At 34.9% G+C, this 57,671-nt stretch carries 48 protein-coding genes (1 of these 48 running past the window's edge); 24 read left to right on the top strand and 24 right to left on the bottom strand.

What is annotated here, in order from left to right:
• A protein-coding gene (locus FNW17_RS14310; RefSeq protein WP_126563163.1) for an RNA polymerase sigma factor crosses the window boundary here: on the top strand, window positions 1-69 show its 3' end. It extends 426 nt beyond the left edge of the window; only the last 69 of its 495 coding nucleotides appear in the window; its start codon lies off the left edge, out of view; its stop codon occupies window positions 67-69.
• Between the two features lie 95 nt (window positions 70-164).
• Complete coding sequence (locus FNW17_RS14305) at window positions 165-794, top strand: hypothetical protein (protein ID WP_144071996.1); 630 nt, start codon at window positions 165-167, stop codon at window positions 792-794.
• Between the two features lie 32 nt (window positions 795-826).
• On the opposite strand, the gene FNW17_RS14300 is transcribed toward FNW17_RS14305, so the two are convergent.
• Together FNW17_RS14300 and FNW17_RS14295 are read right to left on the bottom strand one after the other, a co-directional pair.
• The gene (locus FNW17_RS14300; RefSeq protein ID WP_144071995.1) at window positions 827-1,636 is read right to left on the bottom strand and encodes a lysophospholipid acyltransferase family protein; all 810 of its coding nucleotides are present in this window, start codon (window positions 1,634-1,636) and stop codon (window positions 827-829) included.
• 53 nt (window positions 1,637-1,689) lie between these two features.
• Window positions 1,690-2,328, bottom strand: coding sequence for an NUDIX hydrolase (locus FNW17_RS14295; protein ID WP_144071994.1), 639 nt, complete (start codon window positions 2,326-2,328; stop codon window positions 1,690-1,692).
• Window positions 2,329-2,484: 156 nt separating this feature from the next.
• Between FNW17_RS14295 and FNW17_RS14290 the strand changes: the two genes are divergently transcribed.
• Complete coding sequence (locus FNW17_RS14290; RefSeq protein ID WP_143390982.1) at window positions 2,485-2,928, top strand: DUF4268 domain-containing protein; 444 nt, start codon at window positions 2,485-2,487, stop codon at window positions 2,926-2,928.
• Window positions 2,929-2,938: 10 nt separating this feature from the next.
• Here the strand turns inward: FNW17_RS14290 and FNW17_RS14285 are convergent, their stop codons facing one another.
• Both FNW17_RS14285 and FNW17_RS14280 read right to left on the bottom strand, forming a co-directional pair.
• Complete coding sequence (locus FNW17_RS14285) at window positions 2,939-3,169, bottom strand: DUF3820 family protein (RefSeq protein WP_143390983.1); 231 nt, start codon at window positions 3,167-3,169, stop codon at window positions 2,939-2,941.
• A 100-nt stretch (window positions 3,170-3,269) separates the two neighbouring features.
• Window positions 3,270-7,517, bottom strand: a complete 4,248-nt coding sequence (locus tag FNW17_RS14280; RefSeq protein ID WP_144071993.1) for a T9SS type B sorting domain-containing protein — start codon at window positions 7,515-7,517, stop codon at window positions 3,270-3,272.
• A 237-nt stretch (window positions 7,518-7,754) separates the two neighbouring features.
• Between FNW17_RS14280 and argS the strand changes: the two genes are divergently transcribed.
• The 7 genes from argS (at window position 7,755) to FNW17_RS14245 (ending at window position 15,411) form a co-directional block, all read left to right on the top strand.
• Window positions 7,755-9,545: an arginine--tRNA ligase gene (gene argS / locus FNW17_RS14275; RefSeq protein WP_144071992.1), complete on the top strand. Its 1,791-nt coding sequence runs from the start codon at window positions 7,755-7,757 to the stop codon at window positions 9,543-9,545.
• A 53-nt stretch (window positions 9,546-9,598) separates the two neighbouring features.
• Window positions 9,599-10,315: a hypothetical protein gene (locus tag FNW17_RS14270; protein WP_144071991.1), complete on the top strand. Its 717-nt coding sequence runs from the start codon at window positions 9,599-9,601 to the stop codon at window positions 10,313-10,315.
• A 140-nt stretch (window positions 10,316-10,455) separates the two neighbouring features.
• Entirely contained in the window at window positions 10,456-11,814 is a 1,359-nt protein-coding gene (gene ffh, locus FNW17_RS14265) for a signal recognition particle protein (protein ID WP_143390986.1), read from the top strand.
• A 125-nt stretch (window positions 11,815-11,939) separates the two neighbouring features.
• Window positions 11,940-12,821: a bifunctional 5,10-methylenetetrahydrofolate dehydrogenase/5,10-methenyltetrahydrofolate cyclohydrolase gene (locus tag FNW17_RS14260; RefSeq protein WP_143390987.1), complete on the top strand. Its 882-nt coding sequence runs from the start codon at window positions 11,940-11,942 to the stop codon at window positions 12,819-12,821.
• 142 nt (window positions 12,822-12,963) lie between these two features.
• Window positions 12,964-13,578 carry a hypothetical protein gene (locus FNW17_RS14255; protein ID WP_144071990.1) on the top strand — a complete coding sequence of 205 codons (615 nt, stop codon included), beginning with the start codon at window positions 12,964-12,966 and terminating at the stop codon, window positions 13,576-13,578.
• A gap of 9 nt (window positions 13,579-13,587) precedes the next feature.
• Window positions 13,588-13,881, top strand: coding sequence for a winged helix-turn-helix domain-containing protein (locus FNW17_RS14250; protein WP_143390989.1), 294 nt, complete (start codon window positions 13,588-13,590; stop codon window positions 13,879-13,881).
• Between the two features lie 141 nt (window positions 13,882-14,022).
• Complete coding sequence (locus FNW17_RS14245; protein WP_143390990.1) at window positions 14,023-15,411, top strand: DUF4153 domain-containing protein; 1,389 nt, start codon at window positions 14,023-14,025, stop codon at window positions 15,409-15,411.
• Window positions 15,412-15,456: 45 nt separating this feature from the next.
• On the opposite strand, the gene rluF is transcribed toward FNW17_RS14245, so the two are convergent.
• From rluF to FNW17_RS14225, 4 genes are all read right to left on the bottom strand, one after another.
• Window positions 15,457-16,269 (bottom strand): 23S rRNA pseudouridine(2604) synthase RluF, encoded by an 813-nt coding sequence (gene rluF, locus FNW17_RS14240; protein WP_143390991.1) that lies wholly within the window; start codon window positions 16,267-16,269, stop codon window positions 15,457-15,459.
• Between the two features lie 223 nt (window positions 16,270-16,492).
• Window positions 16,493-17,341: an alpha/beta fold hydrolase gene (locus FNW17_RS14235; protein ID WP_143390992.1), complete on the bottom strand. Its 849-nt coding sequence runs from the start codon at window positions 17,339-17,341 to the stop codon at window positions 16,493-16,495.
• Window positions 17,342-17,444: 103 nt separating this feature from the next.
• Complete coding sequence (locus tag FNW17_RS14230) at window positions 17,445-18,224, bottom strand: zinc ribbon domain-containing protein (protein ID WP_143390993.1); 780 nt, start codon at window positions 18,222-18,224, stop codon at window positions 17,445-17,447.
• 10 nt (window positions 18,225-18,234) lie between these two features.
• Window positions 18,235-19,293, bottom strand: coding sequence for a Nif3-like dinuclear metal center hexameric protein (locus FNW17_RS14225; RefSeq protein ID WP_143391029.1), 1,059 nt, complete (start codon window positions 19,291-19,293; stop codon window positions 18,235-18,237).
• A 159-nt stretch (window positions 19,294-19,452) separates the two neighbouring features.
• Between FNW17_RS14225 and lpxK the strand changes: the two genes are divergently transcribed.
• The gene (gene lpxK / locus FNW17_RS14220) at window positions 19,453-20,514 is read left to right on the top strand and encodes a tetraacyldisaccharide 4'-kinase (protein WP_144071989.1); all 1,062 of its coding nucleotides are present in this window, start codon (window positions 19,453-19,455) and stop codon (window positions 20,512-20,514) included.
• On the opposite strand, the gene FNW17_RS14215 is transcribed toward lpxK, so the two are convergent.
• Entirely contained in the window at window positions 20,498-21,163 is a 666-nt protein-coding gene (locus FNW17_RS14215) for an NUDIX hydrolase (RefSeq protein WP_235892985.1), read from the bottom strand. The genes lpxK and FNW17_RS14215 overlap by 17 nt on opposite strands.
• 386 nt (window positions 21,164-21,549) lie before the next feature.
• On the opposite strand from FNW17_RS14215, the gene FNW17_RS14210 reads away from it, so the two are divergent.
• From FNW17_RS14210 to FNW17_RS14170, 9 genes are all read left to right on the top strand, one after another.
• Window positions 21,550-24,033 carry a glycoside hydrolase family 2 TIM barrel-domain containing protein gene (locus FNW17_RS14210; RefSeq protein ID WP_143390996.1) on the top strand — a complete coding sequence of 828 codons (2,484 nt, stop codon included), beginning with the start codon at window positions 21,550-21,552 and terminating at the stop codon, window positions 24,031-24,033.
• Window positions 24,034-24,060: 27 nt separating this feature from the next.
• Window positions 24,061-26,460: a glycoside hydrolase family 31 protein gene (locus FNW17_RS14205; protein ID WP_143390997.1), complete on the top strand. Its 2,400-nt coding sequence runs from the start codon at window positions 24,061-24,063 to the stop codon at window positions 26,458-26,460.
• Window positions 26,461-26,508: 48 nt separating this feature from the next.
• Entirely contained in the window at window positions 26,509-28,512 is a 2,004-nt protein-coding gene (locus FNW17_RS14200; protein WP_144071987.1) for a glycoside hydrolase family 97 protein, read from the top strand.
• Between the two features lie 64 nt (window positions 28,513-28,576).
• Window positions 28,577-30,742, top strand: a complete 2,166-nt coding sequence (locus tag FNW17_RS14195) for a glycoside hydrolase family 3 C-terminal domain-containing protein (protein WP_144071986.1) — start codon at window positions 28,577-28,579, stop codon at window positions 30,740-30,742.
• 7 nt (window positions 30,743-30,749) lie between these two features.
• Window positions 30,750-32,339 carry a GH39 family glycosyl hydrolase gene (locus FNW17_RS14190; RefSeq protein WP_143391000.1) on the top strand — a complete coding sequence of 530 codons (1,590 nt, stop codon included), beginning with the start codon at window positions 30,750-30,752 and terminating at the stop codon, window positions 32,337-32,339.
• A gap of 101 nt (window positions 32,340-32,440) precedes the next feature.
• The gene (locus FNW17_RS14185) at window positions 32,441-33,958 is read left to right on the top strand and encodes a glycoside hydrolase family 5 protein (RefSeq protein ID WP_143391001.1); all 1,518 of its coding nucleotides are present in this window, start codon (window positions 32,441-32,443) and stop codon (window positions 33,956-33,958) included.
• A gap of 17 nt (window positions 33,959-33,975) precedes the next feature.
• Entirely contained in the window at window positions 33,976-35,925 is a 1,950-nt protein-coding gene (locus FNW17_RS14180) for a sialate O-acetylesterase (RefSeq protein ID WP_144071985.1), read from the top strand.
• Between the two features lie 21 nt (window positions 35,926-35,946).
• Window positions 35,947-38,355, top strand: a complete 2,409-nt coding sequence (locus FNW17_RS14175) for a glycoside hydrolase family 95 protein (protein ID WP_144071984.1) — start codon at window positions 35,947-35,949, stop codon at window positions 38,353-38,355.
• 119 nt (window positions 38,356-38,474) lie between these two features.
• On the top strand, window positions 38,475-39,287 hold the full coding sequence (locus tag FNW17_RS14170) for a purine-nucleoside phosphorylase (RefSeq protein ID WP_143391004.1): 813 nt from the start codon (window positions 38,475-38,477) through the stop codon (window positions 39,285-39,287).
• Between the two features lie 6 nt (window positions 39,288-39,293).
• On the opposite strand, the gene FNW17_RS14165 is transcribed toward FNW17_RS14170, so the two are convergent.
• From FNW17_RS14165 to lipA, 3 genes are all read right to left on the bottom strand, one after another.
• A complete protein-coding gene (locus FNW17_RS14165) occupies window positions 39,294-41,468 on the bottom strand; it encodes a tetratricopeptide repeat-containing hybrid sensor histidine kinase/response regulator (RefSeq protein WP_143391005.1) in 2,175 nt (724 codons plus the stop codon).
• A 50-nt stretch (window positions 41,469-41,518) separates the two neighbouring features.
• Window positions 41,519-42,511, bottom strand: a complete 993-nt coding sequence (gene gap, locus FNW17_RS14160; RefSeq protein ID WP_143391006.1) for a type I glyceraldehyde-3-phosphate dehydrogenase — start codon at window positions 42,509-42,511, stop codon at window positions 41,519-41,521.
• Window positions 42,512-42,584: 73 nt separating this feature from the next.
• Window positions 42,585-43,454, bottom strand: a complete 870-nt coding sequence (lipA, locus tag FNW17_RS14155; RefSeq protein WP_143391007.1) for a lipoyl synthase — start codon at window positions 43,452-43,454, stop codon at window positions 42,585-42,587.
• A 357-nt stretch (window positions 43,455-43,811) separates the two neighbouring features.
• On the opposite strand from lipA, the gene FNW17_RS14150 reads away from it, so the two are divergent.
• The gene (locus FNW17_RS14150; RefSeq protein WP_143391008.1) at window positions 43,812-44,369 is read left to right on the top strand and encodes a DUF4494 domain-containing protein; all 558 of its coding nucleotides are present in this window, start codon (window positions 43,812-43,814) and stop codon (window positions 44,367-44,369) included.
• Window positions 44,370-44,590: 221 nt separating this feature from the next.
• Here the strand turns inward: FNW17_RS14150 and trpA are convergent, their stop codons facing one another.
• From trpA to FNW17_RS14090, 12 genes are all read right to left on the bottom strand, one after another.
• Entirely contained in the window at window positions 44,591-45,352 is a 762-nt protein-coding gene (trpA, locus tag FNW17_RS14145; RefSeq protein WP_144071983.1) for a tryptophan synthase subunit alpha, read from the bottom strand.
• Window positions 45,353-45,419: 67 nt separating this feature from the next.
• Entirely contained in the window at window positions 45,420-45,752 is a 333-nt protein-coding gene (locus FNW17_RS14140) for a gamma-glutamylcyclotransferase family protein (RefSeq protein WP_143391010.1), read from the bottom strand.
• A gap of 19 nt (window positions 45,753-45,771) precedes the next feature.
• Window positions 45,772-46,953, bottom strand: coding sequence for a tryptophan synthase subunit beta (gene trpB, locus FNW17_RS14135; RefSeq protein WP_144071982.1), 1,182 nt, complete (start codon window positions 46,951-46,953; stop codon window positions 45,772-45,774).
• 46 nt (window positions 46,954-46,999) lie between these two features.
• The gene (locus FNW17_RS14130; protein WP_449404058.1) at window positions 47,000-47,629 is read right to left on the bottom strand and encodes a phosphoribosylanthranilate isomerase; all 630 of its coding nucleotides are present in this window, start codon (window positions 47,627-47,629) and stop codon (window positions 47,000-47,002) included.
• Window positions 47,630-47,757: 128 nt separating this feature from the next.
• Window positions 47,758-48,540: an indole-3-glycerol phosphate synthase TrpC gene (gene trpC / locus FNW17_RS14125; RefSeq protein ID WP_143391012.1), complete on the bottom strand. Its 783-nt coding sequence runs from the start codon at window positions 48,538-48,540 to the stop codon at window positions 47,758-47,760.
• 85 nt (window positions 48,541-48,625) lie between these two features.
• Entirely contained in the window at window positions 48,626-49,618 is a 993-nt protein-coding gene (trpD, locus tag FNW17_RS14120; RefSeq protein ID WP_144071981.1) for an anthranilate phosphoribosyltransferase, read from the bottom strand.
• Window positions 49,619-50,455, bottom strand: coding sequence for a c-type cytochrome (locus FNW17_RS14115; protein WP_143391014.1), 837 nt, complete (start codon window positions 50,453-50,455; stop codon window positions 49,619-49,621). It lies immediately after the preceding gene.
• 44 nt (window positions 50,456-50,499) lie between these two features.
• Window positions 50,500-51,066 carry an anthranilate synthase component II gene (locus FNW17_RS14110; protein WP_143391015.1) on the bottom strand — a complete coding sequence of 189 codons (567 nt, stop codon included), beginning with the start codon at window positions 51,064-51,066 and terminating at the stop codon, window positions 50,500-50,502.
• 41 nt (window positions 51,067-51,107) lie between these two features.
• A complete protein-coding gene (locus FNW17_RS14105; RefSeq protein ID WP_143391016.1) occupies window positions 51,108-52,508 on the bottom strand; it encodes an anthranilate synthase component I family protein in 1,401 nt (466 codons plus the stop codon).
• A 383-nt stretch (window positions 52,509-52,891) separates the two neighbouring features.
• Window positions 52,892-53,458 (bottom strand): YceI family protein, encoded by a 567-nt coding sequence (locus FNW17_RS14100; RefSeq protein ID WP_144071980.1) that lies wholly within the window; start codon window positions 53,456-53,458, stop codon window positions 52,892-52,894.
• Between the two features lie 26 nt (window positions 53,459-53,484).
• Entirely contained in the window at window positions 53,485-54,117 is a 633-nt protein-coding gene (locus tag FNW17_RS14095) for an NAD(P)H-dependent oxidoreductase (RefSeq protein WP_143391018.1), read from the bottom strand.
• Window positions 54,118-54,136: 19 nt separating this feature from the next.
• A complete protein-coding gene (locus FNW17_RS14090) occupies window positions 54,137-54,592 on the bottom strand; it encodes a MarR family winged helix-turn-helix transcriptional regulator (RefSeq protein WP_143391019.1) in 456 nt (151 codons plus the stop codon).
• A gap of 372 nt (window positions 54,593-54,964) precedes the next feature.
• On the opposite strand from FNW17_RS14090, the gene FNW17_RS14085 reads away from it, so the two are divergent.
• The 3 genes from FNW17_RS14085 (at window position 54,965) to FNW17_RS14075 (ending at window position 57,593) form a co-directional block, all read left to right on the top strand.
• Window positions 54,965-55,270 (top strand): rhodanese-like domain-containing protein, encoded by a 306-nt coding sequence (locus FNW17_RS14085; protein ID WP_143391020.1) that lies wholly within the window; start codon window positions 54,965-54,967, stop codon window positions 55,268-55,270.
• Window positions 55,271-55,337: 67 nt separating this feature from the next.
• Window positions 55,338-56,918 (top strand): NADP-dependent glyceraldehyde-3-phosphate dehydrogenase, encoded by a 1,581-nt coding sequence (locus FNW17_RS14080; protein ID WP_144071979.1) that lies wholly within the window; start codon window positions 55,338-55,340, stop codon window positions 56,916-56,918.
• 270 nt (window positions 56,919-57,188) lie between these two features.
• Window positions 57,189-57,593 carry a c-type cytochrome gene (locus FNW17_RS14075; protein ID WP_143391022.1) on the top strand — a complete coding sequence of 135 codons (405 nt, stop codon included), beginning with the start codon at window positions 57,189-57,191 and terminating at the stop codon, window positions 57,591-57,593.
• The last annotated feature ends 78 nt before the right edge of the window (window positions 57,594-57,671 follow it).

Here is a 57,671-nt window from a genome sequence, read left to right as displayed (position 1 = left end):
AGCGAAGTAAATGCAAGGGTGAAAATGAATAGAATTAAAGGAAAATTAAAAAAAATACTAAATCCTTAACGATTATGAAATGGGCATAACTGAAAGTTGGTTACTAGAGCCGAATGAATTATGTGAATTACGTATGACCGATAAAAAAAGATAAAAATCTGCATATGAAAGAGCTGGATTTATTAAAAAAAGATTGGCAAAAAAACATTGCCTTTGAGCAGGTTTCCGAAGCGGAAATCTATAAAATGTTGCACCTAAAATCGTCTTCGATTGTGAAGTGGATTTTTATTATTAGCATTCTGGAGATTATATTATGGACGGTTATTAGCGTATTTTTTAACACGGACGATTATTTGAAAAACATCAAACACGAGGAACTAGACATTTATTTTGAGGCTTTGACTGTTTTTAATTATGCGGTGATTTTGGTTTTTATTTATTTATTTTATAAAAATTATATGGCTATTTCAACCACAGTTTCGATAAAACAATTGATGAGGGACATTTTGAAAACTCGTAAAACCGTGCAATGCTATGTTTGGTATAATTTGGGTATGGTGGCATTGAGTTTGCTCTTTGGCTTTTATATTGCTTTTGCATACAATCCTGACGTAGCCGTTTTGATGGATAAAATTGGCAATGATACCAAAGTAATGGTCATTACTATTGGTGTTTTTGTACTGATTATAGCTGCTTTTCTAGGGCTTTTTTGGTTGTTTTACAGACTATTATATGGAACCTTACTCCGCAGATTATTTGCCAATTACAAGGAGCTTAAAAAAATAGATTTATAAAAGAAGAGTTCGCCATGGCGAACTCTTTTTTGTTAATATTCCCATCGTCGCAATTTGTTTAGCTCTTCGGCGGCTTTAAGTTCTTCGGTAGGAATCACTTTCAAAAAGGAAGGATGTTGCTCAATGGCAAATTCAATTTTTTCGACAATTTGATCTATTGTATCGTTGTCATAATCTATTTCTAATGGTGGTTTGATGATAAAAGATTGAAGTATATCCTTCTTTTTCATTCGTAACCCTTTTTTGTCGAACGAACGACGGAATCCATCAATAACAATTGGAACCACAATAGGTCGGTGCTGTTTGATGATGTGTGCAGTACCTTTTCGAACGGGTTTGAATGATTTTGTCGTACCCTGCGGAAAAGTGATTACCCAACCATCACTCAATGCAATTTTAATATTTTCGGTGTCGTTTGGATTCACATCTCGTTTTTCGGTGACGTCTTTTCCACAAGAACGCCAAGTTCTTTCGACAGTTATCGCACCTACATAACACAAGATTCTAGGCAATAATCCAGCTTGCATGGTCTCTTTTGCAGCTACATAATAGATATTCAATTTGGGTTTCCAAATGTATCCAATGTTTTTTATAGTATCTTGACGGCCGCTCAAACTGGCATTAAAAACATGAAACATGGCTACCACATCAGCAAAATAAGTTTGATGATTGGATATGAAAAGTACGTTAGTATCAGGTAGTGTAGTTATTATTTCTGAACCTTCTATTTGTAAACTATTGAAACCTCTATACCGTCTATGGGTTAAAACTGCAAAAACTTGTATTAAAAATCGTTTAACAACTAGAATGTGTCCAAAAGGATTTCTCTTAAATAAAACCATAAATAATTGTGTAAAAAAAAATATTTGGACGGCAAACATACGAAATTATAAATTTATAGCACTTTTTTTAGGACTTCTTTCAATTCGTTTAACATCATTGCCGTAGCTCCCCAAACTATATATTCATTAATTTTGAAAGCTGGTATTTCAATGTTTTTCGCATAAGAAGTTGACATTGTAGTGGTTATAATTAAATCGTCATTCAAAAAATCATTCAAAGGCAATTCAATAATATTCACCACTTCATTTCTATCTGGAGTAAAAACAATTTCATCTTTGCAAATTCCTAAAAAAGGATATACCATAAAATTGCTAGGTTGGATGTATAAATTGGTAAAAGGCATAATAATTTCTATACTCTCAGGATGGATTCCGATTTCTTCGTGTGTTTCTCTCAAGGCTGTTTTCTCAAAAGTTACATCTAGGGTTTCGTATTTTCCTCCTGGAAATGCAATTTGGGCTGAATGGACACCTTCATAAGAATTTCGGACTATGAGAACCAAATGCGTTCTTCCTTTTTTAGGATAAAATAACATCATTACAGCAGCGTTTTTTGGATTTATGCTGTCAAAATTGAGATTTTTTAAGCTTTCTATTCTCTCTAAAGGAGCCATTTTAAAATGAGCTTCTTTAGCGGGCAGGGTAACTGCTACTAATTTTGGAACATATTCTAAAAAATCTTGAAAATCCATAATCAAAACCTATTTTTGTATATTGGAAACAGTTATAAATATAGTGTAAAAAAAATTAAGAACAAATAGCAATAACAATCACAATTTCAATGGCAATTTCAATGGCAATGGTAATGAAAATTTCAAAAACTATAAACTACAAACAACAAACCCAAAATGTATAGCAAAGAAGAAGTACAAAGATTGAAGCGGGAATTTTGGATTGATTTTGCCGAAAAATATCCGAGAAAATGGATTTTGTACGACACCAAAATCAAGGACTTTTCGTTTAAATTTTATGCCGACAACAAAAAAGCTCAAGTTTTAATTGATATTGAACATCGAAACGACGAAATACGAATAATCTATTTCGAAAAACTAGAATCCCTGAAAACCATTTTGGAAGATGATTTTGTCAAAGATTTGGTTTTTGAGAAAAACTTTACTCTTGAAAGCGGTAAAACTATCAGCAGAATTTGGGTCGAAAAAAACGGGTTAAGTATTAGTAATAGAAGTCATTGGGACGAAATATTTGATTTTTTATTCGAGAAAATGAATGCTTTAGAAATGTTCTTTTTTGAATATTGTGATTACATAAGAGATTTGGAAATGAATACATAAAAACGATTTTCTACGGTTTTGGATACCGTTTTTTTATATTCCGTATTAACTCCTCGAGTCCGTTGAGTTTTAATTCGTAAACCAATTGCAGTTGTTGTCCAAGTTCTCCCTTTGGGAAACCTTTGTTGGAATACCAAACCACATAATATTCCGGTAATTCGATAAGATATCGGCCTTCGTATTTGCCAAAAGGCATTTTTGTATGTGCTAGTTTGATGAGTTGTTTTGGGTCTTGTTCCATTTTGTTTAGAGAGAAAAGAATATAGAATATAGTTAATAGAAGCAATTTATGAATCTTTGCTCTAATTTATTTGAAATCAATTAAAAAAAATCTGCAATCATTATCTTTTCAAACTAAAGTGCGATTTAAAAACTTTAGAGTTTCCTTTTTCGTCATAATCTACGGTGAACCAATAATCATCCGAAGGAAGAGATTGTCCGTTGAACATTCCATTCCAACCTTCGCTTGAAGGGCTAATTTGTTTCAGTAATTTTCCATAACGATTATATATAAATATTGGAGCATTTGGATTGGTCAAAGCTAAGTGAGGAATATTCCAGAATTCATTATAGCCGTCATTATTTGGAGTAAAAAATTTAGGGAAATTGATAATTACAGTATTGACAGGAGCGGGGTTGCAATGTCCGTCTTTGTCTCTTACCGAAATTAGGTGTTCTCCAGGTCCAAAATTATTAAAGGTATTGCTGTCTTGAAACGGAAAAGTATCCAATTGATATTCATAATTTCCAGAGCCAGAGCCTAAGACATTTACTGTTATAAAAGTGGGATAAACAAAAGCATCGCTGTAAATAACTTCTAGATAAGGAGTATATTTAATGATTTTGGACGAAACCGCTTTAGAACACAATGTTAATGTGTTTGTCGCAGTAACTACATAATCGCCAACTTGTGATGTGCTGATAGAAGAGGTGTTTCCTCCATAAGGAGCTCCATCAAGTGTCCAATCGAATCTGTAAATTGCTCCTGAAATACCAGTGTCTAAAGTGGCTGAATTTAGTAAAGTACCTGTTTCATAGTCTTCACAAATGAAATATTCAGGAAGTAATTGAGGATCGGGAAATAGGTTTATAACTAATTTTAATTCGACAACATCAAAGCAAGTTGATATAGTTGTATTGTTTGTTACTCTAATCCACACACTGTCCGAAAACGGATTGTCATTTTGGTAAGTAGCAGGATTCACAATAGGAATAGCATTTATATCATTGGCTTCAGCCAAAGTAGTATAAAAAGTGAGCGTAAAATTGGCATCAGGAGTTTGACCGTTTAAAACTTGATTTCTAATCGCTAAATCAGTCAAATCGAATTCAAAAATCCCGTCGTTTGTTGCAAATGTGTCGCAGGTTTCTATCGGATTTACAGGATTAGCAATTGGTCTAGTAGTAATAGAAATGCTAAACGGATTTTCATCACTACAATTCAATCGGTCGCCAGTTTCATAATAAATATAATACATTGGAAGAACCGTTGTCACAGTTAATGTAGTTCCTGCAGGAATTATATTTCCTCCGCCCAATGGTCCTCTCGGTGCATCGTAATAAAAATTATTTGGTGTTGTCAATGCCGGAAAAGTAAAACTGTCACAATAGGATAATTGGGTTGGAATTGGATCTGCTTCAACTCCGTTTATTGAAATATCGAAAAAGTTTTCACTAAAACAACTTGGGTCATTAGGATGTGTCGCATAAATATAAATTCTGTCATTGGTGTTTATTGTAGTTCCTGATGCTAAAGGATTTACGCCATTTGGATCGTCAAAATAGGCTCCATTTGTTAAGGGACTTAAAACATAGGAGTCGCATTGTTCTACATCTGCTCTAGAATCAATTATCGGTTTTTCATTGATAGTAATGAGCCAAGGTTTTTCGTTATAACAACCAGCAACTGTTGTAGATGGTTTGTAAATATATACCGTTGAAGTGTTAGTTATTGTGTCTACATTAGGTATCAATTTTACATTTCCAGACGTTGTTGGACCGCCAGCCAAGGTGTAATAGTCGCCACCATCAGTTTGAGTAGGTAATAAATAACTATCACAAACAGTAATATTAGAAGGTGTAGAAAGGAATGGACCATAAATAGTGATTGTAAATGAATCGGTTTCACAAGCCGCTCCAGCAATATAGGTATATATTTTTGTTGTCGTTGTTATAAGGCCGGGTTGAATTAAGTTTCCACCTCCATTTGGAGCATCTCGATATTCTCCTATAGGTGCAGCGGGTAAATTATACGAAATACATTCATTTACATCAGTCAAACCTAAAGATTTAATATATACGGTGAATATTCTGATTGGATATGATCTACAAATTCCATTTATTGCAAAAACATAAAGTTGTGTTGTTGTAGTTATAGGTGAAACTGCAGGTACGAATATATTATTAAGCGTATCTAAAGTGTAATAATCTCCAACTGTTAATGGAGGTAAGGTATAGGATATACATTCAAAAACATTGGTAATAGGCAAAGTAATTGGTGTCACGTAAATAGTGACGTCAAATTGTCCTTGACGAATACAACTATTATCTACTGACGAAAAATAGGTATAAACAGTTGTTGTTCCTGAAGCTGTTATTTTTGATCCTTGAGAGAATTCTATTCCGCCACCGCTTGGACCACCTGGCAACGAAAAATAACGAAGTCCAAATGTGGTTAAAGGTAATTCGTATTCATCACAAGACTTAACATCCACAGGGTTCACATCCTCTGGAGTTATTATTTCTATATTGAAACTACTTTCTATCGGACAACTGGGTGTTCCAGATGTAGTACTATAAAGATAAATAGTTTGGTCTATACTAATTACGTCTCCAGCATTTAATATCGGCAAACCTTGATTTGGACCAAAATAATAGTTTCCGGGATTAACAAGTGGTTGTAAAATATAACTATCACAAACATATTGATTTTCTTTTAGATCTAATGTAGGTCTAGGAATTACGATTAGTTTAAATTCAGTCGTACTGAAACATGTTGTATTAGTAGTAGTCTGAATCCTTGCAAAAATAGTTGCATTTCCTGATACTAAAGGAGCAGAGGCATTTATTGAATTAGTTCCGGAGTTTGCATCAGTAGCATTGGAATAATAGGAAACCTCATAAATAGTAGGTGACTGCCCTCCTAATATTGAATTAGTTTGCAAGTCAATATTAAAATAAGCAGTATTGGATTTCGGTGTAGTTTCACATAAAGTAATGTCATTAGGTACATTAGCTATTGGTGGTGAAGTAAGTCCTAATTGAATTGTTTTTGTAAGGACACAGTTTGTTGCCAAATCTACTATTCTTGCCCAAATTGTTGCTGGTAAATCAATAGTGTTGAGGGTATAATTATTTGGTAATGGGTTTGTACCTATACTTGCCTGATTCAACGTGGAGTGATAACTTATTTGGGTTCCAGAAATATTTAAAATAGGAGTATTATAGGATAAATCATAAGTGTAGCTTCCTAGTCCAGAATTGCATTGAAATAAATCTACAGGGTCTTGAGTAATTATTGGGCCATAAAATTCGATATTTATAAAATCGGTTGTTACCGGACAATTTGTTGCAATTATGGTGTAAGTAAGGCCATAAACACCGGGTTGAGTTACTAATAAATCTGATGTATTTCCACCTATACTGTTTCCGTTGTATGTCCAAGCGAATGAGTAAATAGCTGGATTCAATCCTGAATCAAGAGTGTGAACGCTATTGTCACAAATGGCAGTTTTGTCTGCTAAAGTCAAATCGGGTCCCAAAACATTTTGCCCAACATTGAAGCTATTGGCACCCAAAAATATTCCAGAATCGGACTTACTGTCTTCTCTGTCCGCAATCACTAATTTGATATGATACGTTGTATTTGGAATTAAAGTGTTTGAAGAAGCACTCATTGAAATTGTTTGACCATTGAAATTTGTTGACGATGCGGATGAGTTTGAACCTCCATTAAAAGCTCCAAAAAAACTGGAATTTTCTGAAGAACAAGAGGAATTATATAATGATTCCCGAATGGTTATAACAGAAATCGGAATCGTGCTATTGGGTATAACTGCTAGATTGGTAGTAACTCCAGTTGAAGTGTTGGTCAACAAGAAGGCAAAAGCATCTGAAAATTGACATTGAAAATTACCGTATTCTTCAGAAGCAAATATAAAATTGAAATCAAAGTTCGAAGAAAAGGGAACAAAATCAAACTCTAAAACTGTTGCATTTGTTGAGTTCATAGTAATTCCAGCTGCTAAAAGTGTTGCTTCTAAATCAGTGTCTCCAATCCAAGCATCATTACCGTCACTTAAATCAGATGTGTTAGGACCAGGAGCATTTGCAACATTTCCAGTACTCAAAATCACACCACTTGTGAGCGGAAATGACGGATTTGTATTTTCAAAATAACCAATTCCATTTGTAGAACCAAAATTAGTTCCTGTTCTCCAGCTTATGTTGTTTACAGGAACACAAGATTTATTGACTAATACTGAGGTAACTAATTCTGGAACAGTATAAGTGTTACTTTCAACTTTAATAGCCTGCGAAAAACATCCAACGCTAAATAGTATAAATAATATTAAAAAGCTATATTTCATGTTTTAGAAAATTATTTATACAAAAATATGATTTTATCGACAAAAAGTCTAATTTTATCGACAAAATACGCAATATAATTTTTAGAATTGAACTAAGAATAAAACAAGATTTGTCGTAATTTTTTTTCAAACTTCTATTAAGTTAAAACAGTTGTAGATTAAATATATTTCATTTGAAACTACAAACAATTTTCCACTGAAATCCCTATATTTGCAGCCTTAAAATTAATACGAAAAATGACTTTATTTCAGATTCTTACTCCTTCTATCGAAAAAGCTATCCAAGCATTATTTGACGTCACCATAGGCAAAATCGAATTTCAAAGCACACGAAAGGAATTTGAAGGGGATATCACGATGGTAATCTTCCCTTTATTGAAAGTTATCAAAAGTAATCCAGTAGAATTAGGAAATAAAATAGGAAACTATTTGGTCGAAAATGTTCCAGAAGTGAGCCGTTTTAACGTTGTTTCTGGATTTTTAAATATTGTTATTTCGGATGAATATTATGTGAATTTTTTTAACGAAATCAGGACTGATCCGAAATACGGTTTCGTTACTCCATCCCGAAGCGTCGGGACAGAAGATAAAGCGGTAATGGTTGAATATTCTTCTCCAAACACTAATAAACCTTTGCATTTAGGTCACGTTCGAAATAATCTTTTGGGATATTCCGTTGCCGAAATTATCAAGGCTTCTGGCAAGAAAGTTTATAAAACACAAATCATCAACGACCGTGGAATTCATATTTGCAAGTCGATGTTGGCTTGGCAAAAATACGGAAACGGAGAAACTCCCGAATCAACAGGATTAAAAGGAGATAAACTGGTTGGAAATTATTATGTGGCTTTTGACAAAACGTATAAAGAAGAAATTAACCAATTAATCACGGAAGGAAAAACCGAAGACGAAGCCAAAAAACAAGCACCAATAATTTTAGAAGCTCAACAAATGCTCTTGAAATGGGAAGCTGGCGATGCCGAAGTTATTTCACTTTGGAAAATGATGAATCAATGGGTTTATGATGGTTTTGCAATAACTTATAAAAATTTAGGAGTCGATTTCGATCAATATTATTACGAAAGTAATACCTATTTGCTAGGAAAAGACGTGGTTCAAATTGGTTTGGAAAAAGGCATTTTCGAAAAAGATCCCGATGGTTCGGTTTGGATTGATTTGACCGATGAAGGTTTAGACCGAAAAATTGTGTTGCGTTCTGACGGAACTGCGGTTTATATGACACAAGATATTGGAACAGCAATTCAGCGTGTAAAGGATTTTCCAGATGTTGGCGGAATGGTTTATACTGTTGGAAATGAGCAAGATTACCATTTTAAAGTATTATTTTTAATCTTGAAAAAACTAGGTTTTGAATGGTCTAAAAATCTCTATCATTTGTCTTATGGAATGGTTGATTTGCCTTCCGGAAAAATGAAATCTAGAGAAGGAACTGTTGTAGATGCCGATGATTTAATGCAAGAAATGACGGATACATCTCAGAAAATTGCCGAAGATTTAGGAAAATTAGACGAATATTCTACCGAAGAAAAATTAAAATTATACAAAACTATTGGTCTTGGCGCTTTGAAATATTACATTTTGAAAGTGGATCCAAAAAAACGAATCCTTTTTGACCCAGCTGAATCAGTTGATTTCGCAGGAAATACAGGTTCGTTTATTCAATATACATACGCCAGAATACAGTCTATTATTCGCAAGGCAAACTTTGATTATAGTGTCAAATCGAGTGTAGTCGAGATACACGAAAAGGAGAAAGAATTGGTTAAACAACTTGAATTATTTCCAGAAGCGATTCAAAATGCAGCACATAATCACAGTCCAGCTTTGATTGCGAATTATACTTATGATTTGGTACGCGAATATAATTCGTTTTATCAAGCTGTTTCTATTTTGGGTGAAGTTGATTTGGAGAAGAAAATATTTAGAGTGCAACTATCAAAAAAGGTAGCTGATACGATTGCATTGGCTTTTCAATTATTGGGAATTGAAGTGCCAGAAAGGATGTAATATTAAGAGTTTTTTTTCGTTTAAGTACTATAATATTTTAAACCCCAATAATTATGAAAAAATTTTCAATTTTTGTTTTGATTGCTATAGCAATGAGTTCTTGTTCAGACAATGCTTCTACAAGTGGTAATGTTTCAATAAAAGCTACCGCAGTTTCTTCTACTGGCAAGACTTCTTCAACCTCGCGAACAGCTGCGTCCACAGTAGTGATTACTGATTTTAAGGTTAACATAGGAAACATTAAATTGGAAACCGATATGGAAGATGATATGCATTCCACAGATTCTTCTTATGAAGATGTAAAATTAGTAGGGCCTTTTTTATTGGATTTACTAGATCCAAACAAGCCTTTGAGCCAATTTATTACAACTGTTGATGTTCCAAATGCAAAATATGAAGAAATCAAATTTAATTTTACTAAAAGCCTTGTCGCTGGGGACTTATTGGGCAAGACGTTTTTGATTAAAGGAACTATCAACGACAAACCTTTTGTTGTGTGGAGCTCCGAAAATATTGAACTTGAAATGGATTTTGTGGATCCATCCAAAGATTTTGCAATCAATGATAATAGCGTTGCTTTAAATATAAAAATACAACTAGATGTATTAATGGCAAAAATTAATTCATTGGCCAATCAAGGTTTATTATTGGATACTGATGGAGATGGAATCATAGAAATCACAACTGGAAGTGATGATGGACATTCAAGTTTTGGTCATCAAATAAAAGAATTGCTTGAAGATGAAACACATTTAGATGACAAAGATTAATCTTCATTAAACAACCTACTTAAAAACCAGTCTATTCGGCTGGTTTTTTTATTGAATATTATCTAAATTTTACAAGTTTGTGACTTTGAGACTTTACAACTTTAGCTTATATTTGCACCTCATAAAAGATATTTACCATTATGTTCGATAATTTAAGCGATAAATTAGACAAAGCCTTTCATATACTTAAAGGTCACGGAAAAATAACCGAAGTTAACGTAGCCGAAACCCTTAAAGAAGTACGTCGTGCTTTATTAGATGCCGATGTCAACTTTAAAATTGCCAAAGATTTTACCACTAAAGTAAAAGAAAAAGCCATTGGTCAAAACGTATTAACAACGCTTCAACCGGGACAATTATTGGTCAAGTTGGTAAAAGATGAACTTACCGAATTGATGGGTGGCGATGTTGCAGGAATCAATCTTTCTGGAAATCCAACGGTTATCTTGATGTCGGGATTACAGGGTTCTGGTAAGACTACTTTTTCTGGAAAATTGGCTAATTATTTGCAAACCAAAAAAGGGAAAAAACCACTTTTGGTTGCCTGTGATATTTATCGTCCTGCTGCAATTCAGCAATTGTATGTTGTTGGAGATTCGATGGCTGTTGAAGTATATTCAGAACCAGAAAATAAAAATCCTGTCGAAATTGCTCAAAATGCAATCAAACACGCTAAAGCCAATGGGTTTAATGTGGTGATTGTAGATACAGCCGGTCGTTTGGCTGTTGATGAAGCGATGATGACCGAAATTTCGAATGTTCACAAAGCCATTCAACCACAAGAAACCTTGTTTGTTGTTGATGCAATGACGGGACAAGATGCCGTAAATACAGCTAAAGCGTTCAATGATATTTTAAATTTTGATGGTGTAGTTTTAACCAAATTAGACGGTGATACTCGTGGTGGTGCTGCAATTTCTATTAAATCAGTAGTAAACAAACCTATTAAATTTGTTGGAACTGGCGAAAAAATGGATGCCATCGATGTGTTCTATCCAGAACGTATGGCGGAACGTATCCTAGGAATGGGAGATGTGGTGTCTTTGGTAGAAAAAGCACAAGAGCATTATGATGAGGAAGAAGCTAGAAAAATTCAAAAGAAAATCGCCAAAAACGAATTTGGTTTTGATGATTTCCTTTCCCAAATTCAGCAAGTGAAGAAAATGGGTAATATGAAAGACTTGGTTGGAATGATTCCAGGAGCTTCAAAAGCGATGAAAGATGTCGAAATCGAAGACGATGCTTTCAAACATATCGAAGCCATTATTCATTCGATGACACCAAAAGAAAGATCAAAACCAGCTATAATCGATGTGAAACGAAAAGCTAGAATTGCCAAAGGTTCAGGTACTAAAGTCGAACAAGTAAATCAGTTGATGAAACAGTTTGAACAAATGAGCAAAATGATGAAAATGATGCAAGGCCCAGGCGGAAAGAATATGATGAAAATGATGGGGAATATGAAAGGAATGCCAGGCGGAATGCAGGGAATGAGATAATTATTTTAAAAGTTTAAAATTGTTTAAAATTGTTTAAAAGTTTAACATTGTTTAAACCCATAAACTCTTAAACCTATAAATAACACTTAAACACTTAAACACTTAAACCTTTAAACTAAAAAAAAATGCAACTATTAGACGGAAAAAAAACATCAGAAGACATTAAAAACGAAATCGCTGCCGAAGTTCTAAGAATGAAAGCCGATGGACAAAAAGTACCTCATTTAGCAGCTGTTATCGTTGGAACAAACGGTGCTAGTTTGACTTATGTGGGTAGCAAAGTAAAATCGTGTCAGCAAATAGGTTTCGAATCTACTTTGGTCTCTTTGTCTGAGAATATTTCAGAAGAAGAATTATTAGATAAAATTAAGGAACTTAACGAAGACGACGATTTAGATGGTTACATCGTTCAATTGCCTTTGCCAAAACATATCGACGAACAAAAAATCCTGATGGCGATTGATCCCGACAAAGATGTCGATGGTTTTCATCCTGCCAATTTTGGAAAAATGGCTTTGGAAATGGAAACATTTTTGCCAGCCACTCCTTATGGAATAATGGAATTGCTAGAACGTTACAAAGTAGAAACTGCAGGGAAACATACTGTAGTTATTGGTCGTAGTCATATTGTAGGAAGACCAATGAGTATCTTGATGAGTCGCAAAGGATATCCAGGAGATTCAACTGTAACGCTAACACACAGTAGAACAAGAAATATTGAAGAATACACCAAAAATGCCGATATTATTATCACAGCTCTAGGTGTTCCCAATTATTTGAAAGGCGATATGGTCAAAGATGGAGTAGTTGTAATCGATGTGGGTATTACTAGAGTAGAAGACGCTTCACACCCAAAAGGATATGTAATCACTGGCGATGTAGATTTTGCAAGTGTAAGTCCAAAATCATCATTTATCACTCCAGTTCCGGGTGGAGTAGGACCAATGACCATTGCAATGTTATTGAAAAATACATTATTAGCACGAAAAATTAGAAGTAGAAAATAATTAGATTTCACGATTAAACCAACAAACAAGCCTATTCAACCGAATAAGCTTGTTTGTTTTTCTACTATTTCAATAAATACTTCAAAAAAATGTTTGCTAATTCAAAATATAATATAACTTTGCATTACAAAGTACTTTAATTATGAATCAGAAGCACCAAGAAGATTTATCACACATTCGTTCTATGATGGAACGCTCTTCAAGATTTATTTCATTAAGTGGACTCTCAGGAGTATTTGCAGGTCTATCTGCTTTGATTGGCGGATTGTATGTGTACCAATTGTTTAAAGCCAATGGGCTCGATTATTTTGATGGGGAGCATAAACTATATTCGGTAGATTTAGTTTCTGAATTGGTTTTTATTGCCTTGATCATTTTGTTTTTTGCGTTAACATTTGGAATCTTCTTTACGATTCGTAAAAGCAGAAAATACAATTTACCCATTTGGACCACGGCTACCAAAAAAATGCTTGTCAATTTAGCGATTCCTTTAGTGGTTGGAGGTATATTTTGTTTGGCGCTTTTGTACCATCAAATCTATGTTTTAATAGCTCCAGCAACTTTATTGTTTTATGGCTTAGCATTGATTAATACAGAGAAATATACTTTTTCGGACATTAAATATTTAGGATTTTGCGAACTGGCTTTAGGTTGTGTTTCCCTATTCTTTTTAGGATATGGTTTGTTTTTTTGGATCATAGGATTTGGTGTTTTGCATATTTTGTACGGATTAATAGTATTCAAAAAATATAAATAAATCCTCCGAATGGGAATCATTGATAAATTAAATAAAGATTTCGAAAGCCGTGTCCGATTAGGTATTATGTCTATTCTGATGGTCAATGATTGGGTAGATTTCACCGAAATGAAAACGCTATTGAATATCACCGATGGTAATTTGGCGAGTCATTCATCGGCACTTGAAAAAGGCACATATATCGAAATCAAAAAAGAATTTGTGGGCAAAAAACCAAAAACCTCGTATCGAGTTACCAATTTAGGTAGAGCTTCTTTTGTATCCCATTTAAACAGTCTGGAAAAATTATTCAAAACTAAATAACCTTTTTTTTAATTATTTACTTTGAAAAACAAAGTACTTTTAAATTTAATTATGAAATGAGCGTAATCTAAAATTGGTTACTATCTCCAATTTATGTATGCGAATTACATATGACCGATAAAAAACAATAAATACTTACATATGAAAACACATCAATTAATTTTAGTTTGCAGTTTGATTTTTACACTGCTATTTTACAACGAGTCAGTAGGAGTGAATCTGGCTATTTTCGGATTAGTGCTCACGGGAATCATTTGTTATTTCTTTCCCGATCGATTTACGAGTCGGTCACATCTGCTTCTAGTAATTACATCCGTGCTGTCTTGTATTGCTTTTGCTTGGTACGGAGATTTTGTTTCTTTTTTGGCTTTGGCTCTCTCTGTTATTTTTTTACAATTCAAAACTCAGGAAACGAATCTGAAAATAGTACAGGTTTTTCCGTTGGCATTCCTAAACGGAATTACTTCGTTAGGTCGAATGCTGATGTTTACTCAATGGCTTCCCAAGAGAGAAATCAAAAACGATTTTGCTAAAAAACTAATTGCTTATTTCATTATTCCAACGATATTTGTCGGGTTGTTTTTTGCTGTTTATGCTTTTGGGAGTGACCATTTTTCGGCTTTATTTACGGATTATTATCTGGATGTGAATTTCTTACAACTCATTCTAATTGCGTTATTGGGTTTTTATCTTTCATTCACATTTTGGAATTATTGGATACCAGAAGATTTTTTGGATTATAATTCGATGTTAGATAATGATTTTAAAGATGAAAAATCGATTAGAAATCAACGAACTTTTTCGTTCCTAGATATTGATTTCGAAAGAAGAAGTGGCGAGATTACTTTGGCTCTTCTGAATGGTTTGCTCTTGGTTTTTATCGCTACTTATAATTACGAGCAATTTTTTGAAGTTATCGAAAAATCCAAATTGAGTGCTGCCACACACGAAAGAGTCAATGCTGTGATTTTCTCTATTATTATGGCTGTTGGGGTTATAATGTTTTATTTTAAAGGCAGTTTTAATTTTGATGAAAAAGCCAAAAACTTGAAACGATTGTCTAAAATTTGGATTTTCTTAAATGGAATTCTAATTGTTAGTACTATTATTAAAAACTCAGAATACGTTTCCTTCTTTGGATTAACTTATAAAAGGTTAGGGGTTTATGCGTTTTTGATTTTGGCCATTATTGGTTTAGTTTTTACCTTTTTGAAAATTACAAAACAAAAAACAAACGCGTATCTTATTAACCAAATGGTTTGGTATTTTTACGGAACGATTCTTTTGTGCAGTTATGTCAATTGGGGAAATTTGATTACGAATTACAATATTTCGGTCAACAAAGGAGTAGAACCAATGTTTTTGAGCAGCGTGAATTTTAATGATGAAACTAGAAGAGCTTATTTTAAATTAAAGAATTTAGACGGACAATATCCTGAAGTTTCAAGGGAAGAAGAAATTGATCGTTATCAAGAAAAATCTTTTCTGTCTAAGGCTTTGTATTATGAATTTATAAGTGCTAAGAAATAATAAAAATCAAAAACCCATGGCGAAAGCCTTGGGTTTTGTTTTCCTCTAATAATCACCTCTTCCTTTAAACCTTGGATCATCTCTTTTGATGAATTCTGTTCTGCGTTTTGCGGATTCTTGTTTGGGCAAACTCGCTTCTTCGGTTTTGCTTGAAGGTTCAATTAATTCGTTTAATTCCTTGATTTCGGCATCGGTTAAATCGCGATAACGACCCACAGGAACATCCAATGAAATATTGATGATTCGAATGCGTTTCAAAGCGGTAACTTCATAACCCAAATATTCGCACATTCTACGAATCTGGCGGTTTAAACCTTGAGTCAATATAATTTTAAAAGTGGTCGAACTAATTTTTTCTACTTTGCATTTTCGGGTAATTGTGTCTAAAATTGGGACACCATTGCTCATTTTTTCGATAAAACGATCGGTTATGAGTTTGTTGACCGTTACAGTATATTCTTTTTCGTGATTGTTTCTGGCACGAAGAATTTTGTTGACAATATCGCCGTCATTGGTCATAAAAATCAAGCCTTCACTGGCTTTATCTAATCGTCCAATAGGAAAAATACGTGTGGGATAATTGATGTAATCTACAATATTGTTGCGAACTTCCAAGTTGGTAGTGCATTCAATGCCAACGGGTTTGTTGAAAGCCAAGTAAACCGGTTTCTCTCTTTTCTCCCGTATTAATTTGCCGTCAATCCGCACTTCGTCGTCTGGCGAAACTTTGGTTCCCAATTCAGGAACGACACCGTTGATGGTAACACGACCTTCTTCGATGATTTTGTCGGCTTCGCGGCGCGAACAAAACCCAGTTTCTCCTATGAATTTATTAAGACGTTTTAGATTTTCTTCCATAGTGCAAAAGTAATCAATTATTTTGTTTCAAATTTCTAAACTAGCTCGGTATTCGCTTTTAAGGTTTTAATTTTTTTTGCCACAGATTCACAAAATTAAAAAGCAGAAAAGTAAAATAATTACCACTGATTTTTAAATTTATACTGAAAGAATATTGAAAAGACACTCAAAATCTGTGAATATGTGGCAAACTTTTTTAAAAGCGAATGTCTTGTTAAACTAGTTATTCTGTTTCAAACAAAAAGGCATATACTTTTCTATATAAATCATCATCATGGAGTTTGTGACCCAAACCTTTGGTAGCTATAAACTGAACATCTTTCCAGGACTCCGCTATTTTTTCACCTTCGTCAAATAATACTACCATATCCTCAATATCGTGTGCAATTAAGCCTTTCACATCAATTTTTGTGACAAATTCTTTTGAGCTGAATTGGTCTAAATGCTGATTTAAATATTGAGTGTACTTGTTTATTAATGCTTTTGTGATAGTATTATTTAAACTTAACAAATTGGTAAAATTCTTTAAAATAATACTAAAATCACTTGGAGCACCCAAAACGACTATTTTTTGAACATTAGGATTTTGATATTTATATTGATAATAAAGACACGTTTGTCCTCCCATAGAATGCCCGATAATATAGTTGGGCTGGTATTTTTTGGCGGCAATATCAATAAACTCGGCATATTTTGTAACCGTAAATTCTATGCCGCTAGACATTCCTTGAGCAGGGCCATCGATAGCGATTATAGTACTCCCTGATTTTTTTAGATATGGTAACATTTTTTTCCATCTGGAAGAATTGCTTTCCCAGCCGTGAATTAATAATATAATAGTATTATTTCCTTTCCAAATGTAGGTTTGAATGGCATCTTCGTTATGCTGAATGGTTTCCAATTGTGCTTCTTTCAGTGTTTGAGGAAGAGTATCAATGGTGAATTTGCCTTTTCTAGGTTCGCTAAAATAGCCGTGAGCAATTTGAGTCGCTTTTCTCGGAAAAACGAAACTCATCAGGTTGATATATGACCCAATCGATTTAGTGAACAAAAAGTAAAATGTTTTTTTCATAAAAATAAAATTTTCACGGTATCAGTATAAAAAATAAAAGTCTGCATAGCAGACTTAAATATAATATAAAAAAGTCCCGATGAGTATCGGGACTTAAATATTTTTAGAATTTAGCAAAAAGCTGTTCCATTTTTTCTTTCTCTTCTTCGGCCAATACGCTGTCAACCAAAATTCTTCCAGAATGTTCATCAGTAATGATTTTTTTTCTAGCAGCAATCTCAACCTGAGTTTGTGGTGGAATCGTAAAGAATGACCCTGCAGATGCTCCTCTTTCAATGGAAACAACAGCCAATCCGTTGCGAACACTAGAACGAATTCTATCATAAGCTGCTAGTAGTCTATCTTCGATTAAATTTCTATATTCAGATGATTTATCAGATAAGAATGATTCTTCTTTGGCAGTTTCAGACATAATATCGTTTAATTCCGATTTTTTATGTTTTAAGTGATTCGATTTAGTCTCTAATCGTTCTTTTGATTGTGCAATAATTTCTTTTTTGTGCTCAATAGAAGCTTTCATTTCTTTGATTTGCTTCTCGGCCAATTGAATTTCCAATTCTTGAAATTCTACTTCTTTAGTCAAGGAGTTGAATTCTCTATTGTTACGAACAGTGTCTTGTTGTTTGGTGTATCTTTTGATAGCCTCTTTGTGCTCATCAATTGAATTTTTCTTTACTTTAATAAGTTCTTCAATAGTTTCAAGATCTTTTTTTAATTTTTCTGAACGTGTGCTTAAACCTGCAACTTCATCTTCTAAATCTTCCACTTCAAGAGGAAGTTCACCTCTCACGTTTCTAATTTCGTCAATTCGAGAGTCAATTAATTGTAAATCGTAAATTGCTCTTAACTTGTCTTCAACATTCAATTCTTTTGTAGCTGCCATATTCTATTGTCTATAAGTACTTAACTGGATTTGTATTTTCTTCTGATAAAACGATTGCAAAATTAAGGATTTTTTTCCGAAGAAAATCAACAATATAATTTTTTGTATAGCGTTCGCTTTCAAAATGTCCAATATCGGCTAAAAGTAACTGATTTTCAGCTTCATAAAATTGATGATACTTTAAATCGGCGGTCAAAAAAGCATCTGCTCCAGCCTGAATAGCATTTTTTATGGCAAAACTTCCAGAACCTCCAAGAACCGCTACTTTTTTTATTGGTTTACCTAAATACATACTGTGTCGAATGCCATCGGCTTGCATTTTGTCTTTTACAAACTGTAGAAAATCTTTTTCTTCCATTGGAACGGGCAATTCTCCAATCATTCCCAATCCCACATTTTGATTTTTGTTCTGTAAATCATAAATTTCATAAGCCACTTCTTCATAAACGTGATTTTTGAAAAGGGCTTTCAGAATTTTGTTTTCCAAATGTTTTTCGAAAGTCACTTCGATTTTAATTTCCTCACTTTCCATAAATTCAAATCGCTCTCCAAATTCGGGATTGCTGTGTTCGTTACCCATATAAGTGCCAATTCCTTTCGAGTTGAAACTACAATTTTCGTAATTGCCAATGTTTCCTGCACCAGCGTCAAACAAGGAATTTCGTAATTTTTCGGCGTTTTCTGAAATTGTATAAGTCACTAATTTTCGAATAAAATTCGACTTTGGAATCAGGATTTTAGTATTGGTTAAACCCAAAGCTTCACAAAATATTTTGTTTACGCCGTCTTGATGATTGTCCAATGCGGTGTGAACGGCATAAATGGCAATATCATTTTTTATAGCTTTGATTACGGAACGTTCCACATAGTTTTTGCCTGTAATTTTCTTCAATCCTGAAAATAAAATAGGATGAAAGCAAACCACCAAATTGCATTTTTTTGCAATAGCTTCGTCAATCACGGTTTCCAAAGCATCGTGGCAAACCAAAACTCCAGTGGCTTCCGAGTCTTTGTCTCCAACTAATAAACCTACATTGTCAAAATCTTCGGCATAGGCGAGCGGCGCCATTTCTTCGAGTACGGAAATTATTTCTTTAATTTTACTCACTTTATTTATTTTTATGGTGTTCGTGAATCTTCGATTTCATTGTGTTTTTTTCGAATTAACAAAGTTAAGGAATTAATCGCTCTACTTTTTTATGATGATAAAATACTATACTTTCGTATTATGAATTTACTTCGAAAAATACTCTTTCCTTTTGCCATTTTATATGGATTCATTACCAGTATTCGGAATTTTCTTTTCGATAGAGGGATTCTGAAATCCTATTCTTTTGATGTTCCTATTATTGCCGTTGGAAACCTAAGTGTTGGCGGGACGGGAAAAACACCTCAAATTGAATATTTAATTCGGTTGCTTTCGCCAAAATATAAAGTTGCCACTTTGAGTCGCGGTTATAAAAGAAAGTCTAAAGGTTTTGTTTTGGCCAATTCTAGTTCGAATGCCTCGATTATTGGTGATGAACCTTTCCAGTTTTATGCAAAATTCAAAAACATTCAAGTTGCTGTTGATGCAAATAGAAAAAATGGTATTGAGCAACTGCTTTCTCAATCTGAAACCAGAGTCTTAGCCGAACAGAGCGTAGCTAAACCTGAAGTTATTTTATTGGATGATGCTTTTCAACACAGGAAAGTGAAGGCTGGTTTTTATATTTTGCTGACTTCTTATGACGATTTGTATTCAGATGATTTTATGTTGCCCACAGGAAACTTGCGTGAAAGTAGGAGCGGAGCAAAAAGAGCTAATATGATAATTGTTACTAAATGTCCAATCGATTTATCGATTGAAGAGCAAAATAAAATCAATATCAAATTAAAATTAGATACCAACCAAGAATTGTATTTCTCCTATATTGATTATGACGATTTCATTTATTCAGAAGATAAGTCAATGAAAGTAAGCGAAATCAAGAATGTCAATAAATTACTTCTGGCTGGAATTGCAAAACCAGAACCATTTTTCAAATATTTAGAGAAAGAAGATGATTTTTTTATGACCTTTCCAGACCATCATCATTATTCTGAAAAAGATATTATTTCCATCCAATACCAAGCAATTGACGAATTAGTTGTTACAACCGAAAAAGATTTTGTCCGATTGAAAGGCAAATTATCAAATAAACAATTGTATTATTTACCAATAAGAAGTTTATTCCATTCTGCAAGTGAAAACTTTGATAAAAGTATTACGGATTATATCGAATCAATGCCAATTAAATCTCAAAATTAAATCCTTTCTGGCTGAGTTTTTCATATATATCCGAATCAAATTGATATAATTTGGCCGCACGATGCGAGACATCTTGTTGTTTTTCGTCAAGAGCAACAAGCAATTTCATCTTCAAAATCTTTCTGCGAAAGTTTGATTTATCTAATTCTTTACCTAATATTTCTTCATAAAGATGCATGAGTTGCAACAAGGTGAATTTTTCAGGCAAAAGATTAAATCCAATCGGGGCATTTAGAATCCGAGTTTGTAATTTTTTTAGTCCAAAATCTAAAATTTCATTGTGGTCGTAAATTAAATTTGGAATCGAATTAATTTTATACCATTTGGCTTCAGATACTGTTAAGCCAGCCTTTACGTCATATTCTTCTCTGTTAATCAAGGCATAGTAGCCAATGGTTATCACTCTATTTGTTGGGATTCGTTTGGGATCGCCAAAGGCTTTTAGTTGTTCTAAAAAAATATTTTCTAAACCGGTGAGTTCTCTTAATGTTCTTTGGGCAGCAGCATCGATGCTTTCACCTTTATTGATAATTCCTCCAGGAAGTCCCCATTCTCCTTTGCTATCTCCAATGGCATGTTTAACTAATAGAGCTTCAAGTACTCCGTTGTTAAAACCAAATATAATGCAGTCAATTGAAATTGAATTCATGATTGTTTGATACATTGTCATCTCTGATTTTTTGTTGAATTTTTTTCAATATTTAACTTTTTCAATTTTAGTTTTTTTTACAACTAATTGATTGGTAAAAAGTGATAAAATATTTGTTTATTGCTAATATGATAAAATAGGGTAATATAAATAATAAAACGTAAAAATAATTCGTAATATATTGCAAATGTAAAAAAAAAATAGTAAACTTGTTGTCATATTAACCATAAGTATAAATGGGTCTTTTGACAAGGAATTATTAACCTAAATTAGGTTAAAGAAAACTTCAAATTATTCTTGAATTGGTTTTCTAAAAACGGTTTGAGATAATTTATACTGACAAAACGAGATGAGTTGTCTGTCTTTAATTATAATAATTTTATAAAATGAAAAAACCAACCTATTTTTTTAAAATACTGAGCATAATTGGTCTGATTTCAGCTTTTGCATTTACTGTCCAAAAAGAGAATCCCGATTTTAGTACTCGGAAAGTTACTTTTAATACAGGTTGGAATTTTTATTTAAATGATAGTGTAAAAGACAAGGATACTATAAATAGTGCTACAATTTGGCGAACGCTAAATCTTCCACACGATTGGAGCATTGAAGGAGAATTTGAAGAAAAAAGTCCAGCAGGTTATGGAGGAGGATCGCTGAATGGAGGTTTAGGTTGGTATAAAAAGACTTTTAAAGTTGCTCTTGAAAACAAAGAAAAAATTACTTCAATAATTTTTGACGGTGTATATCGGAATAGCCAAGTTTGGATAAATGGACATTATCTTGGCAAACGCCCAAACGGCTATATTGGTTTTCAATACGAGCTTTCGCCCTATTTAAATTATGGAGATAAAATCAATGAAATTATAGTAAAAGTTGATAATTCAAAGCAACCTAATTCTCGTTGGTATTCAGGTTCGGGAATTTTTAGAAATGTTTGGTTAGAAACTACCAATAAATTGCACGTTGGCCAATGGGGAACTTACATTACAACCCCAAAAGTTAGTTCGCAAAGTGCTTCAATACATTTAGAAACTACTTTGAAAAATCAATACAATTCTTCAAAAAAAGCTATTGTTACAACCACAATTCTCAAAAATAATGCTAAAGTAGCTTCGGCTACTCAAAATGTAACTATTGCTGCAAATGCAAGCCAAGTCCAAAATCAAGATATTATCGTAAAAAAACCTGTTTTGTGGTCTGTAGAAAAACCAGAACAGTATACTGCGGTTACAACGATTAGTATTGAGAACACTGTAATTGATGAATATAAAACCGCTTTTGGAATAAGAAATTTCAAATTTGATCTTGATAAAGGTTTTATTTTAAACGGCAAACGAGTCAAAATCAAAGGGGTTTGTATGCACCACGATTTAGGACCACTCGGTTCTGCTATTAATACCAGAGCGATTGAACGCCAATTGGAAATTTTGAAAGAAATGGGTGTCAATGGTATTCGTACCTCTCATAATCCGCCGGCTCCTGAACTATTAGATCTTTGCGATAAGATGGGTTTCATTGTCATGGATGAAGCTTTTGATATGTGGAAAAAAAGCAAAAACAAGTACGATTATAGTCTTGATTGGGATCAATGGCATGCCAAAGATTTACAGGATCAAATTCTTCGAGATCGCAATCATCCTAGCATATTTATGTGGAGTATCGGCAACGAAATTCAAGAACAATGGAGTGATGAAGGTGTTATAATTGCTAATGAATTATCGGCCATTGTAAAAAAGCTAGACACCACAAGATTAGTCACTGCAGCTATGAATCCTGCCGTTAATATGAATATTGATGAAGTGACTTTACAATTTGAAAAGTCTAAAATCTATTTCAATAAATTAGCAACATCCGGAGCTTTGGATATTATAGGCTACAATTATGCTCATCAAACTTTTGAACATCATCAAAAAAACTTTCCAAAAATTCCTTTCATAGCCACCGAAACCACTTCGGCATTAGAAACTAGAGGACATTATGATTTGCCTTCCGATGCAGTAAAAATTTGGCCTGTTCGTTGGGATTTGCCTTTTACAGGAGGAAATCTTGGTAATACGGTATCTGCATTTGATCAAGTGAGAGCACCTTGGGGTTCGACTCACGAAGCCACTTGGAAAGTGATAAAAAAACATGATTTTCTTGCTGGGATGTATATCTGGACAGGTTTTGATTATATAGGAGAACCAACGCCTTATGTTTGGCCATCCATTAGTTCCTATTTCGGAATTGTCGATTTGGCGGGTTTCCCCAAGGATGTTTATTATATGTATCAAAGTGAATGGACAAACAAAACCGTTTTGCATCTTTTTCCGCATTGGAATTGGAAATCCGATCAAAATGTAGATGTTTGGATTTATTACAATAATGCCGATGAAGTGGAACTTTTCCTTAACGGAAAATCATTAGGCACTAAAAAGAAAATAGGAGACGATTTACATATTATGTGGCGAGTGCCATTTCAGGCAGGAACTCTAAAAGCAGTTTCTCGAAAAAATGGAAAAATCGTAAAAGAAACTGCTATTCAAACGGCAGAAAATTCAAGTAAATTAAAATTAACCGCCGACAGAAATACCATCAATGCCGATGGAAATGATTTGTCTTTCATTACAGTAGATATTACGGATGAAAAAGGAACGCTTTCGCCAAATGCCAATAATGAAATTCAATTTTCACTAAAAGGAAGTGGAAAAATTGTAGGGGTTTGTAGTGGCGATCCAGTAAGTCATGAATCTTACAAAGGAACTAAACATACAGCACTAAACGGAAAATGTTTGGTCATAATTCAAGCTGGATCCAAGGCAGAAAAGCTAGAATTAACAGCCAGTTCAAAAGGACTTAAAAGTAATTCAACAATTATAAGTGTTCAATAAAAAAATAGAAAATCAAATATCAAAACAATGAACAAACCTCAGTTAATAACGTTATTTTCAACCGTTTTTTTTGGACTTTTTTTGATTCCAAAGGCTACAGCTCAAATTCAAAATGCCGATGTTCTCAACGCTCCCATTGACATTAGCAAAGATTTCGAGAATTATTTGAATACTTTTTACTTTGCCGATGAATTGGCGAGTTTTGATCCACAAACCGGAAAAGGAACTGTAAAATACTTGCGTTATGATTACAAAACACGTCAAGCATTCAACAATATCGAGATGAAACCAACGGAAGTTGTGGCCAATGAATTTCCAACAACAGAGTATGAAGCATCGCCAGTTTTACCTTTTCAAATTCAGTTTGTGTCTGACAGAACTTTGAGAATAAAAATGACTTCGGGACCACAGTTTCGTCCTCAAAAAGAATCTCTAATGTTGGTTGACGGGGTTGCACCCAATCATCCCGAATTGTGGAAATATGCTAAAATAGAAGGTGGTTATAAATTTACCAGCAAACACGGCTCGGTTGAAATTCAAACCAAACCTTGGCACGTAAAAATATATGATGAAAAAGGCAAAATGTTGACAGGAACACTTCATAATTCTGATTTTGCAAACTCCTACACGCCAACGCTACCTTTTTCATACGTGAGACGAAACAGTGATTATTCCAGAAGTATGGGAGCTGCTTTTAGTTTAGAACCTGACGAAAAATTATTTGGTTGTGGAGAATCTTTTACACAATTTAATAAAAGGGGACAAAAAGTAGTTCTTTGGACAGATGATGCCAACGGAATCCAAAACGAAACCATGTACAAACCCATTCCGTTTTACATGAGTAGCCGTGGATACGGAGTTTTTATGCACCATTCCACACCCATCACAGTCGATTTTGGAAAATATTACGGCAGTGCCAATGAAATGTATATTGGAGATGACGAAGCCGATTTGTTTTACTTTATTGGCGAACCCAAAGAAATATTAGATGAATATACAAATCTTACCGGAAAAGCAGCCATGCCACCGCTTTGGTCATTTGGTTTCTGGATGAGTCGCATCACTTACTTTTCTGAAAAAGAAGGTCGTGAAGTCGCTAAAAATCTTCGTGCCTATAAAATTCCAACCGATGTAATTCATTATGATACAGGATGGTTTGATGTAGATTGGCGCAATAATTATGAGTTTGCCAAAAAACGTTTTGATGATCCAGTAAAAATGATGTCGGATTTAAAAGACGATGGATTCCATGTTTGTTTATGGCAATTGCCTTATTTCTCTCCAAAGAACACATTATTTAATGAAATAATGGACAAAAATCTGGCTGTAAGAGACCGCAAAGGAAATCTTCCTTATGAAGATGCTGTTCTAGATTTTTCGAATCCAGAAACTGTGACTTGGTATCAAGCTAAATTGAAAACATTATTTGATCAAGGAGTGAGCGTTTTCAAAGTGGATTTTGGCGAAGCTGCACCACCAGACGGAATTTATCATTCAGGGCGAACAGGATTTTATGAGCATAATTTATACCCTTTGCGATACAATAAAGCCGTTGCCGACATCACCCAAAAAGAAAAAGGGTACACATTAATCTGGGCGAGAAGTACTTGGGCTGGAAGCCAACGTTACCCATTGCATTGGGGTGGTGATGCCGAAACTTCAAACGGAGCAATGTCGGCTGAGTTAAGAGGTGGACTTTCTTTAGGATTGTGTGGTTTCAGTTTCTGGAGTCACGATGTTGGTGGATTTGTAACTAAATCTCCAGAGAATTTATACCGTCGTTGGGCTCCTTTTGGAATGTTGACCTCTCACGTAAGAAGTCATGGCGAACCTCCACGCGAACCTTGGTTATACAGCAAAGATTTATTGGAAACATTTAGAAATGCCGATAATATGCGTTACGAATTGATGCCTTATATTTATGCTCAAGCTAAAGAAAGTAGCCAAAAAGGATTGCCAATGATGCGTGCTTTGTTTTTAGAATATCCAAATGATCAAGGTTCTTGGTTGGTCGATAACGAATATCTTTTTGGCTCCAGTATGTTGGTGGCGCCTTTATTTGAAGAGGTTACCGGCAGAGACGTTTATCTTCCAGAAGGGACTTGGATTGATTATCAAACCAAAAAAGTATATCAGGGCGGATGGCACAAAATTGAAGCTGGTGCAATACCAATAATTGTTTTGGTAAGAAATGGTTCTGCGATTCCACACATTAAATTGGCACAATCTACAAAAGATATGGATTGGAGTAAATTAACCTTAAAAGTATATGCTACCGATGCAACTACAACGGCTACTGCCAAAGTTTATTTGCCAGAAGGAGATAAAGTACAAACGATAACTGTTTCAAAAAAAGGAAATTCTTTTGAAGTTGATGCCAATCCATTCAACGGGAAAACTACATTTAAAACAGAACTGATTAAATAATAAATGGTTATTGGAAACCCGATTTATTTAAAATTTAAATACAAAACAATGATTAAAAATCTGATTCTTCCCGCATTATTGCTTTCAATAGCTGTAGGTAATGCTCAAGGGAAAAAAGCAAAATCCTATGAATTGACTTCTCCGGGCGGTCAAAATAAAATCAAGTTCGAACTCGTAGATAGTGCTCCAAAATATGCAGTAACACACGGAAAAACCGAAGTGATTTCACCATCCGAAATGGGGTTTTTATTCAAGAACAACGATGATTTTAGCAGAAATTTCGAAATCATTAAAGTAGAAAACTCAAGTTTCGATGCCACTTGGGAACAGGTCTGGGGCGAAAAGAAAAAAATTAGAAACCACTACAACCAGTTGGTCGTAAAATTGCAACAAAAGGACAAACAAAAACGCCAACTTGAAATTCAATTCCGTGCTTTCGATGACGGAGTTGCTTTTAGATATGTCTATCCAAAACAGATTTCGAAAGACAGTATTTTTATCATGGATGAAAAAACGACCTTTAATCTAAAAGAAGACGGAAAGGCTTGGTGGATTCCAGCTTACAGAGAAAATCGTTACGAATACTTATACAAAGACAGCCCTGTAAGTACTTTAGATACGGTACATACGCCATTGACTATCGAAAGCAAAAGTGGATTGAAATTGAGTTTTCATGAAGCCAACTTAATCGATTATGCCAGCACTACATTGGTCAACACACAAGGAACCCAATTGAAAACGGACTTGGTGCCTTGGGCAGATGGAGTGAAAGTAAGGGTAAAAGACAGCTTTACTTCTTCTTGGAGAACCATTCAAATTGGTGAAACTGCAGGAGATTTAATAGATTCCTATTTGATTCTAAATCTAAACGAACCTAACAAAATGGGCAATCCGTCCTATGTGAAACCCTATAAATATTTTGGAATTTGGTGGGCAATGCACATCGGAAAATATACTTTCTGGGAAGGAGAGAAACAAGGAGCTACTACGACACATGCCAAAGAATATATCGATTTTACCGCCAAAGAAGGGTTGCACCATTTATTGATTGAAGGCTGGAATAAAGGCTGGACACAACAATGGTATGAAAACCACATGCACATGTTCAGTTTCACGCAAAGTGCCGATAATTTTGATTTGGAAAAAGTCGTAGCATACGGAAAAGAAAAAGGTGTAGAACTTATTGGTTATCATGAAACGGGTTCGAATTTGATTAACTACATTAAACAAATTGATAACGGATTTGCTTTGTACAAAAAATTAGGAATTCATACGGTAAAAATTGGTCATGTGGGTTCTAAATTAAATATGAAAGAATGGCACCACGGACAATTTGGAGTAAATTATTTCAGGTATGTATTGAATAAAGCCGCTGAATATGATCTGGCCGTTTTCTATCACGAACCAATTAAAGACACCGGAGAGCGCAGAACCTATCCAAATATGTTGGCTAGAGAAGCGGCAAGAGGACAGGAATACAACGCTTGGAGTGAAGGAAATCCACCAAATCACGTTGTGATTTTGCCTTTTACCAGAATGTTATCGGGACCAATGGAATATACGCCAGGAGTTTTGGATGTCGAAATCAAACAAGGATATCCTGGAAAAAGAGTTCACGGAACAACGGCACAGCAATTAGCGATGTATGTAACGTTTTATTCGCCAATCCAGATGTTGGCTGATCTTCCTGAAAACTATGCAGTACCGGCTTATCAATTTTTGAAAGACGTTCCTACTGATTGGGCAGACACAAAAGTATTGAATGCCGAAATTGGAGAATACTTGACAACCGTTCGTAAAGATCAAAATAGCGAAGATTGGTATTTGGGAAGTATGACCAATGAAAAAGCTAGAGATTTAGAAATAAAATTATCGTTTTTAGATTCTAAAGCCACATACGAAGCCCAAATTTATGCTGATGCCGAAGGAACGGACGAAACTCACAATCCATCGGCGGTTGCCATTTCTAAAAAAACGGTAAAAGCTTCGGATGTGTTGAAATTGCATTTGGGTGGAGCAGGAGGAACAGCGATTCGATTCAAAAAAATATAATTTCAAGGCAACCCGACAAGTTTTTTTAAATCTGTCGGGTTTTAATTAATCCCTATTTTCTAAAATGAAAAATCTCATTTTACCCCTTGTTTTTTTATTCTGCTTTAACGTAGTTTGGGCTCAAAAAAAACAGCAATACACTTTTCAAAATCCCAATTTGGATGTTGAAAAACGCATTGATAATCTTTTGTCGTTAATGACTTTGGAGGAAAAAGTGGCGGTATTAAGCACGAATCCTTCCGTTCCAAGATTAGGAGTTGTAGGAACAGGTCACGTCGAAGGATTGCACGGATTGGCATTAGGCGGTCCAGCAGGTTGGGGTGGAAAAGGCAAAAAACCAATTACCACCACCACTTTTCCGCAAGCATATGGTTTGGGCGAAACCTGGGATGTCGATTTAATTCAAAAAGTAGCCCAAGTTGAAGGATATGAAGCACGTTATGCTTTTCAGAAATACAACCGTGGAGGTTTGGTGATTCGGGCTCCAAATGCCGATATTGCTAGAGATCCGCGTTGGGGACGTACCGAGGAAAGTTATGGAGAAGATGCTTTTTTTAACGGAACAATGACTGTTGCTTTTGTAAAAGGACTTCAGGGAAATCATTCCAAATATTGGCAATCGGCATCGTTGATGAAACACTTTTTGGCCAACAGCAATGAAGATGGAAGAACTTATACTTCATCCGATTTTGATGAACGACTTTGGAGAGAATATTATTCAGTTCCTTTTCGAATGGGGATTATCGAAGGCGGTTCACGAGCTTATATGGCATCTTACAATAAGGTGAATGGAATCCCGGCTACAGTGCATCCAATGTTGAAAGACATCACCCAAAAGGAATGGGGACAAAACGGAATTATTTGTACCGATGGCGGTGCTTTCAAGTTGTTACTTTCGGATCATAAATATTATGCTGATTCGTATTTGGGAGCCGCAGCGGTAATAAAAGCTGGAATCAATCAATTTTTAGATGATTATAAAGAAGCAGTAAACGGCGCAATTGCCAAAGGATATTTAACCGAGAAAGACATCGATGCAGAAATTCGTGGTAATTTTCGGGTAATGATCAAACTAGGAATGTTGGATGCTCCAGACAAAAATCCGTATGCTAAAATTGGAACAGCTAAAGACACAATTGACCCTTGGAATTCCGAAGCCCACAAAAAATTGGCATTGGAAGCCACCTTGAAATCAATCGTTTTATTGAAAAATGATCCGGCTAAACGATTGCTGCCTTTGCAAAAAGAAAAGCTAAAAACTGTTGCCATAATCGGACTTCGTGCTGACCAAGTGCTTTTAGATTGGTACAGCGGAACTCCTCCGTATATGATTACTCCTTTGCAGGGAATTAAAAATAAATTGGGTTCGAATGTCGAAATTTTATACGCCAAAAACAATGCCGACGGGAAAGCAGCTTCAATTTCCAAAAAAGCAGATGTTGTTATTGTCGTGGTTGGAAATCATCCGGTTTGCAATGCCGGTTGGAATGATTGTCCCGTTCCGAGCGAAGGAAAAGAAGCTGTTGACAGACAATCTTTGACATTGGAACAGGAAGATTTAATCAAAATTGCGTATCAAGCCAATCCCAACACGGTCGTGGCGCTCATCAGTAGTTTTCCGTATGCCATCAATTGGACACAGGAAAACATTCCCGCCATTGTACACCTGACACAAAACAGCCAAGAATTGGGTACTGCTTTGGCTGATGTATTATTTGGAGATTACAATCCTGCCGGAAGATTGACGCAAACTTGGGTGGCAGCCATCACAGATTTGCCCGATTTATTGGATTACAACATTCGCAACGGAAGAACCTATATGTATTTTCAAGGGAAACCTTTGTATGCTTTTGGTCACGGATTGAGTTACACCAGTTTTTCGTACAATTCGATTGCGTTCAACAAGGAAACTTTAGAAAAGAAAAAAAATATAACTGTTTCAGTTTCGGTTACTAATACTGGGAAACGGGATGGAGAAGAAGTCATTCAGTTGTATGTAAAATCAATAGATTCGGCTATTCAACAACCAATAAAAGCACTAAAAGCTTTTCAAAGAGTGGCAATAAAAGCAGGCGAAACCAAAATGGTAACCTTGACCTTGAAAGCTAAAGATTTAGAAAATTGGAATACAACCAAACAACAATTTGAACTCGAAAAAGGACAAATTGAAATACAAATAGGCGGCGCATCTGACGCGATTGTGTTAACCAAAAAAATAACCTTGAAATAATATTACAATGAAAAAACTAATTTCAATAACTATTCTATTCTGCCTATCCAATATTGCATTGTTTGGACAAAATTTGAATGATAAAAAACCGACTTCTACCGAAAGAATTATAAAAGTCGATTACACCAAATCCGTAGGACAAATGAACACGATGTTCAAAGAATGTATTGGTGCAGGTCGTGCCAATGAAGGATTGCGCGCCGATTGGCAGCAACAATTGGCTATGGTAAAGAAAGAATGCGATTTTAAATACATTCGGATGCACGGTTTATTGACTGATGATATGGGCGTTTATCGTGAAGACAGCAAAGGAAATCCGGAATACAATTATCAATATATTGATGTTTTGTACGATTTTCTTTTGAGTATCAAGATAAAACCGTTTGTCGAGTTAGGCTTTATGCCATCGGCATTGGCGAGTGGCAATCAAACTATTTTTTGGTGGAAAGGCAATGTGACACCGCCCAAAGATTATAAAAAATGGGAAGACCTAATCAGCAATTTAACCCAACATTTTACAGAACGTTATGGAGCAGAGGAAGTAAAAACTTGGTATTTCGAGGTTTGGAACGAACCTAATTTAACTCCCGGTTTTTGGACAGGAACACAAGCCGAATATTTCAAATTGTATGATTACAGCACTCGCGCCATAAAAAGTGTAAACCCAGACTATAAAGTGGGTGGGCCAGGTACAGCGGGTGCTGCTTGGGAAAGCGAAATGATTGATTTTTGCGAAAAAAATAAAGTGCCAATTGATTTTGTTAGTACACATTCCTACGGTGTTGGGCAAGGATTTTTAGATGAATTTGGACAAAGTGGAACCGTTTTAAGCAAAGATAATGGAGCGGTAAGTGGAGATGTGCTGCAGTCAAGAAAAGAAATTGCAGCATCAACAAAACCCAATCTTGAATTGCATTACACCGAATGGAGTTCCTCCTACACACCAGCCGATCCCATTCACGATAGTTACCATTCAGCAGCTTATATCCTTCAAAAATTAAAGCAAGTTGGCAACGCGGCAAACTCAATGTCGTATTGGGTTTTTACTGATATTTTTGAAGAACCAGGGCCAAGATTTACACCTTTTCACGGAGGATTCGGATTGTTGAATACGCAAGGAATCAAAAAACCTGCCTATTTTTCGTATTCTTTTTTGAAGAAATTGGGAACAACAGAACTTCAAAATACCGACACTTCTTCTTGGGCGACTAAAAACACAAAAGGTGATGTGCAGGTTTTACTTTGGGATTTTACCTACACCTTACCAGACGCTACAAACAATCAGCAATATTATATAAAAGATTTACCATCGAAACCAAAAGGAAAAGTAAGAATTGAAGTTGGTGGACTTTCAAAAGGGAATTATAAATTAGAAATTTATAAAGTAGGCTACAAAGTGAATGACGTTTTTACCGATTATTTGAGTATGAATAAACCCAATCAGTTGACCAAAGAACAAGTAAAAACGCTCAAAGAAAAAAATAACGGTTCCATTTTTAAAACAGAAAATGTAGTTGTAGATACAAATAGAAAGTATTCAAAAGATATTGATATGAATGAAAATGATGTTTACTTATTCAATTTCATTAAGCAATAATTTAAAAATAAATGGGCTATATCACGAAATATCAACCTGAAATGATATAGTTCTTTACATAATATTTGAATGCAGTTTTAGCAACAAATAAATAAAAGAAAATGATAAAAAGAATCAGTACTCAATTAATTTTTGCCATTCTAGGATTGGCTTCTTTTGGAATTTTGGCCTGTAGTTCGGATTCAGGCTCAACTCCTGATGTGAAACCATTAGTAAAAACACTTACGGTAAATGTAAGTACAATCGATTTTATAAATGCGGGAAGTAGTTCCGATATTACTATTACAACCACTGTTGATTCTTGGACAATTAGTAGTTCGGATTCGAGTTGGATTCAATTAAGCAAGACTTCTGGAACTTCAGGGTCAACTTCGGTTTCTGTTACAGCAGCTGCAAATACTGTTACAACCGCACGTTCAGCAACAATTACAGTCAGTTCAAGTCAAGTTGCTTCTGTTATAATTACAGTAAATCAGGCTGCTTTTGTTCCTCCTGTAACTAATACCTATCCAAATTACAATACAAATCCAATTGCAGCCGACGCAACAGGAATGAGTAGTACTGCTGTTCAACTTGCTGCAAAAATAAAAATGGGTTGGAATATAGGGAACACTCTCGAAGCAACAGGCGGTGAAACGGCTTGGGGAAATCCAAAAGTGACCAAAGCTTTGATAGATTTGGTCAAAGCCAATGGTTTTAATGCTATTCGAATTCCTTGCTCTTGGAATCAAAATATGGCTAATTCATCAACAGCACAAATCAAAGCAGATTGGCTCAATCGAGTAAAGGAAGTAGTTCAATATTGTGTTGACAATGATATGTACGTATTGGTCAACATTCACTGGGACGGTGGATGGCTAGAAAATAATTGTACCAATGCTAAAAAAGTAGAAAATAATGCCAAACAAAAAGCTTTTTGGGAACAAATAGCTACTAGTTTAAGAGATTTTGACGAGCACTTACTTTTTGCCAGTGCCAATGAACCCAACGTTGATGATGCAACACAAATGGATGTTTTAAACTCGTATCATCAAACATTTATTGATGCCGTAAGAGCTACAGGTGGTAAAAACGCCAATCGTACTTTAGTGGTTCAAGGACCATCGACCGATATCGATAAAACCAATAAATTGATGTTGACTTTGCCTGTAGATAATGTGGCAAACCGTATGATGGTTGAGATTCATTATTACACACCTTGGAATTTTTGCGGGATGGAGAAAGACGAAACTTGGGGCAAAATGTTCTATTATTGGGGAGCTAATTACCATTCGACTACCGATACGGCACATAATGCAACCTATGGCGAAGAAACCGAGTTGGATAAACTTTTTAAATCTATGAAAACGCAATTTGTCGATAAAGGAATTCCAGTAGTTTTAGGTGAATTTGGAGCAATAAGACGTTCGAATTTAACGGGTAGCGACTTAACTTTACATTTAGATTCAAGAGCATTTTTCTTAAAATATGTGGTTAAACAAGCTAAAGCTAATGGAATGTTGCCTTTTTATTGGGATGCAGGAGGAATGGGTAACAATGGATCAGCACTTTTTAACAGAACAAATAATACCATATTTGACAATCAAGCGTTAACAGGATTGCTTGATGGATTGAAATAATTTAAACTATATTAAAAATGAAAAAAAACAGTCTTTTGATTTTATTGCTTTTCAGTTTAATGGCGAGCGCCAATGTTAGAATGCCGTTGTTGTTTTCCGATGGAATGGTTTTGCAACGCAATAAACAAATTCCCGTTTGGGGTTGGGCAGATGCCAATGAAAAAGTGGAAGTCCGTTTCAACAAACAAACCAAAAGCATCACAGCCGACAAAAACGGAAAATGGATGGTAAAATTAGATGCCGAAAAAGCAGGAGGCCCTTTTGAATTGACCATTACTGGGAAAAACAAAATGGTCATCACCAATGTTTTGGTGGGCGAAGTTTGGATTTGCAGCGGACAATCCAATATGGAATTTCAAGTGAGTAAAACGATGAATTCTGAAAAAGAAATCAATGATTCCAATTATCCAATGATTCGTCATTTTGGTGTTGCCCAAGATTTGAGTGGAACGCCAAAAGAGGATTTAAAAGCAGGAAAATGGGCGGTTTGTAATAAAGAAAATGTGGGTGATTTTACTGCTGTGGGTTACTTTTTTGCCAAAAAAATACACGCCGAATTAAAAATTCCAATAGGAATAATCAACACTTCTTGGGGCGGAACTAATGTAGAAACTTGGACAAGTCGTGAAGCATTCGAAAATAGTTCAGAATTTAAAGATATGATTGCCAATGTCCCTCAAGTGGATATTGATTCATTATCTAGAAGTCAAATTGGATTAATTACAGCTAAAATTGAAAAGATTCAAGGTTCTAAAGTGAGTACCAACGAAGAATTATTATTTAAAGAACTTAATTTTGATGATGGTCAATGGCCTGAAATGATAGTGCCTGAACTTTGGGAAAGTCAACAATTAAATAATTTGGATGGTATGGTTTGGATGCGAAAATCAATTATCGTTACTAAAGAAGATGCCAATAAAAAGGCGATCCTTGAATTGGCAAAAATTGATGATCAAGATTTTGATTATATAAACGGTGTTTTAATTGGGACAACAAATAATTATGCCAAAAAAAGGACTTATGAAATTCCAGAAGGATTGCTTAAAGAAGGAAAAAATGTAATTGCAATTAAAATTATTGATAATACTGGAGGAGGCGGAATCTATGGTGATAAATCGGATTTGAAACTAACACTACAAAATTCTGTTATTCCTTTATCTGGTCAATGGAAATTTAATGTTGTTCAAATAAAAAGCGAAGTTTCACCAAATGGCTATCCTTCATTGTTATATAATGCGATGATTAATCCATTGGTTCCCTTTGCTTTTCATGGAGTTTTGTGGTATCAAGGCGAAGCCAATGTAACTAGAGCCAAACAATACCAAATCGCCTTTCCGTTGATGATTAATGATTGGAGAAGCAAATGGAAACAAGGAGATTTTCCTTTTTACTTTGTGCAATTAGCTACTTTTGATGAATATGGTGGCAATAGTAAAAATGGCAGCAAATGGGCTGAACTTCGCGAAGCACAAACCGAAACCCTGAAATTACCCAATACAGGAATGGCCGTGATTACTGATATTGGAAATGCCAAAGACATTCATCCGACCAATAAACAAGATGTTGGAAAACGATTGGCTGCAATTGCTTTGAACAATGTTTACGGAGAAAAAATGGTTTATTCTGGCCCAATGTATAAATCTCAAGAAATCAAAGGAAACCAAATCATTTTAACTTTTGACAACATCGGTAGCGGATTATCAACATCTGATTCGAATGGAATTTTAAGAGGATTTGAAATCGCAGGATCTGATAAAGTATTTCATTCTGCCAAAGCGATTATCAAAAAAAACAAAGTAATAGTTACTAGCGAAAGCGTTCCCAATCCTGTAGCGGTACATTACGGTTGGGCCGACGATGATACGGAAATCAATCTTTTCAACAAAGAAAAATTTCCTGCTTCGCAATTTAGAACCGATGATTGGGAAATGGTTACCGTCAATGAAAAATATAAGGTCAGCAAATAATTTTTGAAACTAAAAAAAAGGATGCAATCAAATCTCTTCCAAAAACTACTTTTCGTTTTTATTTTTTCCTCATTTTTCGGAAAAGCTGCAGCCCAATCCAATCATATTTTGTGGTACAATCAGCCAGCTGATTATTTCGAGGAAAGCCTTGTTTTAGGTAATGGGAAAATGGGTGCAACCGTTTTTGGAGGAGTCAATTCTGACAAAATTTATTTGAACGACATCATGCTTTGGTCGGGAGAACCGGTCAATGCGAATATGAATCCTGAGGGGTATAAAACTTTGCCTGCCATTCGCGAAGCATTAAAAAGCGAAAATTATAAACTCGCCGAAGAATTGAACAAAAAGATTCAAGGTAAAAACTCCGAGTCTTATTCGCCTTTGGGAACGATGGAAATAAACAATCATCACAACGGGAAAGCGACCAATTATTACAGGGAATTGGATATTTCTAAAGCCATTTCGAAAGTGAGTTATGAAATTGATGGTGTCAAATTTACTCGAGAATATTTTGTTTCTGCTCCCGATAAAATTATGGTAATTAGGTTGACCAGCAGTAAAAAAGGAACGCTAAATTTTGACATCAATTCGAATAGTTTATTGAAATTTAAAACAGAATTTAAAGATGATTTACTTTCAATGAATGGTTCTGCACCCATTCACGAAAATCCGGGTTATGAAGTTGTGCCTGCTTTTCTTTCGGAAAAAGAACGAGGAACAAGATTCACCAGCCTAATAAAAATCAAAAATACCGATGGAACAATCACAAATTCCTCTTCGAGTTTGGGTTTAAAAAATGCTACCGAAGCATTGATTTATGTTTCCATCGCCACTAGTTTTAATGGTTTCGATAAAAATCCAGCTACCGAGGGATTGAACGATAAAGCCATTGCATTGGAAAATTTGAATAAATCTTTTTCTAAATCATTCGAAAAATTAAAACAATCCCATCTAGCCGATTACCAAAAATTCTACAATAGGGTTACCTTGAATTTAGGAAAAACAACAGCTCCTAATTTGCCAACCGACGAACGTTTATTGCGCTATTCAGAAGGGAATGAGGATAATAATCTGGAAGTTTTGTATTTCAATTTCGGACGGTATTTGCTCATCAGCAGTTCCAGAACTCTTGGTGTTCCCGCCAATTTACAAGGGCTTTGGAATCCGCACATGAATCCACCTTGGAGCAGTAATTATACGACGAATATCAATCTGGAGGAGAATTATTGGCTGGCCGAAAACACGAATCTTTCGGAAATGCACTTGCCACTTTTGAGTTTCATTAAAAACCTTTCGGTAACGGGGAAAGTTACGGCAAAAACTTTTTATGGGGTTGATCAAGGCTGGGCTGCTGCTCACAATTCGGATATTTGGGCGATGACGAATCCTGTTGGTCAATTTGGAAAAGAAGAACCAATGTGGGCGTGTTGGAATATGGCTGGAGCCTGGTTGAGCACGCATATTTGGGAACATTATGTGTTTACTCAAGATAAAAATTACCTCAAAAAAGAGGGTTACGAAATTATGAAAGGCGCTTCGCAGTTTTGTTTGAAATGGTTGGTTGAAGATAAAAACGGTGATTTAATTACCTCGCCATCTACTTCGCCCGAAAATCAATACATCACTCCCGATGGTTTCATTGGAGCCACAATATATGGTGGAACAGCTGATTTGGCTATGATTCGAGAATGTTTCGACAAAACCATCAAAGCTTCGAAAGTGTTGAATGTGGATGCAGAATTTAGAACAAAACTCGAAACGGCACTTTCCAAATTGCATCCGTATCAAATAGGTAAAAAAGGAAACTTGCAAGAATGGTATTTCGATTGGAATGACAAAGATCCCAAACACCGCCATCAATCGCAGTTGTTCGGGCTTTTTCCTGGCGATCATATCACACCTTTGAAAACACCAGATTTGGCCAAAGCTTGCCAAACAACATTGGAAATAAAAGGAGACGAAACTACAGGTTGGTCCAAAGGCTGGCGCATCAATCTTTGGGCAAGACTTTGGGACGGAAATCGTTCTTATAAAATGTTCCGAGAACTACTTCGCTATGTCGATCCTGATGGAAAAAAAACGGAGAAACCAAGACGAGGAGGAGGGACATATCCTAACTTATTCGATGCACATCCGCCGTTTCAAATTGATGGGAATTTTGGTGGAGCAGCTGCCGTTGCCGAAATGTTGGTGCAATCTAACGAAACTGAAATTCGATTACTTCCCGCCTTGCCTGATGCTTGGGAAAGTGGTTCTGTAAAAGGAATTTGTGCCCGTGGAGGATTTGAAATCGCAATGGAATGGAATACCAAAACATTAAAAAAAGTGACTGTTTTTTCTAAAAATGGAGGTAAAACGACATTGATTTGCGGCGATAAAAACAAAGAAATCACTTTGATAAAAGGGCAAAAAAAGGAAATAATTTGGTAAAAATTAAAGGGAATTTACTTTAAAATGTTGATAAATTACTTCTTGCAATAATCGTAAAACCTGAACCGTTTTTTGCATCTTTGCATAGTTAATTTTTAATAAAAATACAATACTAAATTATGTGGGAACAAGTACAAGAAACCGTTAGTTATATAAAAGAAAAAACCAATTTCACTCCAGAATATGGTGTCATCTTAGGCTCAGGATTGGGTAGTTTTACTGATGATATAAAAATCGAATTTACTTTGCCTTATGGTGAGATTCCAAACTTTCCAGTTTCGACAGTTCAAGGTCACAAAGGAGCTTTGGTTTTTGGAACTATTGGCGACAAAAAAGTAGTTGCTATGCAAGGTCGTTTCCATTTTTATGAAGGATATTCGATGAAAGAAGTAACTTTTCCGGTTCGTGTAATGAAATATTTAGGTGTCGAAAAATTAGTAGTTTCTAATGCTTCTGGGGGTGTAAACCCAAATTATGAAGTGGGTTCAATTGTCATTTTGAAAGATCAAATCAATATGATGCCAGAACATCCGTTGCGTGGCAAAAATGACGAACGTTTTGGGCCTCGTTTTTTAAACATGAGCGAACCTTTTTCTAATAATATGATTTCTATGGCTAAAGCATTAGCTAAAAAGCTTAAAATAACAGTTCAAGACGGTATTTATCTTGGACTTCAAGGGCCAACATTTGAAACGCTTGCCGAATATAAAATGGTCAAAATTCTTGGGGCTGATTGTGTGGGAATGTCAACGGTTCCCGAAGTTATTGTGGCTCGCCATATGGATATGGAATGTTTTGGATTATCCGTAATTACGGATATGGGCAACGAGGAAAGTATAGAATCCGTTTCGCACGATGAAGTTCTAGAAGCTGCTAAAAAAGCCGAACCAAATGTGAGAAGTTTGATTAAAGAATTGATTTTAAAATATTAATGAAGTCTAAATATATTTGGCAATACCTTCATAAAAATCTTCAGGAACAAATGGTTTTGTAATGACATCATTCATACCATATGATAAAAGCATATCTCTATTTTCATTCAGTGAAATTGCTGTGAGTGCAATTATTGGGGTAATTTTGTCAAATTTCCTAATTTGTTGAGTAGCGATAGTTCCATTAATGCCCGGCAGGTGGACGTCCATTAAAATCATATCAAATTTATTGTTTCGAGCGATTTCTATAGCATCTTCTCCGTTGTCAATTATTTCGCAAAGGATTCCTTTGCTTTTCAGCATTTTTTTGGAAACCATTTGATTGATTTTGTTGTCTTCAACCACTAATATTTTTTTATTCTTTAAAATAGAATCGTCGTAAGTTTTTATTTTTTTTACTTCTTTGAAAATTTTACTGCCTTCCTTAAATTGTAATTCCAAAGAAAAGGAAGAACCTTTTCCAACAGTACTTTCGAGCTTTATATTGCCACCCAAAATTTTAGTTATTTTTTTTACAATGGTTAATCCTAAACCAGTCCCTCCGTATTTACGGTTTATTCCAACAGAACCTTGCGAAAAACTATTAAATACCGACTCTAATTGATCTTCTGGAATTCCTATGCCATCGTCTTTTACTTCAAAATAAATGGTTGCAACAGTATCTTCTATCGATAAGAGTTTTGTAATTAGTTGTACTTTACCATTTTTTGTAAATTTTAAAGCATTATTGATTAGATTCATTATAATTTGAGACAATTTGGTAGGATCACCAATCAAATTATCTGGGATGTTAGAATCAATATGGAGTTCGAAGGCATTGTTGTTTATTGAGGCTAATTCTTTCAAAGAGTTCTGAATATTTTGAAATAATTTTTTTAAATTAAAGTTAATATTCTCAATTTCAATTTTTTTAGAATCTATTTTTTGAATTTCTAAAATATCATTAATAAATGTGGTTAGATAATCTCCCGAAAATTTCAATGATTCCAAATAATTCATTTGAGATTTCTTTGGTTTTTCTTCTAATAGTAAATGAGCAATACCGTTAATAGCGTTCAAGGGGGTTCGCAGCTCGTGGCTCACTGTCGAGAGGAATTCTGATCTTGCATTGGAAGCTTTTTCTGCTTTTTCTTTGGCAATAATCAGTTCTTTATTTTTCTCTTCCAATAATTGGTTTGATTGGGTTCTAATAATGTTGTTTTTGTACAAAGCCAAACTTAATAGCGACAAAATCGATATTAGTGCAATGGCAAGAATACTGATTAGTTTAGAAAATTTATTGGCTTTTTCCTGCTGCTTAGTTTCTTCATTTATTTGTTTTATTTCCTTTAACCGTTCCGACTCTTTAAATTTTTCATAATCATCGACATCCAGTTTTTCGTTGTCTAAAAGGGATATACTTTCTTTTAAATTGGAGTGTTGTTTCAAGTATGTGTAAGCATTGTTTTTATCCAATATTTTTTCATAAACAGTACTTAAAGCTAGTAAAATCGATGATTTCTGTTCAATATTTTTGTTTTTGGCATTCAAATTTAAGGCTTTGTTGAAATAATTTAAAGCCAAATTATTTCTGTTTTGTTGCATTTCAATTGTTCCTATTTGATACAAAGCTTCCGTTTTGCTATCTAAAATTGCTTGACTGTCAGGTTTTGCAATTATTGTTTTTAAAATAGTTGAAGCTAAATCGTATTCCCCTTTTGATTTGTAAATTATTCCTTTTTGAAGGTTTATTAAATCGGCAGTATTTGTAATTTTTAGTGTATCATATAATATTTGAGCTTTGTCAAAGTAAATTTTGGCATTGTCAAAACTTCTTTTTTTCATGAAACACATTCCCAAATTATAGTAGGTAGCTCCTTGAATCGAAGAAGGAATAAAGTTTTTAGATATAGTAATGCTGATATTGAATGATTTTATAGCATCATCATATTTTTTAACATCATAATATAACTTTCCCAAGAAAAAAGTTTGGTTCGCTAGAGATTCTATTTGGTTATTATTTTTGGAATAAATTATTGCTTTTTGAGTATAATGCAATGCGTCTTTATATTTATTCACCTTAACATTGGAATCTCGCAAATTGCTATAATAGGCAACACTATCTATTTTCTCGACCGATTTTTGCTTTTGAGAAAATGAAATTGTACTGCTTAATATGAAAAATAATAGAAAATACTTCATTCGATTTTTAAGATTTTCTTATGAAAGCGTTAAAGGTATTGAATTATTTATTAAGTAGTTAAAATAATTAAATCTATAATTCTCGATGAATAACCAATCTCATTGTCGTACCAACCCACGACTTTTACCATTTTATCAATAACCGAGGTCAGTTGCGCATCAAATAAACAGGAATTTTTGTTGCCAATAATATCCACAGAAACGATAGGATCTTCTGTATATGCTAAAATTCCTTTCAAATTCGTTTGGGAAGCCTTTTTAAAAGCAGCATTAATTTCTTCGATAGTTACGGCGCGTTTTACATTAAAGGTGATATCGGTCAACGAACCGTCAGGAACGGGAACACGAATCCCACAACCGCCTATTTTACCTTCAAATTCAGGAAAAATTTTAGTCAATGCTTTGGCAGCTCCGGTTGTGGTAGGAACTATGGATTGACTCGCACCTCGAGCGCGACGCAAATCTTTGTGTGGTTGGTCGTGTAAACTTTGGTCGGTGGTATAAGAATGGATTGTGGTAATATACGCTTGTTCAATTCCGCAAAGTTCACTGATGACTTTTAGCATCGGAGCGGCGTTGTTTGTGGTGCAACTGGCGTTGGAAATAATAGTTTCAGTTCCGTCCAAAATATTTTCATTGACACCCAAAACCACCGTTTTTATCGAATCCACTTCAGAAGGAGCGGAGAGAATTACTTTTTTGGCTCCAACCAAAATATGAGCGTTGATTTCGTCGAAAGTGCTATATTTTCCAGTACTTTCAACCACAACATCAATATTTATGGATTTCCAATCGAGATTTAAAATGCTTTTCTCGTGAAAAAACAAAAAATGTTTCCCATCAACAATAATTCCTTTTTCATCAGACGAAACTTCATCAGGTAAAACCCCGTGAATGCTGTCGTATTTGATTAAATGCGCCATCGTTTTGGTGTCGGCAATATCGTTAATGGCAACAACTTCGATGGTGGGATGATTCAAAAGCAAGCGAAATAAATTTCGTCCAATGCGTCCAAAACCGTTTATGGCAATTCTTGTTTTCAATTTTTTTTTGTTTAAAGTTTCAGGTTTAAAGTTTCAAGTAGCGCAACTTTAAACCTGAAACTTGAAACAATTTTTAAAGAATATGTTTTTGGGCTTTATAAGAAGAACGCACCAACGGGCCGCTTTCTACGTGACGGAAACCTAATTCCAAACCAAATTTTTCATATTTGGCGAATTGTTCCGGCGTGATAAATTCTTTTACAGGTAAATGCTTTTTGCTTGGTTGCAAGTATTGACCAATGGTTACGATATCCACATTGGCGTTTCTTAAATCTTGCATTGTTTGAAAAACTTCCTCTTCCAATTCGCCAAGACCCAGCATAATTCCAGATTTGGTTCTGTTGATTCCTTGTTCTTTCAAGTATTTCAAAACTTCCAGACTTCGGTCGTATTTAGCTTGAATTCTTACTTCACGTGTCAATCTTCGAACGGTTTCCACGTTATGTGAAACCACCTCAGGATTGGCTTCCACGATTCTGTCTATGTTTCTTTCGATACCTTGAAAATCAGGAATTAGGGTTTCCAATGTCGTGTTTGGGTTCATTCTGCGAATGGCTTTTATAGTTTCTATCCAAATTATGGAACCGCCATCTTTCAAATCGTCTCTGTCCACGCTAGTGATTACAGCGTGTTTGATGTTCATTATTTTTATAGAACGCGCCACTTTTTCAGGTTCATCCCAATCTACGGTTTCAGGTCTTCCGGTTTTTACGCCGCAAAATCCACAAGAACGCGTGCAAATATTTCCTAGAATCATAAACGTTGCCGTTCCTTCGCCCCAGCATTCGCCCATATTCGGGCAACTTCCCGAAGTACAAATGGTGTTCAATTTGTATTTGTCAACTAAACCACGAAGTTCGGTATATTTTTGACCGATTGGGAGTTTCACTCTCAACCATTTTGGCTTTCCAACAGGCAATGTATTCTCTAAAACAGTTTCCATAAAGTATTTTTGAAAGTGCAAAGATAAGTAAAGTAGATTTAGGAACAGGAATTTGTGTATTGGGAATTTTGATAACCGAATTGGGATATTATATTATAAATTTCAAAATAGAAACCACTCATTTTGCAATTGTTTGGGCGTAACCGGTTTTGCAAAAGGGGGCACTCTCGTTGCTGGATTGTCGCCCCCTTTCACAAAATCGGTCGGGCTATCCGCGCTACTTCGGTAGCTAGCTTTTATCCCTCACGCACTCAAGTAAATGGAACTTCCTTCCCAAAATTGTGAATATCTATTTTATGAATTGTGATTTTTTTTGTCTCTAAAATCTATCTTTGGCATCCTTAAAAAAAAATAATTATGAGCGGAATGTGGTACGAATGCAAAGTGAAATACAGAAAAACAGATGATATTGGAGCACAAAAAGTGACTACCGAACCGTATTTGGTAGATGCGTTATCCTATACAGAAGCCGAGTCCAGAATCAATGAAGAAATGAAAGCTTATGTTAGTGAAGAATTCAAAATCACGAATATAAAAGTGGCGAATTATGCCGAAATTCATCCTTTCGAAAATGCCGATCGTTGGTTTAAATCCAGAGTTTCTTTGATGGCTTATGACGAAGAAAGCGGCAAAGAGCGCAAGACCAATATGTATTTATTAGTCCAAGCCAATGATGTAAGAGAAGCTTACGACAACACTATTGAAGTAATGAAAGGATCTATGGGCGACTACACCATTCCAGCCATTTCAGAATCTCCAATTATGGATGTTTTTCCATATTTCTCCGGAGAAGAAGGCGAATTAGAGCAAATGGAAAAGTTCAATGCCCTAAAAGCTTCCAAACCTGAAAATAATACAACAGAAATAGAAGACACAATGGAATTCAATGACGAGGTTGTAGCGGAGAGTTATTGATTTTTTTTATTTACAGGAAAATATTAAGTCATTGGTAACGCAAGTATAATGCCATTAACTTAATGACATTGCATTCGCGTTAGCCGGGCAGAGAATAATTTTCTATCAAATATATAAAAATATTCTTAAAAAAAATACCGCAAATTCGCAAATTATACACAGCATTCAATGCTCAATAATTTGCGAATTTGCGGTTTGATATTTTATAAAATCGGAACTGCTTATCGAATTGCTTTCACAAATCCCCCAATACTTCCAACTCCATTATCCGTCAAGTTTTTGATAAAAGCACTTCCTATAATTGCGCCTTTAGCAAACTGCGTGGCTTGATTAAAGGTTTCTTTGTTGCTAATTCCAAAACCGATGATTTGAGAATTTTTCAGGTTCATATCGGCGATACGTTTAAAGTATTCTTCTTGAACGCTTCCAAAACCGGATTGCGAACCAGTTACACTTGCCGAGCTTACCATATAAATAAATCCGTCAGATACGCTGTCGATAAAACGAATGCGCTCGTCCGAAGTTTGTGGTGTAATCAGGAAGATGTTTTTGAGTCCGTATTTCTCGAAAGTGGTTTTATATTCATCTGCATAGACATCTACTGGAAGGTCCGGAATGATTAAGCCATCGATTCCAATTTCGGCACATTGCTGGCAGAAATTTTCCATACCAAATTGCAACATTGGATTATAATAACCCATAATTACCAGCGGTATTGTAACTGTTTTTCTAATGTCTTTTAATTGGTCAAACAAAACTTGGGTTGTCATTCCGTTGTGCAACGCTTGGGTCGAACTTTCCTGAATCGTTGGCCCATCGGCCAATGGATCGCTAAATGGTAATCCGATTTCGATCATATCGACACCATTTTTTTCTAAATCCTCAATGATTTTTACGGTATCGTTTAGTTTTGGATATCCAGCCGAAAAATAGATGGATAGTATTTTTTTTGTTTCTTGTAATTTTAGATTTATTCTATTCATTTTTTATGTTTTTAAACCTTATGCTCTATACCCGTCTGGTTTAGAGGTTTAGTTTTAAGGGAATAATTTAAAAGTGGGTTAAATTGGCAGCGCTATAAGCCCACGCTTTTTGGCTAGAATGCAATTGAACTTCGACACGTTTGTAATGCATGCCTTCGTACAAATCAGCTTGATTTAGCTCTTTTTCGGTAACATCGTAAACAATTCCATCAATGAAATCGGCTTCGGTTTTTGTTTCCACAATTACAGGATAGTGAACAATTCCAAATTCTTCTTCGATTTGAAATCTTTTTAAAACATATCCAATTAATTTTTCAGGCGTTCCATTTAAAACACGACCAAAAAGGTTTTCTTGTACATCTTCATGTTGCAAAGTGCCGTAAGTGAATAATTTAATCATAGTCTTCTATTTTTGTCAATTATAATTTAAAATAATCAATATAAGTATTCAAATCCTTGTCGCCACGACCGGATAAATTAAACACGACAATATCAGTAGGTTTGAATTTTTTTTCGTCTAAAACAGCAAAAGCATGAGCACTTTCGATGGCAGGAATTAAGCCTTCCAATTGCGACAATTTTATGCCCCACTGCATCGCTTGATCGTCTGTAATCGAGATGAATTCTGCTCTTCCTGTAGCGAATAAATTGGCGTGCATCGGGCCAACTCCTGGGTAATCTAAACCAGCCGAAATTGAATAGGGTTCTGTAATTTGTCCGTCTAAAGATTGCATCAATAAGGTTTTACTTCCGTGAATGACACCAATTTTTCCCAAAGCCGAAGTGGCAGCACTTTCGCCAGAATCAACTCCTAATCCGGCAGCTTCAACAGCGATAATATTAACATCAAGATCGTCTAAAAAATGGTAAAATGCACCCGCAGCATTGCTTCCGCCACCGACACAAGCTATAACATAATCAGGATTTTCTCGACCTTCTTTTTCTAATAATTGCTCTTTGATTTCCTTTGAAATTACACTTTGAAAACGTGCCACCATATCAGGATAGGGATGAGGTCCAACTACCGATCCAATGATGTAATAGGTGTCAACTGGATTATTTATCCAATCACGAATGGCTTCGTTTGTGGCATCTTTTAGCGTTTTAGAACCTGAAAGTGCGGGACGAACCTCGGCACCCAACATTTTCATTCGAGCTACATTTGGAGCTTGACGTTTGATGTCGATTTCTCCCATATATACGATGCATTCCAATCCCATCAAGGCACAAACAGTTGCTGTAGCTACACCGTGTTGACCGGCTCCAGTTTCGGCAATAATTCTGGTTTTGCCCAAACGTTTGGCCAATAAAATTTGTCCAATAGTGTTGTTGACTTTATGCGCGCCAGTATGACATAAATCTTCTCTTTTGAGATACACTTTTGTGTTGTATTTTTCAGATAAGCGAGCTGCAAAATAAAGTGGAGTAGGGCGACCTACATAATCTTTGAGCAAAGCATCAAATTCTTCCTGAAATTCAGGTTCAGCTGTAATTTTCAAATATTGTTGGCGTAATTCCTCGACGTTTGGATATAACATTTCTGGAATGTATGCTCCTCCGAATTCTCCGTAATAGCCTTTTTCGTTAACGTTGTATGACATTTTTTTTATTTTTTTTATTTTCAGACACAATTTATCGCATCTCTTTTTATTGATTACTAGAGACGCGATTTATCGCATCTCTACATAATTGTATGTTTTTTAATCCAGGTTCTAATTCAAATTTACTGTTCACGTCAATGGCAAAAACAGGTAAATTGGTTTTCAAAAGTTCTTGTAATGAATCAAATTCTTCAATACCAATTCCACCACTCAAGAAAAAGGGTTTGGTCGATGGATATTGTTCTAATACTTTCCAATCAAAAGTGGTTCCGTTTCCCCCAGGTAGTTTTCCTTTGGTATCAAAAAGGAAAAAATCACACACTTTTTCGTAGGAATTTAAAATTCCAAAGTCAAAGGTATCTAAAATTGGAAATACTTTTATGATAACTATCAGTTTTGAAGTATTTTTTTTTAATAATTCGCAAAATTCAACTGATTCGTTACCATGCAATTGAACAGCTTGCAAATCGTGTGTTTTAATTTTATCTAAAATTTCATCCAAAGTTGCATTTACAAAAACGCCAACTTTTTTTATCGATTTTGGTAATTTGGGAATGGTACTTTCAAAATATCTAGCCGATTTCTCCCAGAAGATAAAGCCCATATAATCGGGTAGGAGTGAGCCTACTTCGAGTATGTTTTCGGGGTATTTCATTCCGCAGATTTTAATCCTCACCCCAGCCGTCTCCAAAGGAGAGGGAGCCGAAACTGGATTTGGTTTTGTCGATATTTTTTTTGAAAATGATTGCATAATAAGTAATTATTACAAGTTGCTGGTTCCCCCTTCGGGGGTCAAGGGAATGTTTATTTTAATTGCTTGATAAATTCGGTTGCAGCTTCGCCGGCATTGTCGGTTTTCATAAAGTTTTCTCCGATCAAAAATCCTTTGTAACCATAAGGTTTTAGTTCTTTGATGGCTTCGATGGACGAAATACCACTTTCGGAAACTTTTACAAAATCATTTGGAATTTGGTCCGCCAATTGTTTACTGAAATCCAGACTTACTTCGAAAGTTTTTAAGTTTCTATTGTTCACGCCAATCATATCTAGTGTTGGCATTATCGATTTTTCTAATTCTTCTAAATTATGAACTTCCAATAATACTTCCAGTCCTAAACCTTTGGCAAACTCGGACAATGATTTAATTTCTTCACGAGTTAAAACGGCTGCAATCAGCAAAATTAAATCGGCTCCGTGTGCTTTGGCTTCGAGGATTTGGTATTCATCAACTATGAATTCTTTTCGCAATAACGGAATGTTAACTGACGCTCTTGCCAAAAGTAAATCGTCTAATGAACCACCAAAATATTTGCCATCCGTTAAAACTGAAATCCCGCAAGCACCAGCATTTTCATAGCCTTTCACCACTTCTTCGACCGTGAAACTATAATTTATTTCAGCTTTGGAAGGCGAACGACGTTTGTGCTCAGCAATAATTCCTGAGTTGCTATGTTGCAAATTTTGACTCAAAGAAATCGTCTTTTTTTCAAAGAAAACCGAAGCTTCCAATTGCGAAACAGGAATGATGGATTTCTTGAGAATGACTTCTCTTTTTTTGTCAACTATTATTCTATCTAATATGTTCATTTTTATTTTGTTTCAGGTTTCAAGTTTCAAGTTTCAAACCGTTTCAACAACTTGAAACTTGAAACAAAGAAAACTTGAAACTATTTTATTTACTTAATTCTTGTAACTTATTCAAAGTTGCTAATCCTTTTCCCGAAAGTAAACTTTCTTTTGCCAATTGAAAACTTTCTAATGGGGAGCTTCCATTTACAGTCGAAATTGCCATAGCGGCATTGGCACAAACCACATTATTTTGGGATTCAGTTCCTTTTCCAGAAATGATATTCATAAACATTGCTGCCGATTCTTCGATGGTTTTTCCGCCTTCGATTTCGCTTTGCAGCAATTGTCTAACACCAAAATCTTCTGGTTTTATAACACCTTCCATACTTTTTGTAATGGTTTTGGTCGGGCAAGTCAAAGATACTTCATCATAACCATCTAACGAATGTAAAATGGTAAAATTGATATCCGTGTTTTGATACAAATAAGCATACATTCTGGCTAATTCCAGATTATAAACACCGACCAATTGGTTTTTGGGAAAGGACGGATTTATCATTGGTCCCAGCATATTAAAAAAGGTTCTCACGCCTAATTCTTTTCGAATAGGACCTACATTTTTCATTGCAGGATGAAATAAAGGTGCGTGTAAAATGCAAATTCCAGCTTGATTTATACATTTTTCAAGAAAGTCATTATCGTTGCTGAATTTCACACCCAATTTCTCCATTACATTACTCGAACCCGAAATGGAAGAAACGCCGTAATTACCGTGTTTAGCCACTTTTATTCCTACACCAGCTGCGATAAATGAAGCCAAAGTTGATATGTTGAAAGTGTCTTTTCCATCGCCACCTGTTCCGCATAAATCGATCGTGTTGTAGGCTGATAAATCAATTCTTATACACAATTCTAACAAGGCTTCGCGAAAACCTGCTAACTCTTCGATGCTGATGCTTCTCATCATATAAACGGTGAGAAAAGAGGCAATTTGACTTGGATTATAACTTCCGTTGGAAATATTGACCAATACATTTTTGGCCTCTTCCTTAGAAAGTAATTCGTGGTTGATGAGCCTGTTTAATATGGTTTTCATTTATATTTTCTTTTTATTTTCAGACATATATTTTAAATAATCAACAATTTCTTGGGATTGCTGTTTTGTAATTCCCAACGTCGGCATTTTTACTTTGTTTCTAAACGAAGCCGGATTCACGATATAATCGACCAGTTCGTTTTCTTTCCAATATTCGGTGACACTTCTCGGATAATTTAATTCCGGCCCCATTGTTCCTCCAATTCCGTTTATCGAATGGCAGGTTAAACATTGATTTTTGAATAAAGTATAACCCGTTTCCAATTTTCTGTTTTTTAGGGGATACAATTCTAATGTCGATTTATTCAATGGTTCCAAATGAATTTTTACCAAATTATAAGGCCATTTGTAACGAGTATCTTTTTCAGAAACGGATGTGTAAACGATATAAAACGGTGCTGCATTCATTTCATTCCCATCCTTTATGATGGCTTCCCATTTTGTTCCTTTTGGCGCATCCAAATCTTGGAATGCCAAATAGGGTTTTGCATTTAAAAACAATTCCAAAGGCATTTCTGGTTTGTAACCATCTTTACATTCAAAAACTATTTTGGTGTTTTTGGGGTCAATTTTTGTTAAATCAATTTCATTTTTAATCAAAATCGACGCGCTTACAGCTTTGTATTTCTTTGCTTTGTGATACACAGGATCGTTGATAATTGCGACCACTGTATCTTTTCCTAGTTTATTTTTTGTTTGTAAATCCAATAAATCCAACTTTGTTTCCGTCTGGGTAATACTCATGGTTTTTATTTTTTGCTCTTTCTTTTGGTTACAAGAAAGGACGCTAAAAATAAAAAGGCAAGAAATTAAAATATGGATTTTGGTTGTTTTCATTTTTTTATTTAACCACAAAGTTCACAAATAAGGCAGAAAGTTAACTAAGATTTTAGCCAATTCTCCAAAATCTTTTTTCCGTTTGGTGTCAACACACTTTCAGGATGAAATTGTACGCCACGAACATCAAATGTTTTGTGTCGCAAAGACATAACTTGGCCGTTTTCGTCGAAAGAAGTAGCTTCCAAAACATTTGGCAATTCAGCATCAACAACCCAAGAATGGTAACGTCCCACTTCGAATTCATTTCCCAAACCTTCAAAAAGAAGTTCATTGTCAACAGATGTTTTTATCATTGAGGAAACGCCGTGATAGACTTTGTCTAAGTTAGAAAGAGTTCCTCCAAAAACTTCTCCGATGGCTTGTTGGCCAAGGCAAACGCCAAGAATGCTTTTGGTTGGAGCATATTTACCAATTACGGCTTTCAACAAACCTGCTTCGTCGGGAATTCCTGGTCCTGGCGAAAGTAGTATTTTGTCGAAATGTGAGATTTCGTCAATATCGAATTCATCGTTTCTATAAACGGTAACTTCGCAATTTAAATCTTCGAGATAATGTACTAAGTTGTACGTAAAGCTATCGTAATTGTCTATGACTAGTATTTTTTTCATTTTATTTTTATTTTACGGACAAGTTGCGACTTGTCCTTACATTATATTGTTTCGGCTAAATCTAATGCTTTATTGAGCGCTAATAATTTATTATAAACCTCTTGCATTTCGCTTTCTTCATTTGAATCGGCTACAATTCCAGCACCAGCTTGAGAATGTAATTGGTGGTTTTTGCTCAAGAACGTTCGAATCATAATGGCGTGATTGAAGTTGCCTTCAAAATCCATAAAACCGATGGCGCCTCCGTAGAAATTACGATTGGTTTTTTCGTAATCTTCGATTAATTGCATCGCTCTGTGTTTAGGTGCGCCGCTTAATGTTCCTGCTGGGAATGTATCGGCAACGACTTGCATTGTAGTGGCTTTTTCGTGTAAATGTCCAGTTACTTTAGAAACCAAATGGATCACGTGAGAGAAAAACTGAACCTCTCTGTATTTTTCCACTTGTACACCGTGACCGTGGCGGCTTAAATCATTTCGAGCCAAATCGACCAACATTACGTGTTCGCTGTTTTCTTTTTTGTCTTCGGATAAATTTTTGGCCAAAACAGCATCTTTTTCGTCATCGCCAGTTCTTCTAAATGTTCCTGCGATGGGGTGAATTTCGGCTTTGCGGTTTTTGACAATAATTTGCGCTTCGGGTGAAGAACCAAATATTTTGAAATCGCCGTAATCAAAAAAGAATAAGTAAGGGGAAGGATTGATGCTTCGCAAGGCTCTGTAAACATTGAATTCGTCGCCTTTGAAACCTTGGGTAAATCGTCTGGACAATACCAATTGGAACACATCGCCGCGGTAACAATGTTTCTTGGCCAAAGCCACATTTTGCTTAAATTCGTCGTCTGTCAAATTTGAAAAACCTTCTCCTTCTTTCGAAAATTTATAAGAAGCGATATTTCGAGATTGTAATAATTGTTCGATTTCTGAAATGTTATTTTTTCCGTCTAAACTGTGACAGAAAATATAAGCTTCGTTTTTGAAATGATTGATGGCAATGATGTTTTGATACACTGCGTAATACACATCGGGAATGGTATTACTATTTTCTTTTTTTGCGATAGTTACCTTTTCAAAATAGCGAACGGCATCATACGAAATGTAACCAAATAACCCGTTATTGATGAATTTAAAATCACTTTTATCCGATTTAAACTGAGCTGAAAACTCTTGAATTACTTGTGGAATATCGGTATTTTTATCAATACCAATTGTTTCAGAGCTTCCGTCGGGAAAGGTTTTGAAAATGGTTTCGTTCTCAATTTTTATGGAAGCAATCGGGTTGCAACAGATGTATGAAAAACTGTTGTCGTTGCCGTGATAATCGCTACTTTCCAAAAGTAAACTATTCGAAAATTGATCTCGAATTTTGAAATAGACACTTACCGGTGTTATGGTGTCGGCAAGGATTTGTTTGTAATGAGTATTTAAAATAAATGTTTTCATTTTTCCTCCCCCAACCCCTCCGAAGCAGGGGAGTACCTATTGGGGTAAATAGGGTTTTAATTATTTATTAAATTGTTTTTTTTGATCTCGTCTCCTTCTCCTTCGGGCAGGGTTGGGGTGGGGAACAAAAAAAAGGCTTGTCGTGATGACAAGCCTTTTATATTTATAGTTTATACTACAGGTGCTTTGTTCACGACGTTTGACGTAAATTGTTCCACCACCAAGTATTGTTTAAAATCGTTTTCATTTGACAAATATATAAATCAAATTTGATTATCCAAACAGAATAAATTAAAAATACTTTTTTTTATGATTTTGTTAAAAAAAATAAACCCTAAGAATTTCTTATCAGGGTTTAGAATCATTGACTTTTGTGTAAAGAATTAAAATTTCAAAGTTATTTTTAATTCGAATTCATCATAGATTGCTTTGTCTCCAATGCTTTCGAAGAATGATTTTGAACCGTATTTTATATCGTATTTAGTACGATCTACATTGAACGCTGTAGTGGCAGTATTTCCGTTTACAGTTAAATCGAAAGTAATAGGTTTAGTAATCCCTTTGATAGTTAAATCAGCAGTTACAGAATATACATTGGCAGATTTAGTTACAATTTTTTTGAAAATTAATTTGGCAGTTGGAAATTTTTCGGTTCCAAAGAAATCGTCAGCTTTCAAGTGTCCGTTCAATTTTCCTTGGTATTCTCCGGTAAGGTCAGTAGCTGTCAATGAAGTCATGTCAACAGTAAAAATTCCGCCAGTCAATTTTTTTCCTTTAAAAATTAATGCTCCGTCTTTTAAATTTACCGTACCATTGTGTTGTCCAGTTACTTTTTTTCCTACCCATTCGATAGTACTTGTTGTTGTGTTGATGTTTTTTGTTTGAGCAAATACTGCCGTTGTAGATAAAACTACTACTAATGCTAATGCAATTGATTTTAAATTTTTCATAATGTAATTTGTTGTTGAGTTAATAATTAAAGTGTAATAAATAATTCTTCGTTTGATTTTCTAACTTTTTTCTGGTGTTGGGTGGCATCTTCTGTGCTTCTATAGCCTATAGGCGCTATCAATGTGGCATTTAAACCCAAATCGTTTAAACCTAATATTTCGTTTACTTGTTCAGGAACGAAACCTTCCATTGGAGTAACATCAATTTTTAATTCAGCGGCCGCATTCAATAAATTGGCTAGCGCTAAATAAGTTTGTTTAGAGGTCCAATTAGATTTTTCGTCATCCGATTTGGCTCCAATTCCACCTTTCATAAAATCGCCATATCCCGTTAATGCTGTTTCTGGGATATTCCTAGTTTGGGCAACATTTTTCAAATAACCGTCAATGTCTTCATCGGTAACATTCGTTTGATTTGCAAAAACGATAAGGTGTGAAGCATCAACGATTTGCGATTGACCCCAAGCTGCGGGTTGAATTTTTGTTCTCAATTCCGGATTTTCTACAATAAAAACTTTGTAAAGTTGCAATCCATAAGAAGAGGAACTCAATCGGATGGCTTCTTTTAAAGTGTTTAAATCCTCCCTTGAGATTTTTTTGGTGGAGTCGAATTTCTTTGTGGCGTATCTCCAGTTTTGATTTTCTAAAAAAGTACTCATATTGTATTTTATAATTAATTTATTGATTTCTATATTTTTCTAATAAGTGGTTTAATAAAACTATTTCGTCGGTATTCAAATTTTTCGAAAAAGATTCTTCGTGTGCCGTAACTTTTGGGTCTAATTCTTTCAAAACATCTATACCTTTTGGTGTTATTGAAACCTCTATTTTTCGACGATTTTCAGGACAAACTTCTCGTGTAACAAATTCTTTTAGTAATAATTTATCGACTAATCTTGTTGTGTTGCTAGTTTTGGCTAACATTCGTTCTTGTATCACACACATATTTGCGGGATTCCCTTTTTGTCCTCTTACTATTCTGAGTACATTATATTGCTCCCCCGATATGTCGTATGGTTTTAATAATTCATTAAACTTTTCTGCCAAAATATTATTGGTGTACATAATATTCAGGATAATTTTTTTGGAATTCTCCATCTGTACGGTTGATTTTATAACATCTTCAATTTTCATATTTGTATATATGTTATTTGTTGGTACAAATGTAGTATGTTTTTTATTTGTATATACAAACGTTGTGTTATTTTTTTGTTAAAATAATTATGAAGTAGTTATACTTGAAGTCAATTTAATCAAAATATAACTGTAATACCTTTCACTTTCAGTGACTATTCGATATTAAAATTAAGGGTATGTTTAAACAAATACTAAATAAAATACAAAAAAAATATATATAGTGGTTATACTTAAGTGTTTTATATTATAAATTCATAATTTGTTGGTTTTTTGCTTTTACTAAAACGTTTTCTTTGATTTATTATCTAATTAACTATCGAGTCAGTTAGTATTATGCAAAAACTTTGTAATTTTACAAAAAACAATTGTATGAATTTAACACAAGAAGATTGGGTTTCACGATTGGAAGCCGACGATAAATCCGTAATTCTGGATGTAAGAACAGGTGCCGAGTGCGATGAAGGAGTTATTCCGAATGCTATAAACATAGATATTTATGAGGGGCAAGGTTTTATTACCAAAATAGAAGCATTGGACAAATCTAAAAATTATTATGTCTATTGTCGTTCAGGAGCCCGAAGTGCTAAAGCCTGTGAGGTTATGAATAGCCTTGGTTTTGAGAATGCCTTCAATTTGTTGGGCGGAATTATAGAATGGGAAGGCGAAGTAGAATAGCCAAATTATAGGAAGCAAAATCTACGTTTTTATTCACGCTTTTAATGGAAAGCACAATACAATAATAATGAATACAATACCAAAAGAATTTCAAATTAACACCTTACTCAATCAAGATACGTACTTAGTTAATGGAGAATTAAAAAAATGGACCGGCGAAATGACGCCTGTTTATTCCACTATTTCTTCTTCAGAAAAATACGAGCCTACTTTATTAGGAAACATCCCTTTTATGGGAGAAACAGAAGCATTGGAAGTTCTCGAAGCGGCATCGTCTGCTTATAATAATGGTCAAGGTTTATGGCCTACGATGAAAGTAGCCGATCGCATCAAGTGTATGGAGAAATTTGTCACGCAAATGAAAACTACTCGAACTGAAGTGGTTAAACTTTTGATGTGGGAAATTGGAAAAACACTAGGAGATTCCGAAAAAGAATTCGACAGAACAGTAGAATATATTTATGACACCATCGAACATTACAAACAATTGGACAGAAACAGTGCTCATTTCACCAAAAGTCAAGGTGTAAATGCAATGATTCGTCGTGGACCACTTGGAGTTGTTTTGTGTTTAGGTCCTTATAATTACCCATTGAATGAAACTTTTTCGTTATTGATTCCGGCATTAATAATGGGAAATCCAGTAATTTTCAAACCTGCAAAACACGGTGTTTTATTAATTTCCCCTTTATTAGAAGCCTTCAAAAACAGTTTTCCAAAAGGAGCCATCAATGTGATTTATGGTAGAGGTCGTGAAGTAGCTTCGCCAATAATGAAATCAGGAAAAGTCGATATTTTGGCTTTGATTGGAAACAGTAAATCAGCTATTGCTTTGCAAGATCAGCATCCAAACAAGAATAGATTGCGTTTAGTTTTAGGTTTAGAAGCCAAAAATCCTGCAATAATATTGCCTGATGCCGATTTAGATTTGGCTATTCAAGAATGTATTACAGGAACTTTGTCATTCAACGGACAGCGTTGTACGGCTTTGAAAGTTTTGTATGTTCACGAAACAGTTGCCGAGGAATTCAACATGCGTTTTGCTGCTAAAGTAGATGAACTTGTTTATGGAAATCCTTGGGATAAATCAGTTTCGCTTACACCATTACCAGAGAAAGAAAAACCTGCTTACATTCAGGAATTGATTGATGATGCGACAAGTAAAGGCGCAAAAGTAATCAATGCTAAAGGAGGAGAACATTTTGATAATTTTATTTTTCCAGCGGTTTTGTTTCCTATAAACAAAGAAATGCGTTTGTATCACGAAGAGCAATTTGGACCAATAGTGCCTATTTTGACTTTCAAAGATATTCAGGAACCGTTGAATGATATGGCGGAATCCAATTATGGACAACAAGTGAGTTTGTTTGGACAAGACATCAAAACCATTGCGCCACTTATTGATACTTTGGTAAACCTAGTTTGTAGAGTAAACTTGAATAGTTCTTGTCAAAGAGGTCCTGATTTGTACCCTTTCACGGGTCGAAAAGACTCGGCAGTGGGAACTTTGAGTATTTTTGATGCCTTGCGTTCTTTTTCTATTAGAACTTTTGTGGCATCCAAAGACAATGAATACAACAATGCTATTTTACAAGAATTATTAAATAGCAAAGAATCGAACTTCATCAATACTGATTATATTTTGTAGTACAAATCAGCATTACAATAAAAACCGTAAGGGTATAGACTGCCCCCAAAAAGTTAGACACTATTTGGGGGTATTTTTATTACTATAAGTTTTCTAATGAATTATAAATAGTATTCTTCATAAGAATTGAAAGGGAGTAAAATTTGAAAAAGAGTAACGTATTGCGATATTTGTTATAAAATGATTTTTTATTAAATATTTCGTGATAATTATAGTGTTATTGTGAAAAAACTGTAGTAACTTTACTATATAAATTTAAACTTTGACACAATGAAAAGTAATTATTTGTTTTTAGTAGCTATTGCATCACTGTTTTTTGTTAGCAACAGTATTTTTGCCCAAAAAAACTGGGCAGTTCCAGAATATACAAAGGCTTTAAAAAATCCATTTGAAGGAAATAAAGCTGCAACAGCAGAAGGGAAAGTAATTTATGGGCAAATGTGCGTTTTATGTCACGGAATTACTGGAAAAGGTAATGGAGAGGCTGGATTAAGTCTTGAAAAAAAACCAACTAATTTCTTAGCATTAAAAAATATGTCAGATGAAACAGATGGTGAAATTTTCTGGAAAATAACCGTTGGAAAACCTCCAATGTCCTCTTATGATGAATTGTTGACCGAGGATCAACGCTGGCAATTAGTGAATTATATTAGACAACTCAATAAAAATAAATAAATTTTTGATTGTCCGCAATTACCCATAATTTAATAAAAAGCTTTATATTTGATAAAAAAAGTGATGAATCTATTCAAT

Source organism: Flavobacterium franklandianum (assembly GCF_007097365.1).
GTDB lineage: Bacteria > Bacteroidota > Bacteroidia > Flavobacteriales > Flavobacteriaceae > Flavobacterium > Flavobacterium franklandianum.
This window is presented reverse-complemented; position numbering and strand designations above follow the sequence as displayed.

Excerpts from the sequence above, each read along its gene's own strand:
- lpxK (WP_144071989.1), top strand. The coding sequence starts at position 19,453 with ATGAATTTACTTCGAAAAATACTCTTTCCTTTTGCCATTTTATATGGA.
- FNW17_RS14175 (WP_144071984.1), top strand. The coding sequence starts at position 35,947 with ATGCAATCAAATCTCTTCCAAAAACTACTTTTCGTTTTTATTTTTTCC.
- FNW17_RS14075 (WP_143391022.1), top strand. The coding sequence starts at position 57,189 with ATGAAAAGTAATTATTTGTTTTTAGTAGCTATTGCATCACTGTTTTTT.
- FNW17_RS14250 (WP_143390989.1), top strand. The coding sequence starts at position 13,588 with ATGGGAATCATTGATAAATTAAATAAAGATTTCGAAAGCCGTGTCCGA.
- FNW17_RS14260 (WP_143390987.1), top strand. The coding sequence starts at position 11,940 with ATGCAACTATTAGACGGAAAAAAAACATCAGAAGACATTAAAAACGAA.
- FNW17_RS14080 (WP_144071979.1), top strand. The coding sequence starts at position 55,338 with ATGAATACAATACCAAAAGAATTTCAAATTAACACCTTACTCAATCAA.
- FNW17_RS14290 (WP_143390982.1), top strand. The coding sequence starts at position 2,485 with ATGTATAGCAAAGAAGAAGTACAAAGATTGAAGCGGGAATTTTGGATT.
- FNW17_RS14090 (WP_143391019.1), bottom strand. The coding sequence starts at position 54,592 with ATGAAAATTGAAGATGTTATAAAATCAACCGTACAGATGGAGAATTCC.
- rluF (WP_143390991.1), bottom strand. The coding sequence starts at position 16,269 with ATGGAAGAAAATCTAAAACGTCTTAATAAATTCATAGGAGAAACTGGG.
- trpD (WP_144071981.1), bottom strand. The coding sequence starts at position 49,618 with ATGAAAACCATATTAAACAGGCTCATCAACCACGAATTACTTTCTAAG.
- FNW17_RS14305 (WP_144071996.1), top strand. The coding sequence starts at position 165 with ATGAAAGAGCTGGATTTATTAAAAAAAGATTGGCAAAAAAACATTGCC.
- FNW17_RS14170 (WP_143391004.1), top strand. The coding sequence starts at position 38,475 with ATGTGGGAACAAGTACAAGAAACCGTTAGTTATATAAAAGAAAAAACC.
- FNW17_RS14235 (WP_143390992.1), bottom strand. The coding sequence starts at position 17,341 with ATGAAAAAAACATTTTACTTTTTGTTCACTAAATCGATTGGGTCATAT.
- FNW17_RS14140 (WP_143391010.1), bottom strand. The coding sequence starts at position 45,752 with ATGATTAAATTATTCACTTACGGCACTTTGCAACATGAAGATGTACAA.
- lipA (WP_143391007.1), bottom strand. The coding sequence starts at position 43,454 with ATGGAAACTGTTTTAGAGAATACATTGCCTGTTGGAAAGCCAAAATGG.
- trpC (WP_143391012.1), bottom strand. The coding sequence starts at position 48,540 with ATGAACATATTAGATAGAATAATAGTTGACAAAAAAAGAGAAGTCATT.
- FNW17_RS14085 (WP_143391020.1), top strand. The coding sequence starts at position 54,965 with ATGAATTTAACACAAGAAGATTGGGTTTCACGATTGGAAGCCGACGAT.
- FNW17_RS14115 (WP_143391014.1), bottom strand. The coding sequence starts at position 50,455 with ATGAAAACAACCAAAATCCATATTTTAATTTCTTGCCTTTTTATTTTT.
- FNW17_RS14255 (WP_144071990.1), top strand. The coding sequence starts at position 12,964 with ATGAATCAGAAGCACCAAGAAGATTTATCACACATTCGTTCTATGATG.
- FNW17_RS14295 (WP_144071994.1), bottom strand. The coding sequence starts at position 2,328 with ATGGATTTTCAAGATTTTTTAGAATATGTTCCAAAATTAGTAGCAGTT.
- FNW17_RS14245 (WP_143390990.1), top strand. The coding sequence starts at position 14,023 with ATGAAAACACATCAATTAATTTTAGTTTGCAGTTTGATTTTTACACTG.
- FNW17_RS14100 (WP_144071980.1), bottom strand. The coding sequence starts at position 53,458 with ATGAAAAATTTAAAATCAATTGCATTAGCATTAGTAGTAGTTTTATCT.
- FNW17_RS14110 (WP_143391015.1), bottom strand. The coding sequence starts at position 51,066 with ATGAAAAAAATACTAGTCATAGACAATTACGATAGCTTTACGTACAAC.
- FNW17_RS14180 (WP_144071985.1), top strand. The coding sequence starts at position 33,976 with ATGAAAAAAAACAGTCTTTTGATTTTATTGCTTTTCAGTTTAATGGCG.
- FNW17_RS14225 (WP_143391029.1), bottom strand. The coding sequence starts at position 19,293 with ATGGCGCCGCTCGCCTATGCCGAAGATTTTGACAATGTAGGTTTATTA.
- FNW17_RS14150 (WP_143391008.1), top strand. The coding sequence starts at position 43,812 with ATGAGCGGAATGTGGTACGAATGCAAAGTGAAATACAGAAAAACAGAT.
- ffh (WP_143390986.1), top strand. The coding sequence starts at position 10,456 with ATGTTCGATAATTTAAGCGATAAATTAGACAAAGCCTTTCATATACTT.
- argS (WP_144071992.1), top strand. The coding sequence starts at position 7,755 with ATGACTTTATTTCAGATTCTTACTCCTTCTATCGAAAAAGCTATCCAA.
- FNW17_RS14210 (WP_143390996.1), top strand. The coding sequence starts at position 21,550 with ATGAAAAAACCAACCTATTTTTTTAAAATACTGAGCATAATTGGTCTG.
- FNW17_RS14200 (WP_144071987.1), top strand. The coding sequence starts at position 26,509 with ATGATTAAAAATCTGATTCTTCCCGCATTATTGCTTTCAATAGCTGTA.
- FNW17_RS14105 (WP_143391016.1), bottom strand. The coding sequence starts at position 52,508 with ATGAAAACATTTATTTTAAATACTCATTACAAACAAATCCTTGCCGAC.
- FNW17_RS14190 (WP_143391000.1), top strand. The coding sequence starts at position 30,750 with ATGAAAAAACTAATTTCAATAACTATTCTATTCTGCCTATCCAATATT.
- trpA (WP_144071983.1), bottom strand. The coding sequence starts at position 45,352 with ATGAATAGAATAAATCTAAAATTACAAGAAACAAAAAAAATACTATCC.
- trpB (WP_144071982.1), bottom strand. The coding sequence starts at position 46,953 with ATGTCATACAACGTTAACGAAAAAGGCTATTACGGAGAATTCGGAGGA.
- FNW17_RS14185 (WP_143391001.1), top strand. The coding sequence starts at position 32,441 with ATGATAAAAAGAATCAGTACTCAATTAATTTTTGCCATTCTAGGATTG.
- FNW17_RS14230 (WP_143390993.1), bottom strand. The coding sequence starts at position 18,224 with ATGGCAGCTACAAAAGAATTGAATGTTGAAGACAAGTTAAGAGCAATT.
- FNW17_RS14205 (WP_143390997.1), top strand. The coding sequence starts at position 24,061 with ATGAACAAACCTCAGTTAATAACGTTATTTTCAACCGTTTTTTTTGGA.
- FNW17_RS14285 (WP_143390983.1), bottom strand. The coding sequence starts at position 3,169 with ATGGAACAAGACCCAAAACAACTCATCAAACTAGCACATACAAAAATG.
- FNW17_RS14280 (WP_144071993.1), bottom strand. The coding sequence starts at position 7,517 with ATGAAATATAGCTTTTTAATATTATTTATACTATTTAGCGTTGGATGT.
- FNW17_RS14215 (WP_235892985.1), bottom strand. The coding sequence starts at position 21,163 with ATGAATTCAATTTCAATTGACTGCATTATATTTGGTTTTAACAACGGA.
- FNW17_RS14300 (WP_144071995.1), bottom strand. The coding sequence starts at position 1,636 with ATGGTTTTATTTAAGAGAAATCCTTTTGGACACATTCTAGTTGTTAAA.
- FNW17_RS14195 (WP_144071986.1), top strand. The coding sequence starts at position 28,577 with ATGAAAAATCTCATTTTACCCCTTGTTTTTTTATTCTGCTTTAACGTA.
- FNW17_RS14095 (WP_143391018.1), bottom strand. The coding sequence starts at position 54,117 with ATGAGTACTTTTTTAGAAAATCAAAACTGGAGATACGCCACAAAGAAA.
- FNW17_RS14270 (WP_144071991.1), top strand. The coding sequence starts at position 9,599 with ATGAAAAAATTTTCAATTTTTGTTTTGATTGCTATAGCAATGAGTTCT.
- FNW17_RS14165 (WP_143391005.1), bottom strand. The coding sequence starts at position 41,468 with ATGAAGTATTTTCTATTATTTTTCATATTAAGCAGTACAATTTCATTT.